At 46.4% G+C, this 57,671-nt stretch carries 52 protein-coding genes and 1 pseudogene (2 of these 53 running past the window's edge); 31 read left to right on the top strand and 22 right to left on the bottom strand.

Annotation, left to right across the window (positions count from 1 at the left end; translation table 11 throughout):
• Together G3M70_17170 and secA are read left to right on the top strand one after the other, a co-directional pair.
• On the top strand, window positions 1-582 hold the 3' portion of the coding sequence (locus G3M70_17170) for a M23 family metallopeptidase (GenBank protein QPJ63511.1). Its footprint begins 348 nt before the window's first position; 582 of the gene's 930 nt are visible here — the last part of the coding sequence; the start codon falls outside the window, past its left edge; it ends in the stop codon at window positions 580-582.
• 354 nt (window positions 583-936) lie between these two features.
• Window positions 937-3,570, top strand: a complete 2,634-nt coding sequence (gene secA, locus G3M70_17165; GenBank protein ID QPJ63510.1) for a preprotein translocase subunit SecA — start codon at window positions 937-939, stop codon at window positions 3,568-3,570.
• Here secA and G3M70_17160 read toward each other — a convergent pair.
• Together G3M70_17160 and G3M70_17155 are read right to left on the bottom strand one after the other, a co-directional pair.
• A complete protein-coding gene (locus G3M70_17160) occupies window positions 3,558-4,292 on the bottom strand; it encodes a TraR/DksA family transcriptional regulator (GenBank protein ID QPJ63509.1) in 735 nt (244 codons plus the stop codon). The two genes, secA and G3M70_17160, sit on opposite strands and share 13 nt — an antisense overlap.
• Window positions 4,293-4,557: 265 nt before the next feature.
• Window positions 4,558-4,848 (bottom strand): Dabb family protein, encoded by a 291-nt coding sequence (locus G3M70_17155; GenBank protein QPJ63508.1) that lies wholly within the window; start codon window positions 4,846-4,848, stop codon window positions 4,558-4,560.
• Between the two features lie 67 nt (window positions 4,849-4,915).
• Here G3M70_17155 and G3M70_17150 point away from each other — a divergent pair, with 67 nt between their 5' ends.
• The gene (locus G3M70_17150; protein QPJ63507.1) at window positions 4,916-5,638 is read left to right on the top strand and encodes a DnaJ domain-containing protein; all 723 of its coding nucleotides are present in this window, start codon (window positions 4,916-4,918) and stop codon (window positions 5,636-5,638) included.
• Here the strand turns inward: G3M70_17150 and G3M70_17145 are convergent.
• The 7 genes from G3M70_17145 to G3M70_17115 all read right to left on the bottom strand — a co-directional run bounded on the left by G3M70_17145 (window position 5,635) and on the right by G3M70_17115 (window position 12,512).
• Window positions 5,635-6,918, bottom strand: coding sequence for an HlyC/CorC family transporter (locus G3M70_17145; GenBank protein ID QPJ63506.1), 1,284 nt, complete (start codon window positions 6,916-6,918; stop codon window positions 5,635-5,637). The genes G3M70_17150 and G3M70_17145 overlap by 4 nt on opposite strands.
• On the bottom strand, window positions 6,918-8,216 hold the full coding sequence (locus G3M70_17140) for an HlyC/CorC family transporter (GenBank protein ID QPJ63505.1): 1,299 nt from the start codon (window positions 8,214-8,216) through the stop codon (window positions 6,918-6,920). The genes G3M70_17145 and G3M70_17140 overlap by 1 nt, the downstream gene beginning before the upstream one ends.
• Before the next feature lie 83 nt (window positions 8,217-8,299).
• Window positions 8,300-9,337, bottom strand: a complete 1,038-nt coding sequence (thiL, locus tag G3M70_17135) for a thiamine-phosphate kinase (GenBank protein QPJ63504.1) — start codon at window positions 9,335-9,337, stop codon at window positions 8,300-8,302.
• Between the two features lie 25 nt (window positions 9,338-9,362).
• Window positions 9,363-9,593, bottom strand: coding sequence for a hypothetical protein (locus G3M70_17130; GenBank protein QPJ63862.1), 231 nt, complete (start codon window positions 9,591-9,593; stop codon window positions 9,363-9,365).
• Between the two features lie 56 nt (window positions 9,594-9,649).
• Window positions 9,650-11,134, bottom strand: a complete 1,485-nt coding sequence (locus G3M70_17125; GenBank protein ID QPJ63503.1) for a YdiU family protein — start codon at window positions 11,132-11,134, stop codon at window positions 9,650-9,652.
• Between the two features lie 38 nt (window positions 11,135-11,172).
• Window positions 11,173-11,565 carry a CBS domain-containing protein gene (locus G3M70_17120; GenBank protein QPJ63502.1) on the bottom strand — a complete coding sequence of 131 codons (393 nt, stop codon included), beginning with the start codon at window positions 11,563-11,565 and terminating at the stop codon, window positions 11,173-11,175.
• A 290-nt stretch (window positions 11,566-11,855) separates the two neighbouring features.
• Window positions 11,856-12,512 carry a DUF1566 domain-containing protein gene (locus tag G3M70_17115; GenBank protein QPJ63501.1) on the bottom strand — a complete coding sequence of 219 codons (657 nt, stop codon included), beginning with the start codon at window positions 12,510-12,512 and terminating at the stop codon, window positions 11,856-11,858.
• 256 nt (window positions 12,513-12,768) lie between these two features.
• On the opposite strand from G3M70_17115, the gene G3M70_17110 reads away from it, so the two are divergent.
• Window positions 12,769-13,758 carry a zinc-binding alcohol dehydrogenase family protein gene (locus tag G3M70_17110; GenBank protein QPJ63500.1) on the top strand — a complete coding sequence of 330 codons (990 nt, stop codon included), beginning with the start codon at window positions 12,769-12,771 and terminating at the stop codon, window positions 13,756-13,758.
• A gap of 13 nt (window positions 13,759-13,771) precedes the next feature.
• Here G3M70_17110 and G3M70_17105 read toward each other — a convergent pair whose 3' ends face one another.
• The 3 genes from G3M70_17105 to G3M70_17095 are packed head-to-tail and all read right to left on the bottom strand — an operon-like array spanning window position 13,772 to window position 15,930.
• Window positions 13,772-14,599 carry an iron dicitrate transport regulator FecR gene (locus G3M70_17105; protein QPJ63499.1) on the bottom strand — a complete coding sequence of 276 codons (828 nt, stop codon included), beginning with the start codon at window positions 14,597-14,599 and terminating at the stop codon, window positions 13,772-13,774.
• The gene (locus tag G3M70_17100; GenBank protein ID QPJ63498.1) at window positions 14,578-15,228 is read right to left on the bottom strand and encodes an HD domain-containing protein; all 651 of its coding nucleotides are present in this window, start codon (window positions 15,226-15,228) and stop codon (window positions 14,578-14,580) included. The genes G3M70_17105 and G3M70_17100 overlap by 22 nt, the downstream gene beginning before the upstream one ends.
• 12 nt (window positions 15,229-15,240) lie before the next feature.
• Entirely contained in the window at window positions 15,241-15,930 is a 690-nt protein-coding gene (locus tag G3M70_17095) for a phosphoadenylyl-sulfate reductase (GenBank protein ID QPJ63497.1), read from the bottom strand.
• A 505-nt stretch (window positions 15,931-16,435) separates the two neighbouring features.
• On the opposite strand from G3M70_17095, the gene G3M70_17090 reads away from it, so the two are divergent.
• The 4 genes and pseudogenes from G3M70_17090 to G3M70_17075 all read left to right on the top strand — a co-directional run bounded on the left by G3M70_17090 (window position 16,436) and on the right by G3M70_17075 (window position 25,325).
• Window positions 16,436-17,845 carry a PDZ domain-containing protein gene (locus G3M70_17090; GenBank protein QPJ63496.1) on the top strand — a complete coding sequence of 470 codons (1,410 nt, stop codon included), beginning with the start codon at window positions 16,436-16,438 and terminating at the stop codon, window positions 17,843-17,845.
• 182 nt (window positions 17,846-18,027) lie between these two features.
• A pseudogene (locus G3M70_17085) lies at window positions 18,028-22,827 on the top strand (hypothetical protein).
• Between the two features lie 186 nt (window positions 22,828-23,013).
• On the top strand, window positions 23,014-23,823 hold the full coding sequence (locus tag G3M70_17080) for a carboxypeptidase regulatory-like domain-containing protein (protein ID QPJ63495.1): 810 nt from the start codon (window positions 23,014-23,016) through the stop codon (window positions 23,821-23,823).
• 149 nt (window positions 23,824-23,972) lie between these two features.
• Entirely contained in the window at window positions 23,973-25,325 is a 1,353-nt protein-coding gene (locus G3M70_17075) for a c-type cytochrome (GenBank protein QPJ63494.1), read from the top strand.
• 9 nt (window positions 25,326-25,334) lie between these two features.
• Here the strand turns inward: G3M70_17075 and G3M70_17070 are convergent, their stop codons facing one another.
• The 3 genes from G3M70_17070 to G3M70_17060 form a co-directional block, all read right to left on the bottom strand.
• Complete coding sequence (locus tag G3M70_17070; GenBank protein QPJ63493.1) at window positions 25,335-27,221, bottom strand: c-type cytochrome; 1,887 nt, start codon at window positions 27,219-27,221, stop codon at window positions 25,335-25,337.
• Window positions 27,222-27,290: 69 nt separating this feature from the next.
• Complete coding sequence (locus G3M70_17065) at window positions 27,291-28,145, bottom strand: carboxypeptidase regulatory-like domain-containing protein (GenBank protein QPJ63492.1); 855 nt, start codon at window positions 28,143-28,145, stop codon at window positions 27,291-27,293.
• Window positions 28,146-28,194: 49 nt separating this feature from the next.
• Window positions 28,195-28,902, bottom strand: a complete 708-nt coding sequence (locus tag G3M70_17060; protein ID QPJ63491.1) for a hypothetical protein — start codon at window positions 28,900-28,902, stop codon at window positions 28,195-28,197.
• 379 nt (window positions 28,903-29,281) lie between these two features.
• Here G3M70_17060 and G3M70_17055 point away from each other — a divergent pair, with 379 nt between their 5' ends.
• From G3M70_17055 to G3M70_17020, 8 genes are all read left to right on the top strand, one after another.
• Window positions 29,282-29,767, top strand: coding sequence for a TlpA family protein disulfide reductase (locus G3M70_17055; GenBank protein ID QPJ63490.1), 486 nt, complete (start codon window positions 29,282-29,284; stop codon window positions 29,765-29,767).
• A gap of 4 nt (window positions 29,768-29,771) precedes the next feature.
• Window positions 29,772-30,575, top strand: coding sequence for a hypothetical protein (locus G3M70_17050; GenBank protein QPJ63489.1), 804 nt, complete (start codon window positions 29,772-29,774; stop codon window positions 30,573-30,575).
• A 64-nt stretch (window positions 30,576-30,639) separates the two neighbouring features.
• Window positions 30,640-31,767, top strand: coding sequence for a hypothetical protein (locus tag G3M70_17045; GenBank protein ID QPJ63488.1), 1,128 nt, complete (start codon window positions 30,640-30,642; stop codon window positions 31,765-31,767).
• Between the two features lie 11 nt (window positions 31,768-31,778).
• Window positions 31,779-32,471, top strand: a complete 693-nt coding sequence (locus tag G3M70_17040; GenBank protein QPJ63861.1) for an ABC transporter ATP-binding protein — start codon at window positions 31,779-31,781, stop codon at window positions 32,469-32,471.
• Window positions 32,468-33,637 (top strand): ABC transporter permease, encoded by a 1,170-nt coding sequence (locus G3M70_17035; GenBank protein QPJ63487.1) that lies wholly within the window; start codon window positions 32,468-32,470, stop codon window positions 33,635-33,637. The genes G3M70_17040 and G3M70_17035 overlap by 4 nt, the downstream gene beginning before the upstream one ends.
• Window positions 33,634-34,935 (top strand): hypothetical protein, encoded by a 1,302-nt coding sequence (locus G3M70_17030; GenBank protein QPJ63486.1) that lies wholly within the window; start codon window positions 33,634-33,636, stop codon window positions 34,933-34,935. The genes G3M70_17035 and G3M70_17030 overlap by 4 nt, the downstream gene beginning before the upstream one ends.
• Window positions 34,932-35,687, top strand: coding sequence for an outer membrane lipoprotein-sorting protein (locus G3M70_17025; GenBank protein ID QPJ63485.1), 756 nt, complete (start codon window positions 34,932-34,934; stop codon window positions 35,685-35,687). The genes G3M70_17030 and G3M70_17025 overlap by 4 nt, the downstream gene beginning before the upstream one ends.
• 81 nt (window positions 35,688-35,768) lie before the next feature.
• On the top strand, window positions 35,769-36,317 hold the full coding sequence (locus tag G3M70_17020) for a hypothetical protein (GenBank protein QPJ63484.1): 549 nt from the start codon (window positions 35,769-35,771) through the stop codon (window positions 36,315-36,317).
• 7 nt (window positions 36,318-36,324) lie between these two features.
• Here the strand turns inward: G3M70_17020 and G3M70_17015 are convergent, their stop codons facing one another.
• Genes G3M70_17015 through G3M70_17000 form a run of 4 tightly spaced genes read right to left on the bottom strand, consistent with a single transcriptional unit; the run spans window position 36,325 to window position 39,685 of the window.
• Window positions 36,325-36,876 carry a molybdenum cofactor carrier protein gene (locus G3M70_17015; protein QPJ63483.1) on the bottom strand — a complete coding sequence of 184 codons (552 nt, stop codon included), beginning with the start codon at window positions 36,874-36,876 and terminating at the stop codon, window positions 36,325-36,327.
• Window positions 36,873-37,907, bottom strand: a complete 1,035-nt coding sequence (locus tag G3M70_17010; GenBank protein QPJ63482.1) for a DUF58 domain-containing protein — start codon at window positions 37,905-37,907, stop codon at window positions 36,873-36,875. The genes G3M70_17015 and G3M70_17010 overlap by 4 nt, the downstream gene beginning before the upstream one ends.
• Window positions 37,908-37,943: 36 nt before the next feature.
• Window positions 37,944-38,888 (bottom strand): MoxR family ATPase, encoded by a 945-nt coding sequence (locus G3M70_17005; protein ID QPJ63481.1) that lies wholly within the window; start codon window positions 38,886-38,888, stop codon window positions 37,944-37,946.
• The gene (locus tag G3M70_17000) at window positions 38,885-39,685 is read right to left on the bottom strand and encodes a uracil-DNA glycosylase (protein ID QPJ63480.1); all 801 of its coding nucleotides are present in this window, start codon (window positions 39,683-39,685) and stop codon (window positions 38,885-38,887) included. The genes G3M70_17005 and G3M70_17000 overlap by 4 nt, the downstream gene beginning before the upstream one ends.
• Window positions 39,686-39,820: 135 nt before the next feature.
• Here G3M70_17000 and G3M70_16995 point away from each other — a divergent pair, with 135 nt between their 5' ends.
• From G3M70_16995 to G3M70_16985, 3 genes are all read left to right on the top strand, one after another.
• Window positions 39,821-40,129 carry a hypothetical protein gene (locus tag G3M70_16995; GenBank protein ID QPJ63479.1) on the top strand — a complete coding sequence of 103 codons (309 nt, stop codon included), beginning with the start codon at window positions 39,821-39,823 and terminating at the stop codon, window positions 40,127-40,129.
• Window positions 40,130-40,225: 96 nt separating this feature from the next.
• Complete coding sequence (locus G3M70_16990) at window positions 40,226-41,890, top strand: arginine--tRNA ligase (GenBank protein QPJ63478.1); 1,665 nt, start codon at window positions 40,226-40,228, stop codon at window positions 41,888-41,890.
• Window positions 41,890-42,759 carry an SPOR domain-containing protein gene (locus G3M70_16985; protein ID QPJ63477.1) on the top strand — a complete coding sequence of 290 codons (870 nt, stop codon included), beginning with the start codon at window positions 41,890-41,892 and terminating at the stop codon, window positions 42,757-42,759. The genes G3M70_16990 and G3M70_16985 overlap by 1 nt, the downstream gene beginning before the upstream one ends.
• On the opposite strand, the gene G3M70_16980 is transcribed toward G3M70_16985, so the two are convergent.
• A complete protein-coding gene (locus tag G3M70_16980) occupies window positions 42,756-44,144 on the bottom strand; it encodes a tetratricopeptide repeat protein (protein QPJ63476.1) in 1,389 nt (462 codons plus the stop codon). The genes G3M70_16985 and G3M70_16980 overlap by 4 nt on opposite strands.
• Window positions 44,145-44,380: 236 nt before the next feature.
• Between G3M70_16980 and G3M70_16975 the strand changes: the two genes are divergently transcribed.
• The 5 genes from G3M70_16975 to serB are packed head-to-tail and all read left to right on the top strand — an operon-like array spanning window position 44,381 to window position 50,101.
• Window positions 44,381-45,406 carry an alpha/beta fold hydrolase gene (locus tag G3M70_16975; GenBank protein ID QPJ63475.1) on the top strand — a complete coding sequence of 342 codons (1,026 nt, stop codon included), beginning with the start codon at window positions 44,381-44,383 and terminating at the stop codon, window positions 45,404-45,406.
• Window positions 45,403-47,088: a hypothetical protein gene (locus G3M70_16970; GenBank protein QPJ63474.1), complete on the top strand. Its 1,686-nt coding sequence runs from the start codon at window positions 45,403-45,405 to the stop codon at window positions 47,086-47,088. The genes G3M70_16975 and G3M70_16970 overlap by 4 nt, the downstream gene beginning before the upstream one ends.
• A 7-nt stretch (window positions 47,089-47,095) precedes the next feature.
• Window positions 47,096-48,388, top strand: a complete 1,293-nt coding sequence (locus G3M70_16965) for a replication-associated recombination protein A (protein ID QPJ63473.1) — start codon at window positions 47,096-47,098, stop codon at window positions 48,386-48,388.
• A 31-nt stretch (window positions 48,389-48,419) separates the two neighbouring features.
• The gene (locus G3M70_16960) at window positions 48,420-48,881 is read left to right on the top strand and encodes a hypothetical protein (protein QPJ63472.1); all 462 of its coding nucleotides are present in this window, start codon (window positions 48,420-48,422) and stop codon (window positions 48,879-48,881) included.
• Window positions 48,878-50,101 (top strand): phosphoserine phosphatase SerB, encoded by a 1,224-nt coding sequence (gene serB, locus G3M70_16955; GenBank protein QPJ63471.1) that lies wholly within the window; start codon window positions 48,878-48,880, stop codon window positions 50,099-50,101. The genes G3M70_16960 and serB overlap by 4 nt, the downstream gene beginning before the upstream one ends.
• 16 nt (window positions 50,102-50,117) lie before the next feature.
• Here the strand turns inward: serB and G3M70_16950 are convergent, their stop codons facing one another.
• Both G3M70_16950 and G3M70_16945 read right to left on the bottom strand, forming a co-directional pair.
• Window positions 50,118-51,305: a hypothetical protein gene (locus G3M70_16950; GenBank protein QPJ63470.1), complete on the bottom strand. Its 1,188-nt coding sequence runs from the start codon at window positions 51,303-51,305 to the stop codon at window positions 50,118-50,120.
• A 102-nt stretch (window positions 51,306-51,407) separates the two neighbouring features.
• Window positions 51,408-51,953, bottom strand: coding sequence for a DUF2284 domain-containing protein (locus G3M70_16945; protein QPJ63469.1), 546 nt, complete (start codon window positions 51,951-51,953; stop codon window positions 51,408-51,410).
• A 232-nt stretch (window positions 51,954-52,185) separates the two neighbouring features.
• On the opposite strand from G3M70_16945, the gene G3M70_16940 reads away from it, so the two are divergent.
• From G3M70_16940 to G3M70_16910, 7 genes are all read left to right on the top strand, one after another.
• A complete protein-coding gene (locus tag G3M70_16940; GenBank protein ID QPJ63468.1) occupies window positions 52,186-52,917 on the top strand; it encodes an HAD family hydrolase in 732 nt (243 codons plus the stop codon).
• A gap of 25 nt (window positions 52,918-52,942) precedes the next feature.
• Entirely contained in the window at window positions 52,943-53,698 is a 756-nt protein-coding gene (locus tag G3M70_16935) for a 16S rRNA (uracil(1498)-N(3))-methyltransferase (protein ID QPJ63467.1), read from the top strand.
• Between the two features lie 46 nt (window positions 53,699-53,744).
• On the top strand, window positions 53,745-54,530 hold the full coding sequence (locus G3M70_16930) for a segregation/condensation protein A (GenBank protein QPJ63466.1): 786 nt from the start codon (window positions 53,745-53,747) through the stop codon (window positions 54,528-54,530).
• A gap of 171 nt (window positions 54,531-54,701) precedes the next feature.
• Window positions 54,702-55,097: a hypothetical protein gene (locus G3M70_16925; protein ID QPJ63465.1), complete on the top strand. Its 396-nt coding sequence runs from the start codon at window positions 54,702-54,704 to the stop codon at window positions 55,095-55,097.
• 323 nt (window positions 55,098-55,420) lie between these two features.
• Complete coding sequence (gene cysE, locus G3M70_16920) at window positions 55,421-56,128, top strand: serine O-acetyltransferase (GenBank protein ID QPJ63464.1); 708 nt, start codon at window positions 55,421-55,423, stop codon at window positions 56,126-56,128.
• Window positions 56,129-56,164: 36 nt separating this feature from the next.
• Entirely contained in the window at window positions 56,165-57,325 is a 1,161-nt protein-coding gene (locus tag G3M70_16915; protein QPJ63463.1) for a cysteine desulfurase, read from the top strand.
• Window positions 57,326-57,465: 140 nt separating this feature from the next.
• Window positions 57,466-57,671, top strand: partial view of a tetratricopeptide repeat protein gene (locus G3M70_16910; GenBank protein QPJ63462.1) — the 5' portion only. Its footprint extends 802 nt past the window's final position; the window shows 206 of its 1,008 coding nt (coding positions 1-206); the start codon lies at window positions 57,466-57,468; the stop codon falls past the right edge of the window.

Raw genomic sequence — 57,671 nt, 5'->3', positions numbered from 1 at the left:
AACTGGGGTGTGGGTGGACCTTACGGTCTCAACTCTGCAAGCTTCACAACTTCTCTGGAACACGAAACCAAGTCCATGTTAGGCAGGATTTCCGCCAATGTGGATATGATGACCAACCAGGCCAAGATTCAGCAGATCAGCTTTCAGGAGCTGGACGAGTATTTCAAAAGCCAACGGTCGCTGCTGTTATCCACACCATCCATCTGGCCAACACGGGGTTGGGTGACTTCTGGTTTCGGGTATCGTAAATCTCCATTTACCGGGTTGCCTGAAAAGCACGAAGGGCTCGATATAGCGACCCGTAAGGGGTCCAAGGTTTATGCCACTGCAGAAGGTAAGGTGATTGTGGCAGGCCGCCAATACGGTTATGGCAACATGGTTGAAATTGACCATGGCTATGGATTGGTAACGCGCTTTGGCCATAACTCCAAACATCTGGTCAAGGTTGGAGACCGTGTCCGTCGTGGTCAGGCAATTGCACTGGTGGGTAATACCGGAAGAAGTACCGGTCCTCACCTGCACTATGAAGTATTGCTTAACGGTGTTCCGGTTAACCCCAAGAACTACATCCTCTCCGATTAATCCCCAACCATTCCGGTAAACCTCTCCATACATATGGAGGTTCTGACCCAACTGGTTTACTTTTTTTAGTACCAGCTTGATTTGATTGGTCTGACCTCTTATATAGGTTAATATCCCTATTTGTTGAAGCCTTCTTAAGTTTAAGATTGCCTTTTCAGGCTGGGATGGCACAATTAAGGTCACATCTTTCAACGGTGTTGTAGATACACTGCCTATAAGGTTTCCAGAAGCTTATTGAAAGCTTTTCGTATTTTGTTGAATGATTGCCTTTCTTCATCAGGGATAAAGTCTTTCAGGGTTTCATTTCCCGCATTTTAAAATCCACAATCCTTAATTTTCCTAAAGGAACAGTTCATGGTTCTCGGTTTATTGAAAAAAGTGTTCGGTACGCATAACGAACGGGAGTTAAAACGGATTCAAGTATATGTAGACCAGGTTAATGCGTTGGAACCCGAAACTCAAAAGTTGAGCGACGCTGAACTGCGTGGGAAAACAGATGAGTTTCGAGAACGCTATCAGAAAGGAGAGACTCTGGAAGAATTGATTCCGGAGGCTTTTGCAGTGGTGCGTGAAGCAGGACTCAGAACCCTTAATATGCGTCACTTCGATGTGCAGTTGATAGGTGGGGTAGTCTTGCACGAAGGAAAAATTGCGGAAATGAAAACGGGTGAGGGTAAGACCCTGGTGGCGACTCTTCCTGTTTACCTGAATGCTTTGACGGGGCAGGGTGTCCATGTAGTCACGGTAAATGAATACCTGGCTTCCCGCGATGCGGAATGGATGGGAAATATATACAAGTTCCTTGGATTGACCGTTGGTGTTATATACAGCGATATGCCGGAAGACGAACGCCAGCAAGCTTATGCTGCAGATGTTACCTATGGGACTAACAATGAATTCGGGTTTGATTACCTTAGAGACAACATGAAAAGCAGTATTGAGCACTACGTTCAGCGCGAGCAGAACTTCGCAATTGTGGATGAGGTGGACAGTATTCTCATCGACGAAGCTCGAACACCGCTTATTATTTCTGGGCCTGCAGAAGAGAGTACGGATAAATACTATACCGTGAACGCAATCATTCCCCAGTTAAAAAAGGAAAAGCATTTCACTATTGATGAAAAATCAAAGTCCGCCATGTTGAACGACGATGGTGTGGCATTGGTGGAAAACCTGCTGCAGGTGGAAAACCTCTACGCTCCGGAAAATATTGAAACTTTGCACCACGTGAACCAGGCCCTCAAAGCGCATGCAATGTTCAAAAATGAAGTCGATTATGTTGTGACCGAAGGCAAGGTGGTTATCATCGATGAGTTCACCGGCCGCATGCAGACGGGTAGGCGTTACAGTGATGGACTGCACCAGGCACTGGAAGCCAAAGAAGGGGTCCAGATCGAAAATGAAAACCAGACCCTGGCCTCAATTACGTTCCAGAATTATTTTCGCATGTACAAGAAACTCGCCGGGATGACCGGTACAGCAGACACCGAAGCGGAAGAGTTTAATTCTACTTACGGGTTGGAGGTGATGGTTATTCCAACCAATATGCCTATGGTTCGTGCGGACTATGCCGACTTGATCTATGGTACCGCAAGTGAAAAGTATGAAGCAGTCATTGAAGAAATCCGCGATATGTATGAACAAAAGAGGCCCGTTCTGGTAGGGACCATTTCAATTGAACGGTCGGAGCAGCTCAGCAGTCTCCTGAAAAAAGCGAAGGTCCCTCATAATGTCCTCAATGCGAAACATCATGCGCAGGAAGCTGAGATCATCGCACAGGCCGGGGTGCAGGGGGCAGTTACGATAGCAACCAATATGGCGGGCCGCGGAACCGATATTAAGCTGGGGGAAGGGGTTTTGGAACTTGGGGGCCTTCACATTCTGGGGACTGAGCGTCACGAGAGTCGACGGATTGACAATCAGCTCCGGGGGCGTAGTGGTCGGCAGGGTGATCCCGGGTCTTCCAGATTTTACCTTTCTCTGGAAGATGACCTGATGCGGGTATTCGGTTCGGATCGCTTCTCAGGGATGATGGCAAAACTGGGCTTGAAAGATGGTCAACCGATCGAACACAAGATTATCTCCAAGGCAGTAGAGAACGCGCAAAGAAAAGTTGAAGCCCATAACTTTGACATGAGAAAGCACCTGCTTGAATACGATGATGTCATGAACAAGCAACGTGAGGTTATCTATACGATGAGAAAAGATATCCTCACGGGTGACCATCAGAAAGAGATGGTACATGAGTTTGTAGAGGAAATCATTGATGGAAAGCTGGCCGAAGTCTGTCACGAAAAAGTCTATCCGGAAGAATGGGATATTGACCAGCTCCGGGACTATTTTGATCGAACCCTGATGATTTCAATTGAGAAAAAAGACGACAAACATATCCAGGTAGAAGGTCAGCCGGTTTTGGAGTTAGAGCACTGTAATGCCGAGAAATTACGAGAATCAATCCATAAACAGGCCATTGAACACTATGACCGTAAGGAGGCTGAACTCAATCCCATATTTGAAGCAATAGTGAATACGGGTCGGGTATTTGGTCCATCCAGCCTGAGGGGTGTTGAAAAACACATCATGTTGGAAACCCTCGACAAATTATGGCGTGAGCATCTGCTTTCAATGGATCATTTAAAGGAAGGTATTGGGCTCAGGGGATATGCACAGAAGAATCCCCTCATTGAGTATAAAAAAGAAGGATTCGATCTTTTCAGCATCATGATCTTCCGCATGAAAGAAAAAATTCTGGAAACATTATTTCATGCCCAGATTGATAAAAGTGCACTTGAAGCTCTGGAGCATTTCCAGGAACAGGAAAGACTACAGCAGGAGCAGCAACAGCAACAGATGGTGGAACACAGAGGGGGTGCGGAGGACGAGCCTGAAAAGGCAGAGCCTGTTCGCAACGATGAATCAAAGGTGGGCCGCAACGACCCCTGTCCCTGCGGTAGTGGGAAAAAATACAAAAAATGTCATGGACGCTGAATGGGGCCTGGCTGATTAGTTTCGACAGCTTCCTGGCATTCGACGCATAAAGTTGTCAGCGGCATGATCTGAAGTCTCTTGATTCCGATAGCTTTCGGTCCCAACCCAAACGGGCAATCCACGCAGACTCCATAGTCTCCTGTTTCAATTTTCAGAAGAGCTTCTTCGATCATCTTGAGTTCGTTGCGTTCACGGCTGGAAAGCTGGAATGCCATTTCCCTTCCTTCCAGACTGGAAGCCAGGTCAATTTCATTACTGAAAGTCAGCTCACCTACGTTTCTTTCCACCTCACGGTTGGAGCGAATCATATTCAGCAATTCGTTGCGTTCCTGAATCAACTGATCGCGAATCTTCCTGACAGCTGGGTCCAGTTTTTTGGGTTTGGCTGGTTTGGCTGGTTTGGCCGGGGATTTTTTCCTGGCCGTTACCTTCTTTTTAGCGGTCGTCTTTTTCGTCACCTTTTTGGTTTTTGCTTTGGTGACCTTTGACTTTTTAACCGCCTTTTTCGCAGGGGACTTTTTAACTGCTTTTTTAGCTTTAGAAGGTGATTTTTTGACCGTTTTTTTTACGGCTTTTTTCACCTGCTTTTTGGCTGCCTTTTTAACCGCCTTTTTTACGGATTTTTTGACAGCCTTTTTTGCAGTTTTTTTCGCGACTTTTTTAGTTTTTTTCTTGGAAGACGTGGACTTCTTCTGAGTCTTCTTTTTGGATTTCGCAGGCACCCTTTTACTCCTACTCGTCAGGTTGCTGGATTACCCGCTCGAAACAGGAACATGCCCCTGCTTTTTACAGGTTGGTCTGAACGTCCCAAGGATTGCCAAAAACGAATGAAACTTGTTTAAAAACAAAAGAATAACTATGCCGATTTAAAAGCAAAATAAAGGTTAACATTAGTCGGGTTAATGTCAAGACCATTTTGAAGGCTTGGAGAAAATTGTAAATCAACTCCACCCTCAGTCCAGTTTGTGCGAAAAAGGGTTTTCATTTCTAGGGGCAATGGTAGTCTGCTGAAGCCATTTTCTCACAAAGAGACCTGATGAGGGAGACCACCGGTTGATGGACTGGATGGGCGATATAGGTATCCAGTCCTGCTTCATTTTCAAAGTGAGTTGTGAGCACCACATCAAATGCCCGGTCGGATTCCTTGAAGTTTTCTCCGACCTCAATATATTTTAAAGTTTCAATCCGGCCTTCCATACCTTTTAAGGCATCGACTACCTGCTTCAGGTTGTCTGGTGTTTTCTCCTTCAATTTGAACATGACAATATGCTTTACCATTAGAACCCCCTTGATTTGAATGAGTTATGCTATGATTATTTTTTTTTGTTTTTAAGGAAATGAGCAGATGTCCTTGTTATGGGGTGCGGGATTAGGGTTTTTGCGCGGAGGACCACTGGGTGCTATAGCCGGTGGAGCTTTGGGGCATTTTATTACCAAAAAGGTGAGGAAAAAAGTCCAGAAGCGGCTTCCCGGAATAAAAAATGAAGATTTGTTTATCACTTCAGTTGTTGTCATTCTAACCCGCCTGGCATCACAGGAGGGTCAGATTTCCTCCCGGCAGGTTGAAGCTATTTACCGTTTTTTCGTCAGGAATCTTGATTACAAAACAAGTGAGTTGGGCCATATTAATTTTGTTATTCGAGAGACTTTGCGAGTCAACCCCCATTTAAAACCGGTAGCAGAAAAGTTTCTTGAGGCCAGTCCCACCCATTACAGGGGGTTGTTGCTTGCGCTGGGGTATCAGATTCTCCTGATTGAAAACCGGTTGAATGAAGAGGCGGAGAAAACTCTAAATGAATTGGCAGGATGGCTTAATGTCGGGTATGAAGAGCACGGGAACATTAGAAAAAAGTTTTCCCTTGGGGAGCTCAAGACACCTTATTCAGTTTTGGGAGTTGATGAAAAAGCAGGGAATGAAGAGATAAAAAAAGCTTACCGAGCGTGTTTAAAAGAAAACCACCCGGATCGGGTTGCGCATCTTGGCGAGTCCTATGTCGAAGAGGCTCATTTGAGGTTTCTGGAAATACAAGCGGCTTATAAGGAAATTGAAATATCTCGAGGGCTTTAGGAGGATTCAGTCTCTTCTGCAGGAATGGATGGGCCATGCGCTTCAATCCGCGTGATAATGACGGTATTCACTTTTCGTTTTCCAGACTCTCGAACAGTCAGCCTTATTTCACCCAGATCAACTTGATCGCCGGGCGATGGGATGCGTTCCAGTCGGTCGATAATCAACCCACCGATAGTTTCATACTCCCCTTCAGGTAGTTCCAGTTGCAGAGCTTCATTGATTGCCTCAATATCCATTTCCGCTTCAACTATATAACCACCTTCTGTGTAGGTTTCGATTTTTTCCTCAGGTTGGTCAAACTCATCTTCGATGTCGCCCACTATTTCCTCGACCAGGTCTTCGACCGTGACAATGCCGATGCAGCCGCCATATTCGTCCACCACACAGGCGATATGCAACCCGCGTTGCTGTAACTCCCTCAGGAGGTCATCCGCCTTTTTATTAGGGGGAACATAGTAGGCAGGTCGGATCAGACTGGTAATTCTTGTGTTATCGCATGGAGCGGTTAACAGGTCAAAAGTGTTTAGAATACCAATGGTGTTGAATATTCTTTCATGAAAAACCGGGAGTCGCGAAAACCCCGTTTCATTTGCAATTGTGTTGGCTTCTGACAGGGTGGCCGAATCACTGATCCCATACATTTGAACAAGTGGTACCATGCATTGCTCGACCGTGATGTCTCCAAGATTGAAAATCCTGTGGATCATTTTTTTCTCGACCGCATCAAGCTCGGCATTTTCAAATTCCGGTTTGACCACCTGTACCAGTTGATCCCGACTGACCAGGCTTTTTCGACTGATTGATTCGGATTTAAACAACCATCCAAGCATTTTGGTGTGAATGCCCGCAAATATATTTGTGACTGGACCAAATATTCTGGTGAACCAGGTCAGGGGGTGGATCAAAAGGGGTATGAGCGTGTCCGCTTTTGCCTGGAAAATGATCTTGGGAACAATTTCACCTAAAAACAAAATTACTGGGGAGAGAATGACCACGGCAACAAGATCACCCCAGTCTTTGGTCAGTGTGACGGCGTAGGCGGTAAAAATTGCAGTGGAACTGACTACCGCTATGTTAGTGCCAACCGAGGTGGTTGAAAAAAAACGTTCCGGAGATGAAAGCAAATTCTGTACTCGCCGGGCTGTTTCATTTCCCTCTTCAGCATCCTGACGAATCTTGAACCGGTTGATGGAAATCAGACCGATTTCGCAGCCTGAAAAAAAGGCTTCCATCAGGATGAAGACGACTACCAGGATTAATGTGCTTGTCAGGTCCATCAGTCAGTTTCCGGATTGGTTGGAAGTGGAGGTTTTTCCTCAGGGGCGAGGATAGTGAGTTGTAGTTTAAGAATGCGGGCTCCTTTCATTTTTTCCACAACAAACCTGAATTTATCGTAAATGACATATTCTCCAGACCGGGGAACCCTGCCAAAAAGACCGAATACGAATCCCCCAATACTGTTCACTTCCCCGTTTGGAAGAATGCATTCAAAGTAACTGTTGAAATCCGAGATAGGGTAGGTGCCGTGTAAGCGGTAGCGGTTTTCACCAATGTGGGTGACCGGTAACTCTTCCTGCCGCATTTCACTGTCAATTTCCCCTACGAGCTCCTCCAGAATATCTTCAAGTGTTACGAGCCCTGTGATCCTGCCATATTCGTCCAACACAACCGCCTGATGCCGTTTCAGCTTTTTGAACTCTTCCAGCATTTCGTTCAGCTTCTTGGTTTCAGGGACGAAAATTGCGGGTTGAAGAATATTTTTCAGATTAAATTTTTCAACGGGTAGATGTTTAAACCTGTTGAGGTCTTTTGTGAACAGAATTCCGGCCAGGGTTTCCTCGTCTTTTTCATAAACCGGGACCCTGGCGTAAAAGTTGGCAACAATTTTTGGAAGAATGTCTTCGATCTTTTCATCACACGTTAGTGTGAACATATCGATTTCGGGGGTCATGATTTCCTGGACCGTTTTCTCACCAAACTCGATCACGTTCTGGATCATTTCCCTCTCCTGCGCCTCAATCACACCGTGTCCTTCACCCATGGCCACCATGGTGCTGTACTCCATATCCGATATCGCGGTCTGGCTTGACTGGGAGGGCTCAATACCAAACAACCGGATCATATTCTCCGCAACTTTCGTGAACCGCTCCTGGATGGGGCGCACCAGCTTGTAAAACCAGTTGAGGGGGCCGGCGGCAATCATCACAAAGCGTTCGGAAAATGCCAGCGAGAGTGATTTTGGAACGATTTCTCCAAACAGCAGGATCAGGAACGTTCCAACTCCAATGGCAATCGCCAGACCAGCACTCCCGAAGAGATGCAGGGCAAGAGAGGTGGTCAGGGCAGAAATAGCGATATTGACCAACTCATTTCCGATATAAATGGTGATGAGAAGTTCTTTGGGTTTAAGCAGGAGGGAGTGAATAAGTGAACCTTTGCGCCCACGCTTTTCCTTAAATTCGGCAAGCTGTGCCTGATTCAGTGAAAAGAACGCAGCTTCACAGGATGCAAAAAATGCAGAGAGCCCAAAGAGTAGGATCAGGCTGAAAAATCGAGTTGATATGGAGTCGTCCAAGGCTTTACAAAAAACTCCAGAAGGGTCGATGCCTGCTATTTAACAACCAGCAAGAGGCTGTGAATTTAAACCTGTAATTATCTTCAGCGGAAATGGTCGAAACCGGAAGAGGTTTTTCGTATTTGTGGGGATTCATTTTCCTTAAGAAGTCTGATGACACCTTTTTCAGAAGTCATTCTTCCGATTCTGGTTACAGGCACACCGACTTTCAAAGTGATATTAACTAATTTTTTAACATCTTCACCGGGTATTGTAAATAGTAATTCATAGTCCTCACCTCCAGTTAAGCAAAAGGGATTGTTATCTAAGTCATTGTTTTTGCATAAAATTTTTAATTCTCTGGACTCTGGGATGGTCGTCAGATCCAAGTCAGCCCCCTTGTTGGATTGACGGCAAATATGCCCGAGATCCTGCTCAAGCCCATCGCTGATGTCGATCATTGAGGACACCCGAATTTTAGAGGCAGCCAGGCTTCTGGCAAATTCAAGCCTTGGGACCGGATCCAGATGTCTGGTTTCCAGAAATTTTCTAGCCGCCTTTGAGGCCTTGAGAGGGCTCTTTTTCTTGGAGAGAAGTTTCAGGCCGAGTGCGGAATCCCCTAGAGTTCCAGTTACCATGATCGCGTGCCCCGCTTTGGCTCCGGACCGGACGAACAAACGGTTTTTCCTGACTTCCCCAATCAAGGTGAGGGAAACCCAGAATCCTTTTGGAGAGCGGACCGTGTCTCCTCCTGCAATGCAAATATTGAATTCTTCACAAATAGAGTGAATACCTTCATAAAAACGATCTAGAAAGGCCAGGGGAAGCGATTTTGGGATTCCAAGTGATATTACGGCAGTTCGGGGAGTGCCACCCATAGCAGCAATGTCACTCAGGCTGACCGCCAGGGATTTTCTCCCCAGTAGCCGGGGAGGGTGATTGGCGAGGGTGAAATGAACATCCTCGACCAGTGCATCGGTAGTGATGATCTGATAACGGTCTTTTGAGGATTTGTATACAGCGCAGTCGTCCCCAATACCCTTGACCACCACTTTTGAGTTTCCGGGCAGATTTCCTGTCAGACGGTCTATGAGGCCAAATTCGCCGAGTTTGGAAAGGTTGGTCTTTTTTCCTCGTGTCACGTGTGTCCCGGGGTTGGGTGAAGGATCACGACCCCTGTTTGAAGAGGTCCTGAGCCATTCTATCGATATCAAACTGTTTGTCTATTTTGATCGACAATTTGTCGCCTTCTTGAAATCCATATTTTTTAAATTCATCCAGAGGAAACGTGAACTCAATTTCATCTTCTGTCTGTTCGACCCAGATTGTGACGGTTCGATACTGGTCTGCCTGATTGGGAGGGGCACTGGTCTGGGTTACTTCGCCTTCAAGAACGATCATGGAATCGGGTTCCTTTCAATGGTTATTGAGCCCCGTAATTATTGAACGTAGGGTCAAGCTGAACAACTCACCTGCATTCCAAGTTGTGCGTCAGGTGTATCAGCGGAATATTGGTCCGGGTCATTTTCAGAAAATGCTTCTCTGTCCGGATCACAAAATGGGTTCTTCAAAAGAGTAAGAAGCCGTTCAATTTCTGAATAGTCCTGCTCCATCAGAGCCGCGTCGATGGCCCGTTGGGCAAGATAATTTCTCAGAATGAATTTTGGATTGGTTTGTGTCAGTCTTTTTTTCTGCTCATCTGGATGTATATCTTCACGGTCGAGTAAACGCTCGTATTGAGCCAGCCATGTTTCCAGATCCTCCGGGCGTTGGTGGAATGCGGCACTGAGGTCTTCGATTCCTCCGCTCCTATGATACGCCAGCCTGCGAAAGAAATTGGTGTAATCTGGTTGATGCGCTGCCAATAGCCTGAACAGGTTGTTCATCAATTCTTCGAAATCAGAGTCTATGATAGTCAGCCCCAACTTCGCAGCCATCCTGCGTTGAAATTCTTTATTAAAATGTATTGAGAACCGATTCAGCTCTTCCTGCAAGTCCTCAATGGGAACCAGGTGTTGCAGTGTTTCACCCAGTTTAAACAGATTCCATCGACCGATTTCCGGTTGCTGATTAAACGCATAGCGTCCATGGGTGTCTGAAGCGTTACAAACATACCTCGGATTAAAACGGTCGATAAAGCCGAAGGGCCCGTAATCAAATGTTTCACCGAGGAGGGTCATGTTGTCGGTATTCATGACACCATGCCCAAAGCCCACCGATTGCCAACCGGCAATCATTTCGGCGGTATTCTCCGTTATCTTTCTATACATCAACCGGTATCGGTCATTTTCACGGGCAATATCCGGGAAATAATGTTCGATGACGTGATCGGCAAGACGGGTGACATGTTCCGGACGATTTGTTTTGAAAAAATATTCGAAACTTCCGAATCGTATATGGGTTCTTGCCAGCCGGGTGACGATTCCTGCAGGTTCCGGATGTTGTCTGTAAATGAGCTCTCCCGTACTCACCAGTGCCAGTGAACGCGTGGTTCGTATGCCAAGGCCATGCATCGCCTCCTGACAAAGATATTCCCGGATAGAGGAGCGGAAAGTGGCCCGCCCATCGAATCCGCGGCAAAATCGTGTTTGTCCTGAGCCCTTCAAGTAAATATCCCAGAACTCTCCTCGCTCATTCTGGACTTCACCCAGCAGCAATCCTCGGCCATCTCCCAGTTGGGGATTATAGGAACCAAACTGATGGCCCGAATAGGCCATAGCCAGAGGTGTTGCGCCAGAAAGTGCCAGGTTGCCTGAAAAATACTCGGCGAGTTTCGATTTCTCGATTTTGGACAGATCCAGGTCAATCAAGGCAGCTGCTTCGCGATTAAAGGAAACCAGGTAAGGACTATTTACCGGCACTGGTGGTTTGGCCTGGAAATAATCCTCACCCAGTTGGACAAAGCGATTTTTAAAGTTCAGTTCATTAAAAGCGTTCAAATAAATGCCTCGATAGCAAAACCACAGAAAACAAAAAATTATTCCTGCATTCTGAATTGCTTGGAGTAAAACTTGATCAAATCCTTGACAGAGAGGATACCGACAATACGGTCCTCTTCCGTTATTGCCAGGTGTCTGATTTTATTTTCCAGCATGTACCGGTTGGCTTCTTCAACAGGTAAATATCGGTCCATTGTTAAGACCGGGGTAGTCATGATATCCCTGATTTTTACATCAAGAGGATCTTTCCCGGCAGCCACAACCTTGGTACTCAAATCCCTTTCTGTAATAATTCCAATGTCGTCGCCTACGTCCTGAACAATCAGGGAACCCACATGGTTCCCTTCCATGAAGGCTGCTGCATCCTGTGCTGAATCCTCAGCCTCAATCCTTAATACAGGGGATGTCATGAATTCGCCGATTTCTTCCACGGTCCACCTCCTAAATTGTTTTTCCAAGGGGCTCCAACTGACCCCAAAAAGTGTTTCGGCAATTAACACCAAGACCATCGATAGCCGAAAGCTATAAAATTAGACCCCCTGGAATTAAAATTTCTTCAGGAACATTAATGTTCTATTGAATTTGATGACTCGAGGGGTAAGAGGGGTTCGGAGAAAGTCGGAAAGATCAAAAAAATGCCGGAAAACAGGTGTTTTCCGGCAAGCCCAGAAAAATACTTTTCTGATGGCTGGAACTCAGGAGTTTGGCAAATGTATTGTTTTTATTCGAGGTCCCGGACCAGCCAGGCGTAGAACTTTTTGGAATCGACAAAATGCCAGATGATGGCGCCGGCCTTGAAATTGATTAACCAGCCGGCTGCAGCACCCTGCTGGCAAGTCTTTTTCTGATACCTGTCTGTGATTTCAGAAATATCTTCACAGGAAGTGGTGGTCCAGTAATAGTATTCCCCGGTATCATCAAACAAGGGATGAATCCAACTGGTTTTTCCCCTCGCGTTTTGGGCCTTTTGGTTTTGGAGAAGTGAAGAGAGCTCTTTCAAGGTGGGAACTCTCCACCCTGAGACACCGGCTTCTTCTGAGTTTATAGCGTGTTCATCTGCCATTTTCAGGGAAAACTTTTTGTTGACCCCTGTTTTCATCCAGACCAGTTTGTTCACGGTATCGGTAATGGTCCCGTCTTCATTAGCCACAAATTCTGGTTCTGGCAAGGATTCGAGCTTTGCTGAGGATGTTTTTTTACATTCAAGCAGCATGGGCCCGGCACCTGGACATTTATCGAGAATGGCAAAGTGGCTTTGGGTTTTCATTAGGCTACAAATGTCTTCCTGCTTTTTACAGTCCGCTTTATCCAGATCGATGGCATAGAGAGGGTTTGTGGTGATCAACCACAAAAGAATGGTAAAAAGAACCTTGCGCATGATGGACTCCATGGGGATCGTTAATCTAATATGGGGGGTGTTAAAAATTTGCCGGCCGGTTATTTTTATGCAAACAGAACGGCAGGTCGAAAAGAATCTTGATTCCCCCCCATAAACACTCTTGAGCCGTTCTCCTTACGATCCCAAGTAGTGATTGTAATAATTGAAGAATACTACAAAATTCGTGGAGATTAAAATCGTATTTCCTGGCTGGCGGAGATGCCTGGAGAACTTGAAGGGATGGAGAAAGAAATATATGAAATCAATTATCGTGACAGGAACAGGTAGTGCTGAGTCTTTTCAAACGGTTGAAACTCCAACTCCTCTGCCTGAAGAGAAACAGGTTCTGATCGATCTGAAGGCTACAGGTTTGAACTGGTCGGAAGTAATGATCCGTAGGGGGGATTGGGCTGTCTCATTGGATGAGGGGATGGTGTTAGGGGCTGAGGGGGCAGGTATTGTTGAGGGAGTGGGAGGGAGCGTATTGTCTACGCGACCCGGCGATCGTGTCGCCGTGTTTGATATTGACTCCTATCTGCAAGCGGGACAGGGTACATACGCCAGTCATATTTTAGTTGATGAAAGCAAGGTTTTAAAAATTCCCGCTCACCTGGATTTTGCCCAGGCGGCATCCTTGCCGATGGCATTGTTGACTGCCTACGACGCGATGGTTTGTCACTCTCCATTGCCTGAAACAGGAAATATTGTGGTGACCGCTTGCACCGGTGCTGTGGGAATTGCGGCAATGCAACTGGCCAGGATGAAGGGCCTTAGAGTAGTCGGTACTACGCGGGATGAAAACAAAGTCGATCAGGTTCGGGCTTTAGGATGCGAAGTGGTTGTTGGAAAGGATCCGAAAGAAATTTGCGAAAAGGTCTCAAGCTGCCTGGGCGATGAAGGTGTGAATTATGTTTTCGATCCGGTGCAGGGACCTTTGGCAGAATCACTGCTTGAACTGATGGCGATGGATGGAACCTATGTTGTATACGGAAACCTGATGGGAAGCGGGTTTTCCCTGTCGCCGACCTTTCTTTTCCAACAAACAAGGGTCCATGGCTATGTAGTACTGAAAAATCTTGCCGACCCGGAAGCCATGCAGGAGGTCTGGTCCGAAATTTATCCTTTAATTGAGGAGAAACTCATCGAAGTGCCTGTCGCGAAAACTATTCCGTTTCCTGATGCAGGTGCAGCTCAGGCAACTATGGAAGCCCATCAGCACTTTGGAAAGATCGTGATGATTCAATAGGGTAAAAAAGAGATTAAGAGGGAAGGGCAGCGTCCAGCTGCTCAAAGGCCTCTTTTCCCTTGAGCGTAAGCAGGTATTCTGTGTTTACAATTCCATTAGCGGCAGCATCCAGATTGATATTAATCACTGGTACGCCACCCTGCTTGTATTGAAGGGCGATGTAATCGTTGGTGGGAACACCGCCCGAACTTCCAACCAGAAATACCAGGTCCACAGCCTTACGGGTAAAACGGGCGAAGTTTTCTTCCTGTTTTTCGTGGCCGACATAATCCCAATCACCGAACATAAGAATATGAGGCCGGGCAATCCCGGCGCAGTTTGGGCACCTTGGATAATTCGATGCTTCCATCCGGTCGTAATCCAAATCACATAAAGGAACCGAAGAATCATCCCAAAACTCACGGGAACAAGGAGAAAGGCATTGAAGCCTCCACATGGAACCATGTACCTCCATCACTTTGTTACGTGGAACTCCAGAAATAATGTGATACCCGTCAGTATTGGTTGTGTGGATAAAGGCATCATCAAAACGGTGGTCGATCCATTGATTGATAATTTCATAACCCGTGTGGGGTCGGTTTTCGTGGGCGTTACGGCGGCGCCATTCGTAAAAGGCCCAGGCGTGGGGAAGAACATTCTGAAAAGCCCAGGGGCTTGCCAGCTCTTGAGCCTCCAGACCTTTTTTTTTAAACGGAGGAAAGTTTTTCCAGTAACCTGCTTTGTCGCGGAATGTTGGGATTCCAGAATCGGCACTCATGCCGGCGCTGGTAAGAAACAGAACCCGTTCGGCGTTCGCAATCATGTCAGCACATTGCTCAATCACCGGACACCTCCATTCCATTCTTTAAAAAACTGCTCCAGGTAAGCTTCCATGAACTGGTGACGTTCGACTGCCATCTTGCGTCCTGAATTGGTGTTCATTCGATCTTTTAGCAGAAGTAGCTTTTCGTAAAAATGATTGATGGAGGCCCCTTTGTTTTTCTTGTAAGCTTCAAAATCTTCGTGCATGACTGGCGGTTTTTCCGGATCGTGGATCAAGCGGTTGCGATTTCCTCCGTAGGCAAATGCGCGGGCGATACCAACCGCTCCGATAGCATCCAGACGATCCGCATCCTGGACGACTTTTCCTTCCAGAGTAGCCATTGGGGTGGACACGCCGGCACCTTTATACGAAATGTTCTCCACGATGTTGCAAACATGATCCACCTCGTGAGATTTCATTTCCTTTTCGAGCAGAGCCCTGATTTTTTTCATCCCAGCTTCTTCGCCGTCTTCAGAAAGTTTCCAGTCGGCAACATCATGAAGAAGAGCAGCAATCTCGACAATAGTCCGGTCGGCACCTTCGCTTTCAGCGAGCGAAATAGAAGTGTTCCAGACGCGGTGGACATGCCACCAGTCATGCCCGGAACTATCTTCCGCGAAATGGCTTTTGGCAAAATCACGGGCTTTTTCGATTGCCGGTTGTGTCATGAAAAGCAGGGGTTAGCGGGGGCGGTGCAAGCCGCACTCTTTGTGTTCAGGGTTTTCCCACCACCATCTCCCCGCACGAATGTCTTCTCCTGGCTGAATGGGGCGGGTACAGGGTGAGCAGCCTATGCTGGGAAAATCACGTTGGTGAAGCGGGTTGATGGGGACCTTGTACTCTTCAATATAGTCCTTCACTTCCTGTTCGGTCCAATCTGCAAGGGGATTTATTTTTACCAGGCCGGGATGTGCTTCATCCGGGTGTATTTTCTCAATCTGGGTTCGGGTGACATTTTGTTCACGTCTCATGCCCGTTACCCACGCCTTTAAATTTTGTAAGGCTCGTCCAAGCGGCTCTACCTTTCTTATTCGGCAGCATTCCTTGCGGTTGTCCACATTTTCTCTGAAGGAGTAAAAACCCTTTTCTCGAACAAGAGCCTCGGTAGCTTCGCGGTCTGGGAAATAGGTGATGATTTCAAGCCCGTATCGGGATCGAACCTTTTCCATGGTTTCGTAAGTTTCCTCGTGTAGCCGACCGGTGTCCAGGGTAAAGACCATGATAGGGTTTTCAAGTTTGGAGACCATATCGATCAATACCATATCCTCCAGACCAAAGCTGGAGGCCAGACCGACTTCTTTTCCGAACTCCCTAGAAGCTGTATTCAGAATTTCCTGTGCCGTTTTTTTCTCAATTTCAGAATATTCCATTTTTTTCCGTTTATTTTCAAAAAAATGCTTGAAAGGGTTGAACTTATGTTCTCGAAACCGCGTAAATACCATATTTAACAAGGTTTTTCCATCTATTACAAGAGCCTTTTTACCTTGACAAGATTCAACATTTTATTTAAATAGAATGGCCTTTGGATAACTACTTAGGGTTGAACAGGAACTTCCTAAAAAGGGTAAAATCAAGTTAACTTATTGGTTTTGTTCGTTTTAGTGATAATAAGCTGCACAGTGACACCTCTCAGTGGGTCGTTTTTAAAGGCTAAATCAGGTTATCAGGTCCTGTCATTTGAAACGGCAGGTTCTGTCGCTCCGAAGCTCAGATTAAGGTAATATTCAATTAATTTTGCCAAATTCAAGGCAATGTCAGTTTGGTATTCAACCTTAATTCGGAAATAAGGCAATAAAGCAGTGAAAGGTTTTATCACCATTACTTGTTGCTGAAACCGAGCTTACCGCATGCCATTTTCAGGATGTTAAAGGGGCTATGAGGATTTTTCTTCGTTACATTTCAGTTTCTTTTCTGGCCGCAGGTTTCCTGCTTTTCGGGATTTCGGCCAGAGCGGATTCCAGCCAGGGATTAAATGGGCTGGCAGACCTGTTGAAACTTGAAGCGGGAATGGTGGCTTTGGCCGAAAGGACATTGCCCGCTGTCGTTAACATTTCTCCATATGTTCCTCCCTCACCTTCGATTGGTAGAAAAGGGGAATTGAAGCAGCGGGCAACCAATGCCGGTGCAGGAGTGATCATTGACGGAGCCGAAGGCTATGTAGTCACCAACAGCCATGTAGTTCGCAAGGCAGAAAAAGTTACGATAACGCTTTACGGGGGTAAAGAGTTAGTCGGCAACACTCTGGGATACGACGAGGATACGGACCTTGCAGTAATCAAGGTGGAAAAAGAAGGAGACCTTCCTGAAGTTCAGCTTGGAGACTCTTCAAAACTTCGTGTAGGCCAGTTTGCCATAGCAATCGGAAACCCATACGGGCTGAACGATACATTCACGTTTGGAATCATCAGTGGTCTTAACCGGGAAAACGTCAACATCTCGCAATACGAAGACTTTATTCAGACCGATGCTTCTATTAACCCAGGCAACAGCGGTGGGCCGCTATTTAATATTCAAGGAGAAGTAATCGGGATTAATACAGCGATCATTAATTATGCTCAGGGAATCGGTTTTTCCATTCCATCCAATACGGTTAAGTTTGTAACAGGGCAACTTATAGAAAATGGTGAGGTGAGACGGGGATGGATGGGTGTTGGGATCGATTTTATTACCGACGAGCTCAAACGAAAGTCAAAATACAAAAAAGTAAAAGGGGTTGTCGTCAATTCAGTTTTTGACGGTCAACCTGCCGCGAAAGCGGGAATCAAAGTTGGAGACATTATTCTGAAAATTGGCGGATCAAGGGTGGATTCACCCAGTAAAATGATTCGCTTGATTGGGAGCATCACTCCCGGTCAAACAGTTAATGTCGATATATTAAGGGACGGGAAAGTGAAAACGATGACCGTTCTTTTGGCCAAGCGGTTCGAGGATCCGGTTCAAATTGCAAAACTGGAACCGGAAAGACCTCGGCCCTTGGGTTTCACGGTGGAAGGATTGGACGAAGACACCAGAAAATCGTTTAATCTTGCAGAAATTAATGGGGTGGTTGTGACTACAGTGCAACCCAATGGAGCCGCCCAAAAGGGAGGCTTGCAAAGGGGAGATGTGATCACTGCGGTCAATGGACGGAAAATCCTTAAAACAGAGGATTTTAATTCTATTTTGGAATCAAAACCTGACAGCCAACCTTTGTTTCTTCTCATTGTGAGGATGAAAGAAACAATAAGATTAACTTTGCAGAGTACCGTGGGATCCTTGTCTCCAAGTGGTCCGGCCAACCCGTAAGGAGACCTTGTTTTAAAAATTGCATTAGCCTAAAAATCCCAGGAGGTTCAAAAATGGCTGAAAGCAGAAAAGTTTTATCGCAGGCATTTGCAGCAAGCCTGCTATTTCTCGGTGTGAGTGCCGGGACCGCCATGGCCTTTGCGCCAGGCACAGGTCCCGAAAGCGGACACCACCACAACTCTGCGGTGGATCGTCCTGCCTGGTTGGAGAAGCTTGAAAACCAGGTGAAGTACGAAGAAATGATGGAAGGTAAAGAAGGCGATCAGGAACGTCTTGACAAGACATTTATGTCTTTGATGGATCGCCTCAAAGGAAAAATGAAAGAACACGCCTCACCAGCATCTGCTGGCGGTGGTTTCCATGATTCCTGGACCTCTCACCAGTTGCAGAATGGTTTCCTGTTGGGGCCAACGGCTGAAGCAGCAGCCAAGGTCGAACAGGGAGGCCATTGCCCTGCCGGTGTAGAAACAAAGTCATACGACATCACTGCGATCAATGTGGAAATCACATTGAACCAGTGGGGTGACTACTATCCAGGCTATATGTTTGTCCTCACAGAAGATATTCCTCGGGTGCGCGCTGAAGAAGAAAGAAATGCTGCGGCTCGTGAAGATGCCTTGGACCCTGGTGCTGTTTCCACAGGTCTTCAGGGTGATGCAATTCAGCCTCTTGCCATTCGTGGTAATCAGGGTGACTGCATTCGCTTTAAAGTCACCAATCAAGTTGAAGATGAATCGGTGGGTTTTCAGGTCAATGGTTCTGCCATGATCATCAGTGACTCCGGGCTTCCGGACACTGCGGCTACACCCGGCGCGATCATCCCTGCCGGTGAGACCCAGAACTTTGAATGGTACATTCCAATTGATGAACAGGAAGGCGGCCATCTGATTATGAGCCATGCCGGTCGAGATCCATCCTCACTGGGTCTCATTGGTGCGTTCATGGTTGAGCCCCGCGGTTCAAAATATCTCGACCCGTTTACCGGTGGTGAACTGAAAAATGGTTGGGAAGCTATGATCGTTCACGATGATGCAAAGGATTTCAGGGAATTTGTCTTGTTCTATCATGAAGTGGGTGATGAATCTTTTCGTCCCCTCAATCGTCATGGAGAGATGATTCCACAGCGTGACCCGCAGACCGACTCCTATCGTCCATCTGCCCGGGCGCTAAATTACCGCTCTGAACCTTTTGGTATTAATAACCTGGCGACTCAGGAAAAAATATTTCACTTTGAAGATGAGTCATTGGGGTACAGCTCCTATACCTTTGCGGATGCTCCAACGACCATTCCACGGTCTTACCTTGGTGACCCTGCGAAATTTCGCCTGATCCATGGTGGTGGTGAAGTGTTCCATTCTCATCATCCACATGGCGGTACGATTCGTTGGACCCGTTCTCCAAAGCGAGAGCCAGGCATCGAAAACCTGTTGACTGCGGCTTACGATGGTCCTGTTAAATACCCTGTTGTTCGCACCACTACTGACCGTGTAGACGTTCAGGTTATTGGCCCAGCCGAAGCGATTGACCTGGAAACCGAATGCGGTTCCGGTCTTTGTCAGAAGCTGGCAGGTGACTTCCTGTTCCATTGTCACGTAGCGCATCACTATGTTGCGGGCATGTGGGGTTACTGGCGCGTATACAACACCCTGCAGGATGGAAACTATCCATTTGGCAGCACAGATGTGATGCGTCCGTTGCTTGAACTGCCAGACCGTAAAGGGTATATCCCCAAGGGTGTGCATTCGACCGATCTGGTTGGCAAGAAGATGAACTGGTACGGTAAACGCTTTCAGGTTACGGGCGATGGTGCCAGCGACTGGACCAAGGAAGTACCGGTTGTGAATATTCACGACTGGGTCAAGTATATGCTGCCTCCGGCGGGTCTTCCGGGACATTCGGATGACGAAGTTGAGCAGATCAAGTCTTACGATGGTACGGTTATCGACTGGACTTGGGATGCCAAGGACAAAAACCTTGCTTTGTCCGAACGTGAGTCAACCATTAAAAACCCGAAGTACAAATCTCCGCATCCCTGGAAGCGGCATCCGTTGCAGTTCCATCCAGTCAACGGAAAACTGGCCTGGCCTCACCTGACGCCGCACTTTGGTAAACGCGTTCCGTTTGCACGGCATCACGGTGGAGCACCCTGGCTTGAACCTTTCCACCTTAAACCTGATCCGGACATCATCACCAAGACAGAATCCGGTAGTGGTCGTTCAGGTCCTAACATAGAAAGTAGCGCGCCCGCTAAACCGGGTGAGCATGGCCGATGGAGTCTTTGTCCTCCTGGTGCAGGTCGTAAGCAGTACAACCTGCATTTCATCAACACTCCGATCGAGCTTTCCGGAGCGTATGGTGAGACCAAGCCAATTATTGATAAGTACGGCTTGATCTATGTCATCGATGAAGACATGGCTGAAGTAAAAGCTGATCCGAAGAAAGCGATTCCACTGGTAATTCGTGCCAACGTTTATGACTGCGTTGACGTGTTGCTTTCCAGTGAATGGGATGATGATGACTTCACAAACTTCCAGATGTCGAAGGTCAACATCCATCCGCATTTCTTTCAGTTTGATAACCAGTCTTCGGATGGCGTTATCACGGGCTTTTCTTATGATCAGTCCATGCGTTCATACAAGCAGTTTACCAAGAAGCAAAAGGATGGCCATCACGTTGGCATGCCGGTACCGATGAACGCCAAGGTTCTGGAAGACACCAAACCTGGCGACAAAACGGTAAAGGTTGAGCTGGCGCACCATGCCACCATGTTCCATGAAGGTGCTGACATTATCGTGGGTATTGAAGTTCCCAACGGTAAGGATGCACGGTGGATCGAAAAGATTGAGCCTGCACCTAACACAGCGAAAGATCATAAATACACGATCACATTTACCGAAGGCATGACGCATCCGCATAAAGCGGGTCAGATTGTTACGGCTGAATTTGTTCGTTATCGCTGGTGGGTGGACGCTGATCTCGGATTGGTGTTCTGGCACGATCACGCTTTTGGTGCCACGACCTGGCCGCACGGCGGTATCGGATCCACGATCGTAGAGCCCTGGGGCTCGACTTATCATGATCCGAAAACTGGAGAGTTGATCCGCAGTGGTCCTGTTGCTGACATTCACGGAACAGAGCCGATCGCCTATGGGCGGAACGGAAGTTTCCGTGAACTGGTTGTTCAGCTCCATGACACAGTTCCTCATACTGCACAGGTTGTAACGGAAGGGAATCCTCCTGGCATGTCGCGTGAAAATGCAATTGCGGCGGGTCAGTCAATTTCCTTCCAGATGCCAACCGACATGCTGAATGTGGCGTTCCCCTATCTCAACGGTGGAACTCATACCACAGGGGGTGGATTGAACTTTCGCGCGGCGTCTCTTGCGTCTCGCTTGAAAGCTAATCCTGATCCATCTGTATTGTTCAGCAGTAAGGCACACCGCGATCCTGATACTCCGATGCTTCGGGCGTATCTGGGTGACAACGTGGTGTTCCGTCTGTTGCACGGCATGCAGAATGAAACCCACACGTTTGTTGTTTCCGGTCATGGTTATCGCCCTGAACGGTATGACATTGATTCTCGTGTGACCAATACTATTCACATTGGTATTGCTGAGCGTTATGACCTGGCCACCACGGCAGGAGGCTACCAGCAGATGCCTGGTGATTATCTTATCTATAACGGTCGGTCCTCCCATCTATCAGAAGGGTCTTGGACGATCTTCCGGGTTTTTGATAAACCACAAAAAGACCTGAAACCCCTCGAAGGGACCCGCGGAATTCTCCCGGCTAAAAAATCGCCGTGCGAAAAGGGTGCACCTTTGAAAGAGTTCAGTGTGGTTGCTATCGACAAGGCGCTTAAGTTCAACCCGAACACGGAAGACGTGATCGAAGTTGACTTTGAGCGTAAGCTGATTTTGGCTAACCCTGAAGGTAAGATTTTCGCACTTGAAAACGAAGTGGCGAAAGTAGCGGCTGGTGAAGTTCATCCTCATCCGCTGACACTTCACGTCAATATCGGTGATTGTGTGAAAATCAAACTGACCAATCGCATGAAAAAAGGAAATGCTTCTTTTCATGTAACCAACATGGCGTTTGATCCCAAGGACAGCCAGGGCATCAACGTCGGGAATAACCCAGGCGACCAGACGGTTGCACCGGGTAAGTCCAAAACCTATACCTTGTATGCGCATCCAGGTTTTAAAGTAAATGGTGCCTTGGTCTGGGATTTTGGCGACCTGACGAAGAATGTTCGCAATGGTTTGTTCGGCGGTATCATCATTGGCCCACGGGGCTCTGTCTATCGTGATCCGGAAACGGGTAAAGATATTTCGATGGGCAATTCCTGGAAAGCCGACGTTATCGTTGACAAGTCCTATCCTGAAAACCAGGAATACGAAAATTATCGTAGTTTTGCCCTGTACTTCCAGGACGAGGACAACATCCTTGGAACGTCCTTCATGCCTTACCTGCAGAACGTTGCAGGTCTGACAGGCGTGAATTACCGGCTGGAGCCGTGGGTGTACCGCGAAGACGAAGGTTGTGAACTGGGTAACATCTTCACACCTTGTGTTGCAGCGGACAGCATGCCGGCTACGCCAACCTTGAAAGCTCATGCTGGAGACCAGGTGATGATCACCTTTTTTGGTGTCCACAATGAGCAGAATCAGATGTTCAACCTGGACGGACATCAATGGCGGCGTCATATGGATCAAGAAGGATCTGATATGATTGACGTTCATCAGTTTGGTGCAGGTGAATCCCTTGTTGCTCACCTGAGGACAGGAGCCGGCGGAACCTATAATGTTCCCGGAACCTACCTCTGGTTGAACGCCCGCACGCCTTACCAGCAGGCAGGGCAGTGGGGGTATTTCAAGGTTCTGCCGAAGGGCGATAGGTCCATTCTGCCTCTGGGCGGCGCGACTCCTTCTGGAAAGTCCGCTCAGGCTGAACCACAAGATGACCGGTTATCAATGAAGTAAGTTATTGATTGATAATAGGTTATATATAAAGGGGGGGCTCCGGTCTTTTGGCCGGGGCCCTTTTCTTTACACCGGTATCCAGTTCTGTTATTATAGGCCGCCCTTGCATTTTAACTCGCGTTTCTATCTCAAGAAATTGAGGTTTAGTTGTCCTTTGTTTTTTTAATCACTAGGAGGAAAAAAGGAATGAGAAAGTTTACTGCAATTTGTATGGTTGCGGCACTGGCCCTTTTTATGGGCGCTACCGACAGCTTGGCTAAAAAGAAAAAGTATAAAGCTGGAACGGTAAGTGGTGGTGGCAGCATCAGTGGTGTTGTAACCTTGAAAGGTGACCCACCTCCACCCATTATGGAAGATCTGAACAAAGGTAAAAATGTTGAGTTCTGCGCTACACATCCTGATACTAAAGAAGGCGGAATTCGTCCGCGTACTAAAGTCACCGCGGAAGGTGGCAAGCTACAGGGTGCTGTTGTCTTTATTGAAGACATCAAAGAAGGTAAAGCCTGGGAATACAAGGGCCAGAATTTTGATTTCAAAACCTGCGATATTTTCCCGAAAATTGCTGTAGTTCGCAAAACTGAAAAGAAAGAAATGGCAAAGGATTTCGTGAACGTTTCTATCACCAACCAGGATCCTGACATCCTGCACAACCCACATGGTTATGCAGTGAAAGGTGCAAACCGCAAGACCCTGTTCAACAAGCCTCTGCCAAGCAAAGGCGATGTTGCTAACGTAACGAAGAATCTGAAACGTCTCAAAGACGATCATTTCTTCCTGCAGTGCGACCAGCACAACTTCATGGAAGCGGATGCACGTGTTGTCTGGAATCCTTATTACATGGTGACCGGTGCTGACGGTGCATTCAAACTGACCAATGTTCCTGCAGGTAAGTATAAAGTAACGGCATGGCATCCATATGTTGGCGAAGTGACTTCTGAAGTGACTGTTGCCGGCGGCGCAGATGCAGCTCAGAATTTCGAGCTCGCTGCCAAGTAAATCGTTTTTTCAAAACGGCACTGGGACTTCGGTTCCGGTGCCGTTTTTTTTTTTGCTTTTTACTTCGACCGATGATTCCATTAATCTTTTAATGAATCCATTGCCATTTTAGGTTATGATTTGCCCAAAATAAAAACTAAGCATGATCAATGATAAATTTAGAAAAACTCAGGGTTATACTTAAAATACTTTTTATTTCAGTCCTTTGTTTCGCCAGTGTTCCCGTAGCATTTGTTTTCGCTGGTGGTCATGAAAGTGCTGAAGATGTTGAGTTTTCTGAATTGGCCATGGCGGGTGAGCCTTTGTACCTTCATTATTGTGCCCATTGCCACGGTGTTAGTGGGGAGGGTGATGGTTTCAACGCAGAGAACCTTGAAAAAGATCCTGCAGAGCTCTCCGATAATTCATTTGTCTCTAAACGTTCCAACAAAAAGTTATTCAAAGTCATTTCCAAAGGGGGGCGTGCAGCCAAAAGATCTTACCTGATGCCAAATTTTGGCCGAACCCTTTCCGAAAAAGAGATCTGGTCTCTTGTAGCCTATATCCGATTGCTTGCAGAGGACAAACAGCACCCCGTTTCTCTTCCCCCAGACACCAAAGTTAATCGTCCGAAAATTCCCCCGGAAACGGGCGAGTCCCTGAGAAGTTTTATCAAATGGTATAAAAATGAGGGATCATCAAGTGCATTAGTCAAAGATGGTGAAAGTCTGTTTCGGGACAAGTTGGCTTGTATAGCCTGTCATAGTATTGCTGATGAGGGGGGAAGAGTTGGCCCTGAGCTAACCCGGGCGCATTACCTATATAAGCCGGAATGGTTGTATGTCTGGATAAAAAACCCGCAGCATGCGAAACCCAAAACGCGTATGCCAAACCTGGGAGTTAGTGAAAAACAGGCGAGGGCTCTTGTTGCTTTCCTCCAGAATTTAAAGGGAATAGAAGAAGAGGAGGAAGGTGAGGATGATGAAGAGGAAGAAGACGACGAAGAAGAGGAAAGTGAAAGGGAAACCGTGCAGGAGGTGAAACAAATTGTCCTCGATGAATGGAAGCCATTTCTGGAAGCCGAGGGCGATGCGGTGGCGGGCAAGGCCCTGTTTTTTGATATGGAAGGAACAGCTAACTGTGCCAAATGCCATACGGTAAAGGGTGAAGGTGGGAAAGTGGGGCCAGACCTCAGTCTGGTTGGCACCAGCCGTACCAAAGAGTTTCTACTTGAATCAATTTTAAATCCTAAAGCGGTAATTACTGTAGGGTATGCTTCAGTACTGATTTTGACCAAAGAAGGAAAGTTTTTGACTGGTATCAAGGTCAATGAAGATGATCAGTCTTTGGATATTATTGACAAGGAAGGAAAACCGCTGCATGTTGAAAAATCTCTGATCAAGAAATTCAAGATGCAAAAAATTTCCATTATGCCCGGTAACTTTAAAGATATTTTATCGAAGGAAGAGATCCAGAATTTGCTAGCTTACCTGACCAGTCTCACCCTGCCGCAGCTTCAGTAGCAGGTTGTCTTATTCAACTTTCAGATAATACCAGTTTGATACGGAACGCTTGTCGCCGGTCTCTTCTTCTCCTCCATCCCAGGCATTGAATGCGACCGGAATGGTTCCTCCGGATTTCAATGGAGCTCCATCGGAGCCCTCTCCCTTGTCGAGAGTTTTCTTTATTACCAGCGTGTATTGTCCGTACTGAAATTGTGCGTTTGAAATTAAGGCTGAGGTGTTTGTGATTGGTGTTTCATTTCCCAGGCCGGCGACTGAAACCTGATCGGTTCTATTTGGGTGGGATTGCCATTTCCAGAGTGTAACAGGATGGTTGGCATCTCCATTCAGGAAGTAAGGCAAGTCATCCATGGAAGACCCGGGGCCTGCAAGTTGTATGGCCAGCATGTCCGGGTGAGCTGCAGGTTCCAAAGGTGGGGGTGGTTCTTCATCTTCCTCACCCTCCATGACCCGCAGGTGCTCGGGAAGAGGGGGTGGTGGTGATTCGACAACCTTAATCGATTTCTTCAGGATAGGATCAAAGGTTGGGTCATCCCATCGGACCCTGATGGCCATTTCATTACCATTATGGAGAGCCTGTACCCAAAGACTATCTGTAGTGGTGAATGTTTTAATGTTCCCCTGCATGATTTGTGGGCTCAGTGGAACGAAGAAACTGTCGACTTTGTTCCAGGCCGGGTCGTCAGGGTTTTCAGGGAGAGCTCCATCAACCCGAGTCATTTTTAAATTATTGGATATCCTGGGTTTTTCCAGAAGCGATAACGTTGAGATGTAATTGACCAGGTCCCATATATTTTTGTCTGGGTGAATTCGATCAGAGAACCGGGGCATGGCTGTTGTGGATAGGCCGGTTCTCAAGGTAAGAAAAAGGTCTTCGCGTCTTGAACCTCGACGGAATGTCCAAGGCTTGGTCAGGTTTCTTGGTCGAATCGCATCGCTTGCGAGATTAACAATTTTTTTTGTCGAATCTCCATCGCCCCGTCCCTCGACACCATGGCATCCGGAACAATTTTGCACAAACAGTTCACGCCCCCTTTCCTGGCTTTCCAAAGTGAAGGGGGGAGCAGGCGGTACAATAATGGGAGCGGGAAATTTTTTCTTTCGTTTGGCGCGATCAAATTTTTTCTTTCCAAGTTCCTTCAAATACAGAACCAGGCTGTCGAGATCAACTTTTGGCAAGTGCCGCCATGAAGGCATGGTGGTTTCAGGATATCCTCGGACCAACATGTCGTGTAGATCCGGGTCTGTGGGGATTTTCCCGAATGGGGTGGAGCGCAGTTTGTAATGTCCTTTGATGAGGTTTCGCGGCCGCGGACTCATCAAACTTGCTGGAGGGGTATCTGCTTTGCCATCCAAACCATGGCACACGGCACATTTGTCTTCGTAAACCACCTGTCCCCTTTCCAGGGAAGCTTCCTGAGGAGTTTCAGGTGTCAGGGGCCTGGCGACTTCATCAAATAAAAACAGAATCAGTTTCCAGACTTCTTCTTCGCTAAGCACTCCTTCCCAGGCAGGCATGGCGGAGTTCCAAGGCTCATATTTTTTAGGAAGACCAGGGCCTCCCTTCATGATTCGCCAGAAGGTGTATCCTTCCGGTCTGTCAAAAACAGACCCTTGTTTATGAAAATTTGCAGGGGCCGGAGAAAACCGGTTTGAAAATACCCCTTTGCCATTTAAAAGGTCACCGTGGCAAAGAACGCAATGTTTGAAATAAAGCTCAGATCCCTGCTTGATAATTTCCGGGATCTTTGCGGCATCCTTCCAGAAGGGGTTGGAAAGGCTTTTTAAATCGTATTGCTTTCCTTTAACGTTTATCGAGGTCGGTACATCCTCAGGGCCAGGAGGATTGAAAGCCCAAACAGATGTGCTTTGGAAAATGCAGACTATTAGAGGCAACAGCAGGCATCCTTGCCAGAGCTTTGCCAATAGGGCTTTATGCTTTTTGGTCGGGGACCTCAACATCGCTTAATGAATGGATCCTGGAACCCGGGCATCTTTTTTGATTCGCCCTGATTTGATGGTTTCATATAGTGAGCGTTCAATCTGGCCCCCGTCAAATTCAAATTTTATATCTACGGTACCGTTTTCAGGTACTGTGACCATTTGACTTTCGAGTTTCATCAAGAAATGCCAGGCATTGACTTTGTATTTTCCCGGAGGGATGTTGTCAATTTTAAAGGATCCATCAACGCCTGTTTTGAAGTAATAGGGGTTTTCAACCCTGTATCCCCAGGTTTGCATAAACTCATGCATACCGCAGATCATCTGCATCAGTTTGTAGTTTTTTTCAAACGTCACATGACCGTCGGAAACCTGTTCTGCCGGGATGGGAATGTTGAGGATGATCTTCCCGCGCTCCGCCTGATAAACCTGGCTGTTATGCATTACCGCATCAACATTGTCCACATGGAAAACGGCTCCCTGCCGAATGATATTGACTGTCGGGTAGAACTTACAGTTTTCGGACCGAATCATTATTGGCTTGTCATTAAAGGGCTTTCCAGCTTCAACTTTTTCCAGGGTCACAACCACATCGCGCAGGCCACGGTCGCTATCCTCAAGGAAGTCATACATCACACGGTTTAATTCATCATCAGTTTTAGTTTCTTCGTCCTGTTCAACCTCTGCACACATATCCAGATTAGGGTATAACACCAGATGAAATATTCTGGGAGGTGGGTTTTTGCCCGTAAGGAAAGCCTTCCCTTGGATGGTGCCTCCGTTTTTAACTTCGATTTCTTGATAGGCAAGAATCTGAGAACACAACACCGTTGTCAGGAATATAGAAAGCCAGGTTGTCGTGAATGCCAGTTTTTTCATTTATAAAACTCCCGTGATGATAGTGTGGGCAACTACTCCTGGCAGTCGCTCATTTTTTTTGGGAAACCTTTGGGTTTAAATCTGGAAACTCGACATTTATTTCCAGAGGCTCGTCTCCCACAACGATCTTTTGACTCATTTCTCCAAGTTTTTCATGCCAGAAATTCAAAGTGTATTTACCTTTTGGCACGTCTGGGATTTCAAAGCTCCCCCCAACCGTAGACAGGGAATAATAATTGTTCGGGGTGACGAAAACCCAGGCTTTCATCCACCCATGTAGGTCACATTCCACTTTCACCGGTTCCGGTTCTTCAAACTCCTGAACATGGTCCTGCCCAGGAGTGAACATGATATTGATTGGATCATTGTCAAAGGAATATGTGTGGATATTATGGTTGATCGGGTCGCTTGTAAGGATTTTCAACTCGGATCCCTTAGACATAACCGTAACATGGGGTTCATAACGGCATTTTTTCTGGTCAAGGGTAAAAGTTCCCGGTTTGCCTTTTAATTTCTTTTTGGCATCTTTTCCTGATAGCCAGGCTACTACATTCTGGACCCCGTTTTTTTCTACAAGCAGGGATTCATCCGTAAATGTTGCTCCACATACTTTTTTATACTTTCCGGTTTTTGTCACGACTGGCTCAGGGACAGTACCCTTGTAGGTTATAGTCCCCTTAACGGGTGCTGCCTGGGAGATAGTTGTGAAAGCCAAAATCAGGAATGTGGACGTAATCAATGTTGGAATTAATTTCATTATTTTCTCTAAAAAATGAGCCATTAATTTTTAATAGTAGCTTAAATAAAATACCAGTTCAAGTAAGACTTTGAATCGAATCCGACCTCTAAAAGCTTAAGATTAAAGGATTTTAACAATTGAAAAAAATCGGAAAAGGTAGTGAGTGGTCCAACAAAAACGACTTTATTTGGGCTCCAAATTTCATGAACGGGTTTTTAATAGAAAAAAATTGTCATAAAATTAAAGTGAGTGGTTTTATTTTTGAAGAAATAGACCACATCTAATGTGCTGAATTTTGTTGGATGCTTTACTCTGAAAATTGGTAAACATGTAGACGCCTGCTCTAGAATAGAGAGTTCAGGATAATAAATTATTCATTTTTTTTGGGGGTATAAGAATGAAAAATACAATAGCCATCGTTCTCCTTTCGTTTTTTTTGGCTGCACCGGTTCTTGCTTCAGCGCCTAAAGAAGGAGATCCCGCTCCAGGTTTTAACCTCGTAGCAATTTCCGGTCAGCCGGTTTCTCTTGAACAGCACAGGGGAAAAGTAGTACTGGTAGGGATGTTTCATATATGTGTGCCATGTATGAACCAGGCTCTGGAGTTTAATAAGATCAGGAAAGCGATTCCTGAAGATAAATTGGTAATTTTGGGAATCAACACTAGTGGCGACTCAAAAAACGCAGTGGAAGATTACCTTGGAAAATTCCCTGAAGCGGTCAATTTTCCCTATCTCCTGGATCCCAAACAAACTGTTCATGAAGCTTATATTCAGAGGGATATGCCTACAGTTCTCATTATCGACAAAGATGGAAAGCTGAAAGCCCGGTCTCCGGGAGTGAGCGCTGATCAATTAATCTCCTACATTAAGAAGTTGATATAAAGCATTGAAAGTTAAGTTTAAATTTAAGATTTTATTTTTTCTGGTTTTCTCTGCGGTGGTATTGGGTGGAAACTGGTTTGTGGTCAATGCTTCAGAATTGTCAAACCCTGCAGGTAACTATGTGGTTCAGTTAAATGCATTTTCAATAGAATCAAACGCGAACAATTCAATCAAAAAATGGAAGTCCAGGGGCTACCCGGTTTTTCTAAACCATGAAGACGGTGAGCGATGGTTTAAGGTTCGGATCGGTCCATACGCAAATTGGGAGGAAGCCCGGGAAGTCTCTCTCAAATTAAAAGAGGAAGAAGAACTGTCTCCTCTGGTCCTTTTAACGCTAAAGGGTAAACAAAAGCCTGTTGAATTGGCTGAGCCCCGTCAACTTAAGGAAGTTCCAGGGCCAAAATCCGAAGAGATTTTGGAGTCTTCAAGCACTGAAACAGATAACTCCGATGATGACTTTGAAATCGATGCTGTCGACCGGGTGGTGGCTCGCTTCATGGAGTGGAAGAAAGCCTGGCAAGCAAAGGATTTGTCGGCCTATCTCCAGTTTTACTCAAGCAGTTTTGATTCTGGAGCCAAATCGTTTCAAGCCTGGGAAAGATTAAGAGCCAAAGCTTTATCCCGGAAGGGAAGAATATTGATTGATGTGGCTGAGGTTCAGATATTACCTGACGGGCAAGAGGTGGAGATGCGTTTTATCCAAAAGTTTAAATCCAGCAGATTTTCCGATGTCGGTCACAAAACAATTGTCTGGCGTCTTGAAAACGGTGACTGGCATATCGTAAGTGAACGCTGGCTCCCTATTTGATGCTTTTCAATTGGAGTGAGTTACCACCATTTGGGTGCTCATTCCTTTCCCGGGTTTTCCTGCAATGACACTCCGTATTGTCTTATTTTTTGTGGTTTTGATATGGCCCGCAATCACCCTGGGGTTTGATTACAATTTTGAAGGTCGTACCCGAATCGGTGGCACCCTCACATTTGAACCTCCAGACAATTTTTCCCATACAGACCGTGAAGCTGAACTCAGAATTGGAGTCCTGGGTACAGCTGTGGAGAGTGAGGAATGGGTACTCGACTATGAAATCATAGGCGACATTCGGCATGAAGGCGGGGCACTTGAGCAGGCGGGTATTGGGGAAGAAATTGAAGCTGATTTTTTCAGAGCCTGGGCGAGAATCGATCGCGGTAATGTGAAGCTCAGGGGAGGGCGTCAACAAATTCTGTTTGGATCTGGAATGTTGTTTCGCCCCCTGGGGTTTTTCGATGGCCGGGTTATTTCAGGGATTATCCCTCAGACATTTGGAGCGGATGGGATAAGAGGTACCTGGTTTCCAGATGACGAATCTCTGGTGGAGGGTTGGCTGGTTCCTTCGGGAATTGATAGCAGAATGATTTCCGGTATTCGGGGAGAGACCCAATGGGGTATGCTGGAAGTCGGTGTTGCAGCCCAATACAAACCGGTTTCCAACAAATCTTTTTTGCCTAATTTCAATCTGGAACTGGCCCAATTCGGTTTTCATTTTAAAGGGGAAAAGGTTGTCGGGTTCTGGAATGAAAGTCGAATTGACGTTGAGCAGGGAGGACGCGGTTCACCGCTTCGCTTGCACTCTGTATTTGGAATGGATTATACGTTCGATGTTGGTGAAGGATTGCACGCGTTGATCGAATACTCGCTGATTACAGAGGAAGCGGCCTTTACGAGAACTGATTTTCTACAAGGCGACCAGACCCTGCACCAACTCGGAATTCAACTGGATCAACCTGTCGGGATCAGCACCGTCTGGCGGATGTTCATGTTTTTTGATCTGGTCGATCGAAGTTTCCAACTCGTGCCCCAGGTGGAATACGCCTTGACCGAGACCACCTTTCTCTACCTGCAGGCGCAGATTGGAGGGAATATCGAAGGCAATGAACGCAACGGTCGCTTGTTTAGAAAGACACCGATTCCCAATGGTGGTGAAAGCAAAATCGGGATGACTCTTATTACTTTTTTCTAGAAAAAATGACAATGCTAAAAATCGATCACGTCAGCAAAGTGTACCGGGTGGGGAATCAGGATTTTACTGCATTGCACAATGTATCCCTGGAGATTCCGGCGGGGGCATTCATGTCGTTTGTCGGTCCCTCGGGTTCTGGAAAAACTACATTGCTCAACCTTTTGGGTGGTTTGGATAAGCCGACAAAAGGTCATGTGATGTTCCGTGATTACCGTCTGGATGAGTTGAGTCGGGAAAAACTGGCGGAAATCAGGCGTCAGCATATTGGGTTTATTTTTCAATCCTACAACCTGCTTCCGGTTTACACAGTATTTGAAAATATTTTATTCCCTCTTTTATTAAACAATGAAAAGGAATCGAAAGTTCGCGAGAGAGTGAAGGAAATCATTCATCAGGTGGGTCTTGAGCCCGAAACTCATAAAAAGCCCTCCGAGCTTTCCGGAGGCCAATGTCAACGCGTTGCGATCGCCAGGGCTCTGATTAAAAAGCCCGATATTGTTTTGGCCGATGAACCGACGGCCAACCTGGATAAGGAAAACTCCCTTATGATTCTGGAACTGATGCAGCAGCTTAACCGGGATTATAAGGCGGCATTCATTTTCAGTACTCATGATGAAAAAGTTCATCGTTTTGTTAACCGGGAAATTCGCCTGGAAGATGGTTATGTTATTTCTGACCATTTGGTTGAAAGTGCGCCCACATGATTTTCCAGGTAGCTTACAGAAACTTTTTGGGCCAGGGGATGCGTGCCATCCTGAACGTATCAGTCACGGCGTTGATCATCATCGCCACCATTTTTTCATTATCCCTGCTCAATGGATTCCAGGCCCAGTCACTTAAAAACCTGTCTATCACCGATGTTGGGGGTGGGCATTACCGTGTGCCCGGTTTTGATATCCTGTCACCTACGGACTGGGAAGACTTGACGCGGAAGATTCCAGAAACTTTAAGTCAGTTTGCTCATGAACAAAAAGCGGAAGTTCTGGTTCAACAGGGACAGTTGTTTATCAACAACCGTTTATTTCCCGTTCAGCTGCGAGGTTTGGAGATGGAGCAGAAACTTTTGGATCTGCCCATGGCGAAATTACAGGAGTGGTCTAAACCTGTTGAAGATATAGTTCCAATTATCATTGGGAAACAGATGTCCAGAAAAAGTAAATTAAATGTGGGTGATCAGGTTGTCATGAAATGGCGAGACAAGCATGGAGCCGTTGATGCCTTGGATACGGAAGTGGTCGATGTGATTCCCCTGGTCAATCCCCGTGTTGATAAAGGCGTGGCCTGGCTCAGGTTGGATCATCTGAGACAGATCACCCAACGCGACAAAGAGATTACCTGGGTGGTGGTGGACGAACAAAAGGGAAATGTGGAAGGTCTCGAGTTTATTGATGTCGATTACTTGATGCGTGATTTACTGGCGCTTCTAAAAAATGATCGACGAAATACCCGTCTTATTATTGGCATACTGCTAATGTTGGCCGCGATTAGCGTATTCAATGCCCAATACCTCAATATATTTAAAAGACAAAAGGAAATTGGAACCTTGATGGCGATGGGGATGACACCCAAACAGGTTATCCGTTTATTTACACTTGAAGGTAGTCTGGCTGCAATAGGAGCTGTATTTATGGCGGTGATTCTTGGAGTCCCATTTTTTATTTGGTTCCAAGCGACCGGTTTTGATGTTTCCCATCTCAGTGAAACAGGGATACCAGTTCGAGAGAATATATTTTTGAAATTTAATGTCAGGGAAATTGTGTCGACTATTTCTGTCATTGTATTTCTGATGGTGATAGTTGCCTGGTGGCCGGTGCGGAGACTTTCCAAATTGGAACCCACTCTCGCATTAAGGGGAAGAGGGATAACATGATTCGCTGGGCTATCCTCGGGTTGATTCGTGACCGAACCCGCTCATTATTTCCATTTCTAGTGGTCACCGTTGGTGTGTCTTTGACCGTGGCTCTATACGGATTTATGGATGGAATTGGCATGAGTATCCTGGATATGACTTCCAAACTCGACACCGGGCATATTCGCGTTGTGAACAAACCTTACTACGAAGAAGAACACCTTATCCCCATCGACCGGTCTTTGGCAGGGCAAAGGGAAACACTGGATTGGCTGAAAAAGAATGGTGATAGTCGAATTACCTGGTCGCCAAGGATCCGCTGGATGGCGTTAATGGATGTTCCTGATGAAAATGGCGAAACCAAAAGCCAGACACCTGTCTCCGGCTATGCCCTGGATATGCTCAATCCGGATAGCCCGGAACTTGAAAGACTCGAACTTGAAAAATCAGTTGTGGAAGGGCGGCTGCCTACTGATTCAAAAGAGTTAATTGTGGGTTACCGGTTGGCGGAAAACCTTGATGTAGGTATTGGCGAAACAGTGACCCTGCTCGGACAGTCCTTTGATGGTGGTATGGCCATGGACAATTATACAGTGGTCGGGTTCGTCAAATTTGGTATTGCAGCGATGGATCAGAAAATGGCCTTAATGGATATTACCGGGGCCCAGCATACTTTTTACATGGAAGACATGGTCACAGACTGGCTCGGGTATCTACCCGCCTCTGTTTCCTATCAGGAGTATCCACTGATTCAGCAAGGTCTCCAGGAAAAACTTCCCGAATGGAAAATGTCCCCACCTGCTTCCTGGGCCAGCGATGATGAACCCATCGTGCTCAGCATCCTGGATCAACGCAACCTTCGCCCTCTTGTAGAAAAGTTTGAATTGATCAGTGGTGTTAATGTCATGATTTTTGCTTTTTTGATGACTCTTGTATTGTGGAATGCGGGATTGATCAATGGTGTCCATCGCCATGGTGAAATGGGTTTGCGTCTGGCTCTTGGGGAAACACACAGAGACCTGGTCTTCCGCCTGGCAGTTGAGGCCCTGGTTATTGGGGTTGCGGGTTCAATTGCAGGGTGCATGGTTGGAGGGGCATTCTTGTATTACCTGCAGGAAGTGGGAGTCGATATGGGAGATGCCATGGCTAAGTCCGGGATGATGTTGTCCGATGTCGCAAGGGGGCGTGTCAGTATTGAAGGGCTTTTATGGGGTGGAATTCCGGGAATCATTGCCAGTGTTTTTGGAACTTTCATTGCATCGCTCTCTGTATTCAAACGGTCAGAAGCCAGTTTGTTTCGTGAACTGGAAGTGGGGTGAATATGCTTTGTCGTTTTGCTATGTCTCTTGTGTTGTTCATGATCTTAATTCCAGGATTTTCCAGCGCAGAGGAAGTAGACGCACAAAAACTGCTTGAAGAAATTGACGCCAATATGTGGTCCGATACCAAACATATTGAAGGGCGGTTGATCATTGATAATGGTCGACGGGTAAGGGAATTAAAGCAGGAAACCTGGATGAAAGGAGTGACCAAATCATTCAGCCGTTATTTATCACCAGCGCGGGAACGTGGTACCAAAATGCTCAAGATTAAAAATAAACTCTGGCTTTACACTCCACAAACAGATCGAAAAATTTTGATCTCAGGGCATCTTCTCAGGCAGTCGATGATGGGCAGTGATTTGTCTTATGAAGACATGATGGAGGATGTCAAGGTGAGTCGGGCGTACCAGGCAACTTTGGAAGGCTACGAAGATGCTGAAGGCAAGCAAGTTGCTATTCTTGAACTGAAAGCGAAAAAGGAAGACAGCACCTATCAAACACGTAAAGTCTGGGCCGATCCAGAACGGTATGTCGTCCTGAAGGAAATCCGGTATGCGAAAAGTGGAAAACCCTTAAAACTTGTAGAATTTCTGGATTACCATCCAATTGAAGGAAGGTTATTTCCACGCCGAATGGTGTTCCGTGATCTTTTAAAAACCGATACTAAAACCACGTACGTGTTTGACTCCATCCAATTTGATGTGGATATCCCGGGCAGATATTTTTCCCAAAGTATACTGAAACGTTAAGATTAATTGATTCATTTGAAAATAAAATTGCTCTTATACGGATAAGCCGAAATCGCGAGCCTGTAAACAAAGGAGATTTAAATGTCCAAAATGGATTGGCTTAAGAGAAAAAGGCGGATTATAGGTAGGATTGTTAATCGTAAGCATTTACCCGATTATACCTATCGCTGGGATACCAGAGGGCCAACGGCGATACGTGCGCAAGGCTTTCAACCCTGGAACCCTGATGGAACCATAGGGCTTATGGAGCATGTCAATAATTCCTATGCTGCCAATCACCCTCAAGCGGGACAAATGACGAAACACGATAGCCAATGGCTATCTACCGGTGCCTATGGGATGTTAAAGAAGATCGATCCTACTTTTGCCCAACAAATTTTAAATACCAATCTTTACAAGATTGAAACGAGGTTGGCGCTTCAAACAGGTAATTTTTATGATGCTAACGATACGTTTGACAGGGCGGGAGTTGATCGCCCATACTCCACACAAAGAGAATGGATAAAAGAGGGAGGCATCCCGCAGGAAGCAATCGTTGCCTATATGTCTGGGAGAACATTTTTTAATCAATACGATATGACAAATGGCGCCCCGGATGAAGATGCGCTTACGGGTTGGCAGGCTTTTTAATTAAAAATCAGGAAACCTTCCACTGAATTATTTTTTGATACACCTCGTCCAGAGAATCAACCATAGCCACATCCGTATTTTGAAAATCATTCCAGGTTCCGTCAGTATTTAATATAACAAGAGGTTTTTTGTATTCCAGGCAAAGCTGGATTTCGGAACGGGTTCCTTCCGACCCGGGTAACGCAACAACTATGTCAGCCGTTAGGACTACAATATGATTTCGGCTGCCAGTTTGCAGTCCACTGTTGCCTGATAGAGGAAGGTGCGTCCGGATGGGGATATCTATATGCGGGTTTGGGTAACCTGTTTGAGGAGAATAGACCTTTCTCTCTTCAATCGTTGTGCAAGGTTTCGCTGCCGGCAGGATTCCGAGGACGAGGCCTGACTTCCCCTCGTGACTTTGAAAGCCTCGAGCTACCGCTTCCATGGTCCCTCCACCACCACCGTTAACAAGATGGAACCCCTGCCGGGCAATCCATTGTCCGAGAGGGACACTATATTCTTCCTGGGGATCGGTGCCAGATCCGATCACACCCAATATTATATCTTTCAGGGTCATGTCTGGATGGTTTCAGGAGAGCTTGCGGTTTCGAACAGGGCCAGGTAACGCATTAAAGCCTCAAGATGTTGAGGTGAATTCCCAAATTCAGATTCAAAATTCTGGGTTTTTAAACTCACCTCGTCCCCTCTTTGAATAAGGTGGAAGATTAAAGAAGCGGATTCTTTAATTTTTTCCTCAACGTCCTGCCGAGTTAAAACATTGTCAGTTTTAGGAGCTTCAAGGTTGAGGACAATGGTGAAACTATTTCTTCCTCCTGCAGCGAATTCCTTGACACGAAGAGTTCCCGTTTTTGCACTCGATTTCCAGTGTACATTGTCAAGCGGATCACCGGTCTGAAACTCTCTTAATGCCAAAAGATCATCGCCCCTTTGCTTTATCAACCCCTCCCCATCAGTCGCAATTTCACTGGGCTCGGGAAGTTCAATCTGATAAATTGCCGGGTAGGCGATGACTTCAAGGTTTAGAGGAATAATTTTTGACTTGATGAAAAATCCGAACGGAAATCCGGTTGATATTCTTATCGCGTTGAGAGTTTGTTTTCCTCTATGAAATGCCACCAGTCTCACGGATTTTTGAATCGTACTTCCTGCTGGCAGGTGTAAAACATAAAGTGGAGACTCCAGGGCAAACCTGCCTTTAAATTCTGCAGGTGCATCAAATTGTATTGAATATGAAGGGAAAATTTTTTTATTGTTTGAAATTGTCAGGAAAAGTGAAGTCGGGTCCTCTGCATATATTGATCTCGGGGAAGTTGCAGAGACAGATATATTTTTAAGGATTGTTTCGGAGAGAATTCCTGATACAGCTATAAGGCTGCAGCACATGGCTAGAATCAGGTACAGAAGATTGTTGCCGGTATTGATAGCACCAAGCCCGATTCCCAGAACCAGAACAACAAATCCGCCACCTTCACGAGTGAGCTGCAGTGTTCGATTGGCCAGGGTAAGAGTAAAAACCGGTTTTGAGTTCTTTTTAAGCTCAGGTGACGGACTGGTTTCCTTTGGGCCTTCAATCGGTGTTGAGGTCATCGTGCCCTATTTTAGGGTTGGTCGATTACGTTAGTATTAGACCGGTACTTCCACTTCATCGAGGATATTTTGAATGATGGGAGCCGTGTCGCCAACTGTCCGTCTATGTGCGCCATGACGCGATTCCGGAAGTACCCGGTGACAGAGGACGTGGGCAGCTAGCTGTTTCACATCGTCGGGAATACAATAATCCCGGCCGTAGACAAGCGCACGGGCACGGGCAGCCTGTTGGAGAATCAACCCACCACGCGGACTTACCCCCAGTTGCAGATGTCTTGATTCCCGCGTGGCGGTAATGAGGTGCAGAATGTAGTCAACCAAAATGGGCTCTATTTTTACCTGATCCGCTTTTTTCTGGAGGTCCAGAACTTCTTCCCGATTCAGGACAGGCTGTAATTCACGGATGTTTTCTGTTGGTGAATTCTGGCTAAGCAAGAGGCGTTCGTCTTCCAGGGCCGGGTAGCCCATCGAGAGGAACATCATGAATCGGTCAAGTTGCGATTCCGGCAGGGGATGGGCTCCATGACTTTCAATCGGGTTTTGAGTCGCGATCACGAAAAAAGGCTCTTCCAGTTGATAGGTTTTCGTGTCGACCGTTATCTGTCCTTCGTTCATTGCTTCCAGTAGGGCACTTTGTGTGCGGGGAGAAGCGCGGTTGATCTCATCAGCCAGTACAATATTTGCGAATAAAGGACCCTTGTTGAACTGGAACGTGTGGTCTTTCTGGTTGTAGATGGTCACACCCACGATGTCGGAAGGCAGAATGTCATTGGTGAATTGCACCCGGCGAAAATCAAGATTCAGGGATTGAGCCAGACTGAACGCCAGGGAGCTTTTTCCAACACCTGGTACATCTTCGATTAACAAGTGTCCTCGTCCTATCAGACAAATAACTGCGAGCTCTATTGCTTCGGGTTTTCCAATGATGACTTGTTCAATGTTCTGCCTGAGACGGGAGATGATATCCTGAGTTCCTGTCATTTCCTCAATGCCTCCAGAACCTGGGTCATATCATCCATAACTGCCTGTCTGTTTTCCAAAGTGTATGCTCGAAGTAAATATGCCGGGTGAAAGGTCAGCATCAGGGGTACACCTTCAAACTCGTGCCAGTTGCCACGTTCTTTGGTGATGGCGACGTTCCTTCCCAGCAAAGTGGTGGCTGCTGGTTTACCAAGGGCAACGATAACTTTTGGTCGAACAGCCTGGACCTGTTTTTGAAGAAAAGGTTTGCAGGCTTCGATTTCTTCCTTTTCCGGATCACGATTCCCCGGAGGCCGGCATTTGACGATGTTGCAAATATACGTGTCGTCTTGACGGGAAAGTTTCATTCCCTTTTCGATGATCTCAGTCAGTTTTTTTCCTGCACGACCGACAAAGGGCAATCCCTGCTCATCCTCATCCGCCCCGGGGCCTTCACCGATGAAAAGCAAGTCAGCATTGGGGTTACCTGATCCGAATACAATGGTCTTGCGGCCCTTGCTGAGTTTGCACAAAGTGCAGTCTCCCATTTCTTTTTGAATGGCCTGCAAGCCAGCCTGGCCGGTTAATCCTTTCGGAGAATCAGCTACGGAAGCTGGTTTTTTTATTACCTTTTGTCTTGGGTTTTTTGCCATAGGGGATGTTGGAGTGACTACAGTCTGGGTAGACGTTAAGGGGGGTGATGCATTCAGGTTTAAATGGGTGGCTAAAGGAAGCTCGTCGTAGCCCATGTCTTTCAAGTAGTTCAGGTACCGTTTCAGTTCCAGAATCAATTGATTTCTATCAGGTGTCTCAAGCATGGGAAAAGGATATCAGATTTTGGACCGGCAATAAATAACCCTCTGAATTTTCGGGGGTTGAGTCTGCCACGTTATTGTTTGTAAAGGGACTTTCGACTATAATGACAAAACTGATATCGTTGCGAAGGAGGTGTCATGTCTGGACTGAAAAGCGCGTGGGAACTTAGTTTGGAAAAATCAAATGAACTTGTTCCGGAAATGAAAAAAAAGAAAAAGCTGAGCGATGCGGAAAAGAAGGAAATCGCTGAGATTCGAACTGAATATAAAGCACAGATTGCGGATCGAGATGTGACCATGCAGCACAAGTTGAAACATCTTGAAGATAGAGTGCGTCCTGAAGAACTGGCAGAGGCTGCAGAAAAAATCCAACAGGGATTTATCGAGGAAAAAGAAAAGTTGGAAAAGGAAATGGAAGAAAAAATCAACGCGATCCATCAACGGTAGTTTCAACCCTCTCTCCAACTTTTCCTTTCCTGGCCCACCCAATTGGTTGCTTCCTGAAAATTTTATTAACCTGAATTCCAAAAAGTATTTCAACGAATGAAACAATCGTTAAAAGAACTGGTTTGCGTTGCACTTGAAGAGGCAAAATCCCAGGGACAATTGAATCTTGATACCCCCCCAGATGTAGTGATTGAAGAACCCAAGGATGAGAAAATGGGAGACTTTGCAACGACCATTGCCATGACGCTGGCAAAGTCTGAAAAGAAAAACCCCAGACAAATTGCAGAGTTTCTTTTGGAGCCACTGAAGGGGCGGCCAGAACTGGTTGCGGAGGTTGATATTGCAGGGCCGGGCTTCATCAATTTCCGTTTGGCGAGAGGTTTTCTACGGCAGCAGTTTTTGGATGCCGTAAATCAGGGCGCAAATTTTGGTCGATGTGAAGTTGGGAAGGGAACAAAAGTTTTGGTGGAGTTTGTCAGCGCGAATCCCACTGGGCCTTTACACGTGGGTCATGGTCGTGGAGCGGCTGTGGGCGATTGCCTGTCGCGCTTGATGGATTGGGCTGGATTCGAGGTTTCCAAGGAATATTACATCAACGATGTGGGCAACCAGATGAACAACCTGGGACGATCGACCCAATTGCGCTACCGACAGGAGCTTGGTCAAAACGTAAATTTCCCTGAGGATTTATACCAGGGGGACTATATAAAAGACATTGCGCGCAAAATAATTGAACAGGATGGCGATGGTCATCTGGGTTCTGAAGACGGGGACACGCTTGGGTTTTTCAGAAAAGTTTCCAGCGATACGATATTGGATGGAATCCGTGAGGACTTGAAAGAGTTTCGCGTGGAGTATGATCGCTGGTTCAGTGAGCAGACCCTGCACGATTCGAACAAGGTGGAAGGGGCCATCGAATGGTTGCGGGATAAGGGTTATGTTTACGACAAGGATGGGGCAACATGGCTCAAGTCGTCAGCGTTCAGGGATGAGAAAGATCGAGTCGTAGTCAAGCAGGGTGGAGAGAAGACTTATTTTTGTGCTGATATCGCCTACCACCAGGACAAAATTGAGCGGGGCTATGATGTCATTCTCGATTTATGGGGAGCCGATCATCACGGGTATGTTCCAAGAATGGAAGCCGTGCTGGAAGCGCTGGGCCATGGCGATGGGGGATTTCAGGTACTGCTTGTTCAATTTGTAACGCTAAAGCGCGGCGGTGAGAAAGTTCAAATGTCGACCCGATCCGGGAAGTTCGTTACTTTGGCGGATGTTGTGAATGAGGTGGGCGTTGATGCGACCCGTTTCTTCTTTCTTATGCGCTCATCAGACAGCCACCTTGATTTTGACCTTGAACTGGCGAAAAAAGATACGCAGGAAAACCCGGTGTATTACATTCAATATGCTCACGCGCGAATCTGTAGTTTGCACCGAATGGCGGAGGAAAAAGGAATTCCCTCAGTGGAACTGGAGAAGGTGAACCTTGAGCGCCTGGATCAGGATGAAGATTTCTCCCTGATCAAAAAATGTTTATTGTTTCCTGAAGCTGTCGGGAAAAGCGCCCTGAGTCGGGAGGTTCATAGAATTCCATATTTTCTTCAAGAGCTGGTAGCCCAGTTTCACAGTTATTACAGTGTGCACCGGGTTGTATCCGAAGACAAGGAACTCACCCAGGCCCGGTTACTTTTGTTGGAATGTGTCCGCTCAGTGATTGCAAACGGACTGGAAATCATGGGCGTGAGTGCGCCGGAGAAGATGTAGTGGGAAGGTCCAGAAGAAAAAATCCCAATACTCAGGATAAGAAACTTCGGTCAGTCAAATTGATTCTTGGCATGCTGGTGTTGGGTGGGTTTGGCGCAGGAATGTATTGGGCTGGGCAGGCCCAGCTTTTTCAGGCAGAGAGGGCGCCTGAAAAGGTAGTAGAGGTCAAGACTGTTGTTAAGAAGCCTGTTGCTTCCAAGCCGAACCGAGCGTTTGGTGCCGTTGTGGCAGATATGGACGCAGAAAAAGAAGACAACTTTCAATATACTTTTTTTGAAATTCTGGGCGATTCCAGTATGAATCGCTTTGTGGATTTAAATGGTGAAATCGCAGAAAGAAATGTGCCGGTAAAGGTGAGCCTGAAAAGTAAAAAAACGGTTTCGAACCATTCGGTTCGTGCAAAAACTCCCGCACCTGTAAAAAAACTTGAAGAAGTGAAAAGCAAAAACCCTCCAGCACTACCCATTGCAAAGTCACCCCAACCTTCGCCAAAAACTGGAAAAGATAAGGTGGTTTCAAAAACGACTAAACCCCCTCTTAATGAACCTGTATCAGTTAAAAAGAAAAAATTACCGAAAAAGAACAGCAACGAGTGGGTATTGTCTTCCTTGAGTCAGCTGGATGAAAAAAGCGAAAGCTTCTGGGTTCAGGTGGCCTCGTTTAAAAAACTGGATAGGGCTCAGGGATTGGAAGAGAAACTGAAACTTAACGGTTTTTTTCCCTTTATCAGGGAGATAGAAATTAAAGGTATGGGACAATGGTATCGGGTTTATCTGGGCAAATATCCCAGCCGACAAATTGCGAACCGTTATGCTGATATGGCGAGGAAAAAATTAAAATTGAGTCCCGTTATTTTGAAAGCAGGCTAATCCTTGAGAGGCTTTAATCCCTCGTCGAAAGGTTTTAATTCCTCCTCATCATAACGATCCGAGTTGTCGAATTTCTGAAGGATTTCAACCGGGTCGTCCCCTCGTTTTCCACCGTAAAAATTTTCCCCACTATCAAACCAGGTGTTGAATCGATACCCCTTGGTATCATTGGAGTATAGTTTGCGCCTGATGTCTGTGCTTTTGAACTCAAAGTTCAATGCGGCAGATTTCCCGGATTCAATGGTGATGGTTCCGTGGCTGGCGGGCAGGTATGGATGCCAGGCTGTTACTTCGTAGGTTCCAGGTGGAATATCGTCGATCTTGAACTGGCCCTTTTCATCAGTGATCGTGTAGTAGGGGTTGTCGACAAATAACCCATGGGTTTGAAGGAAAGGGTGAAGATTACACTTTATTATAAATTCTTCAGATCCAGGTTTAACAAAGGCTGAACGAATTTGTGATGAGCGTGGTGTGACAGGTTTATTGGAAGTTTGGCGTACTTTCCGCTTGTAAAACTGGTAAGTGGCGATTTCGTGGCGGATCGGATCTGTGTTTTCAATCAGTAATTCCTCTCCATTCATAATTCCGATTGCATAATTATTGGCGCGGCAGCGGTCGATATGAAACGTCTGCATTTTTTTATTAAAGGGTTTCCCTTTTTTTAATCCACGAATGGCAATTACGGTTTCCTGGAGTTCCCCATTTGGGCCCGTAACAAAATCGTGCAAGATCCGATGCCCCATTCCATCTGAAATCCTGCCACAAAATTTTATATTGGGTGCGTGGATGAGATGAAATACCCTTGGCTTGGGTTTACGACCCGTTAAATGGACCGTACCTGTAAGCACTCCTCCGTCATCCACAGAGCTTACTTTATAATTTGAGGGAATCTCATGAAACAATTTTTCAGAGAGAGTGTGATTGCGTCGATATAGTTTTTTAACTAATTCCATTGCATCTTTGTTGCGGTTCTGGAGGATATAAACCAGGCCGAGGTCGTATAAAGTTTCCGGCATCAGCGGGTTCATTTTTAGTGCCGTTTCCATCTCCTTTTCCGCTTCATTGATCAACTCCAGTTTTAAAAGAGCGAGCCCGCGTAAATATCGAAAGTTTGCTGAATCGTAACCCATGCTCAGTGCGGCATCATAGGCGTGCATGGCTTCCTTATATTTTCCAACCTGACTATAGGCAACGCCAAGATTAGCTTGCGCTAATTGATTTCCGGGGTCAGCCTCAAGGGCTTTCTGGAAATAAGGAATAGAATCTTCCCAGAGTCCTTGTTTGCTCAACCGAAATGCCCGGTCCAGGGGGGGGCCGGGCAAAGCCAATGCGTTTGTTGTCGTCAGGATCGCAAAAACGATACTATAAATAATCCAGTTCCGCATGGTAAGAAAGCCTGTGGGTAATTTAAGTCAGTTAGTTAAAAGGTTGCGTTAAGAATGCCCGGATAGATGATCTTGCCAATTTAGCAATCCCTGTGGGCACAGTCAAGGTATCTGGCTTGTGGTGAAATTAGCCGGTGGTTTATAATACCCCATTAAACGAAAATCCACTTTCTGTCCTTATTGGATGCCTTTTTTGTCTAATAAGCAAACCTCTGATTTTTCTCTTCAGGTGTTCTTTGCTTCCTTTTGAGCCACTGCCAGGATTAAAGAATGGCGTCCTCCAGACAATTCTGGGGTCGCAGATTTCCGGAGATACTCTTATAGGAGAAAGAATTTTTCATAAAATTCCCCTGGATACTAAAAATTTTATACTTGGACTTGAACTTCCTTCCAAAATTCCGGATGCCCCCTTGATTTTGCTGTTACATGGAATGGGCGGATGTAGTGAATCTGCCTATATCCGCCGTCTGGCTCGCAAAATGGAATCCAGAGGATTTGGCGTATTTATGATGAACCAGAGTGGCAGCGGTCCTGGAATGGGGTTGTCTTCACGATTGTGGCATGGCGGATCGAGTGAAGACTTATCCAAAATGGTGGAATATATAAAGGTTTTGTACCCGGGGCGCCCTTTGATTCTTACCGGGTTTTCTCTCAGTGGAAATATCCTTTTAAAATATCTGGGAGAGGGTAGGCAGATTCCGTCTGAAGTACAGTCGGCCCTTGCAGTCAATCCCCCTGTTGATTTAAAGGCAGCGGCACTGGCCATTTCTCAGGGACCCTGGGCCCGGACCTTTAATGGCTACTACATGAAACTCCTGAACCGCCAGCTCAAGGCGATAAAAGAGTGTTTCCCGGATGCATTTGTTCCTGAAAAAACATCGAGAACCATTTATGATTTTGATATTGCCTATACAACCCCGGTGGGTGGTTTTAAAGATGTTGATGAGTACTACCAGTTATCCAGTTCCTTTCAATTCCTGGATAATATTTTTGTACCCACCACAATTTTGTGTTCGAAGGATGATCCCTTCGTACCATTCGATATTTTTGAACGGACCCGAATGAGTTTGTGCGTGTCGACTGAGTTTCCAGATGGTGGGGGGCATATGGGATATATATCGAAAAAAAAATTGCCGACCGGAGATCGCCGCTGGATGGATTATTACGTCGAGCAATGGGCCCTGGATGCTGCCTCTGGTCTGAATGGAAATAAATCCTTGTCGGTTCGGACGGAGAAAACACCGGGAGGGGAAAGTAAATGAGCCAGGGAACTGTTCCTGATCTTGCAAAGCTACGATGGAAATTCCTTAAAAACAACTTCAAGAACCCTTCTTCCGCCAAGAAAAATCGGTGGATGATGTTGGGGGGGCTGGTTGCCTTGTTTATCTGGGGCGACTATCTGTTCTTCCTGAAAATAATCCGGTACCTGGATACCTTGCCGTTGAATGTCGGAGTGGAGTTGATTGTCCAATTAATCAATGTAATATTTTTGACTCTTTTTATGATGGTTTTATTTTCCAGCATTATTGCCTCTCTTTCCATTTTTTATGTTTCATCTGATCTGGAGTTTTTGCACTCTCTTCCGGTAAAAACGGAATCGGTTGTCCAGGTTCGTTTTTTGCAGACCGTGTGGAATGCTTCCTGGATGATGTGGGTATTTGCGATCCCCATTTTTGTTGCTTACGGCAGACATTTTGAAGCAGATGGTGGTTTTTATGTGTACCTGATTCTCTCCTTCATCCCCTTCGTTTTCATTCCATCTTTTCTGGGTGTTCTGGGAATAATGGTTTTAATGCGTTATTTCCCGACAGAGAAAGCCAATCAAATCCTTTCCTTTCTGGGACTGTTTTTTCTGGTAGCTTTGGTGATGTTTTTACGATTTCTTTCTCCTGAAAAGTTTTTTGGAAAAGAAGTGTCCGATTCCATGATCACGGGTTTTGTAAACAGTCTCAGTGTTCCGGAGTACCCTTTTCTACCCAGTAGCTGGATGACCCATGGGCTCACCTCATGGGTTGCAGGAGATATTGATATTTCGGTGACCCGGCTGGGTTTTTTGATTGGGGGAACATTATTCGGGGCACTTGTGTTCTGGCTTGTTTCCAGAAAAATTTATGCTCCAGGATGGCGGTTATATCAGGAGGTGAAAAACGCTCCTCAATCAAAAAACAGGGCTGACGGAAGGTTTGCATGGTTGGAGTGGGTCCCTGTTTCGCAACAAATGAGGGCTTTGCTTAAAAAGGATATGCTTCTTTTTGTCCGGGACCCGTCTCAGTGGTCGCAAATGTTTATCCTGGCAGCGCTTGTTGTGGTTTATATTTTTAATATAATTAATCTTCCGTTGGAGCACCTTGTTCTGAAAAATGTAGTCTCCGTTTTAAATATTGGCCTGGTTGGCTTCGTTCTTTCGGCAATAATTTCGAGGTTCGGTTTTTCTGCAACCAGTGTTGAGGGAATCCGGATGTGGTCCATTTATACTGCACCTGTTAAAATGCGCAATTTCCTGGTCGCCAAGTTCTGGATGGTCTTCCCTCCACTTTTAATGTTGGGCGAGTTGTTGGTTATAGTTTCAAACTATATACTTGAGGCCGATTTTTATGTCATGCAGGTGGGTGTGATCAGTGTTTTCCTGATCACGTTGGCGTTGGTCGGGATGGGTGTAGGAATGGGAGCCATGTACCCCATGTTCCGCTATGAAAATGTTTCAGAAATTTCCTCGGGAACAGGAGGAATTCTTTTCATGATTTCCAGTCTGGCTTTTACTGCACTCTACCTGATGCTGATAGCCTGGCCGATGCATGTGCATGTTAAAGCAAAATTTACCCTCCAGTTTATCGGGGGCAATGAAATTCCAGTTATTTATGGTTTACTGGTTTTTATTTCTCTCGTCACGGCCATCGAGCCCATGCGGCGGGGCATTAAAAATTTAAAACAAATGGATCTCTAAACTTAAGATGAACCAGGAACTGTTTCCTGAATTTGAATCTTCCTCAGGCTCTCCGCCACAACCTTTGGCCGAACGCATGAGACCTTCCTCCTGGGATGGGTTGGTTGGGCATGAACAACTGGTAGGGAATGCGAGTCCCCTGCGGTTACTTATCGAAAAGGATACAGGCTTGTCTTTTATCCTTTGGGGACCTCCGGGCTCTGGCAAAACCACGATTGCCCGGATAGTCGCTCAAATCACACAAAGTATTTTTCATGAACTCAGTGCCGTAAATGCCGGAGTGGCAGATATCAGGAAGGTGATAGAAGCTGCGCAAAAAAGCTGGAGGGGGCAGGGGAAACGTACCATCCTTTTCATTGATGAAATTCACCGGTTTAATAAGGCACAGCAGGATGCAATCCTCCCCCATATCGAAAATGGTACTTTGAGGTTGGTGGGGTCCACCACTGAAAACCCTTCTTTTGAAGTAATTCCAGCCCTCAGGTCGCGGTGTCAGATTTTCAGATTGGGGGCATTAACGACAGACCATATCCGGGCTCTTCTGGATCGCGCACTTTCGGATAAAGATCGGGGATTGGGGCAGGAGGTTCCGGATGTTGAAGAGGAAGCCCTGAATCTGATTATCAGTCATGCCAACGGGGATGCACGACGGGCGCTCAATGTTTTGGAAGCTTCAATTGAGGCTCATGGTCGATCGGAATCAAAATCCGATCAGCTTGAGAAAAAGACGGTTGAAGGGATTATTCAACAGGTTGCGGTGCTTTATGATAAAGATGGTACCGAACATTTTGACCATGCCTCTGCTTTCCAGAAAAGTTTGAGAGGTTCCGACGCGGATGCTTCTGTATACTGGCTTGCCAAAATGATTGCCGGAGGAGAAGATCCTCGGTTTATTGCGCGGCGGCTAGTTATTACCGCTTCTGAGGATGTCGGGAATGCGGATCCAATGGCCCTGGTTCTTGCCAACGCGGCAGCCAATGCAGTGGAACGGATTGGCTTGCCTGAAGCGAGGATTCCCCTGGCTCAAGCCGCTATTTATGTGGCCCGTGCAATAAAAGACAATTCGGCTATTATAGCGGTCGATTCTGCTCTTGCAGAAATCAATCACCGGGGGGGATCCTATCCTGTCCCTGAACATCTTAAAGACACTCATTATAAAGACGCAAAATCACTACATGGATTTGGAAAGGATTACCGTTACCCGCATGATTATCCGGACGGCAAGGTGCAGCAGGAATACCTCCCTTCGGAATTAAAAGGGAAACAATTTGTTCCCGAGCCAAAGAAAAACAAACAATAATCAAATCTTTAAGGAGTGACACTGTATTACCATGACCAATGCAATGCGATTTTCAAGTTTTGACGAATTGGTTGAAGGCCGCCTGCGGGGGAATCAACTCATGCTCAGTGGAGTGGGTCTGACTCCTGAAGAAGCCCGTTTGCTTTGGAGTTCACCGAGACTTTTGGAAGTCAGCTGGCTGGACCTCGAAGATAATAAATTGGGGGATGAAGGGGTTCGCGAGCTCGCACAATCGGAAAATTCGACCAATATTCAAATGTTGAGTTTGACCCGGAATGGAGTGACAGACGATGGCTTGAAGTTTCTGGCGAATTCATCAAACCTGAAGAAATTAAAGCGCCTTCACTTAAAGGAAAATAAGATTGCCGGTGAAGGTATTCTGGCTTTATTCCAAAGTCCTGTCCTGGATAACCTTTCGATTTTTCATATCAATGATGGTTGGTCCTGCCGCAAGCGAGATGGCTGGCGTTACCGGTCACGGGACGTAAAATGAGCGAAACAGTAAACAGCAATCAACTTCACCTGCATGTTTCCGGAGTGGATCGCCCTGGAGTTCTTGCTGACGTTCTGGCATTTATCGTCGAGTCAGAGTGTCTGGTGGTTGATATCAAACAGTTCGTGTTCAACGGGCTGCTAAACCTTTCTCTTTTGGTCGAATGCAAAGATGTTTCCAAGCTGGAGGCTTTGAGGCATTCAATTGTTAAGGTCGAAAAGCTGAAGAAATATCATATTGGGTGCACTCCCTGGGAAAGGGAACTACGACCTGAAAGGCCTTACAAATTCCGGCAGGTCGTCACCCTTCTGGGTCGACGCCTTGGGCCCGTAGCACTTGCTGAATTGACCCGGACTCTGGCCTCGCTTGATCTTAATATCCTGAGAATCGAACAACTGGATTACAGTGATCATCATGTTCTCGAATTTGTCATTGGCGCGCAAAAACGAATGGCCGGGGTAAATGTCCTAGATGCTCTGGTGAACTTTAAGGAACAGTTTGAAGTTGATCTTGCTGTGCAGGAGGATACGCTGTTTCGACGCAATAAACGGCTCATCGTGATGGATGCGGATATGACGTTTCTTCAGTGTGAAGTCATCGATGAACTGGGCAAGGTCGCAGGGGTTGGAGAGGAATTGGGGCAGATCACCAGGGCTGCAATGAATGGCGAGGTGGATTTCGAGGAAGCTTTAAGGCGGCGGGTGGCTTTACTAAAAGGATTAACTGTTGAACAGTTACACGAAGTTTCGTCCCGGATTCCCTTAACCCCTGGCGCTGAAACGCTGGTGGCCATATTAAAAAAGCTGGGCTTTAAAATCGCCATTGTAAGTGGAGGGTTCCGGTTTTTTATCGACCAGTTTAAAGAAACTTATGGTCTGGATTACGGGTTTGCCAACAGCCTGGAATTGACCGACGGCAAGGTGACTGGAAACCTTGTCGGAGATATTGTGGATGCAGGTGCGAAAAAGGAAATCCTGTTATCGCTGGCTGAAAGAGAAGGTTTGTCGGTTGAACAGATTGTGGCAGTCGGTGATGGCGCCAATGATATTCAGATGCTGGCCAGTGCCGGTCTGGGCATCGCGTTTAATGCAAAACCCATTGTTGAACAGCATGCCCAGGCGAGCCTGAAAACGCTGAATCTGGAGCCGATATTGTATTTTCTTGGAATCCCCGGGATTGAGATCCAGGAGTTGCGCGATATATTGCAAACCGGGAGATAAAAATGAAATTTAATTATTATGAGTGACTGATCTTAAGATTCCATCCACGTTTTTTACACTCTTCTTCTAATCTTTTACCCTCCAAGACCTTATCCACCGTTAAGGGGCCAGCGGGTAATTCGCCTTTTGCAGCCAAATGGGCGACGATTGCAATATGCCAGCCTGTCATTTTTTCCATTGCCGTAAACCCTGTATGATCATCGAAAATGTCCATCAACTCTACGGTGCAGGAACCTGGTTTTCCATTTTGTATTCCATTACATTTTGTCCGGATAACCGAAATGTCTCGGGCTTCCTGGCTTGAGATTTTAGGTTCCAGAAGGGTGTGGAAGAATTCTCTGGGAACAATTTTGGTGTCTCCAACATCAACTGTCTCAAGTTCAAATAACCCCAGTCTTTTATAAGCTTCAAAAGTTTGCCAGTGCCCTGGATAGCGGAGAGTTTTATTTTCCAGCTTTTTTAATTTGTCTTTTAGAATCCAGGGAATAGTCGATAGACCACCGGAAGTAACCGCGGCTTCCAGAGTACCCAAAGGCGAATCGAATGAGAGTGCTTCAAGTTCCGTAAGGCAGGGAATGTTTGCGACTTTTCCACCTCTAATAAAACAGGCATCGGCGAAGTATTCGTTCGTCAGCCCGTTGATGTGAAAAGTCGATACATAATTCCAGGGGGGAACCGGATTTTGTGGTAATCCGCCATCCCAGATGAATAATTCTTCGGGCTCTTCAATGAAAGACATGGCGTGAATTCCAAGATTAATATTCAAGCCTGGCGCCATTCCGCAGTCTGGGATTATGGTGATTCCTTTTTCCCTGGCAGATTCTCCAAGGACCAGAATTTCCCGAGAGGTCCCTGTGTGCCCACCCAGGTCGCAAAGGTTTGTGCCCGTATCTATGGCGGCTTCAGTGAGAGTGAGGTTGTAAAGGTAAGGGACAGCGCTGAGAGCCGTATGGATTCCCAAAAATGCCTTTCGGACTTCGTCAGAATCACGGACATCAAGAAATTTGCCCTGAGCAATTTCCCGGCCGGTGAGTTGATTGATTTTTGCGGCACCACGCGATGCTCCTGACCAACTCAAGTCGAAGAGAAGGATTTCCTCGGCTTCTCCAAACCTGGCCAGGTCATATGCTGCGGAGACTCCCTGACGCCCGGCTCCTAAAATTGCGTATCTATAAGACATAGCCTGAAAAATTAAATGTTCCAAAGATTCCACCTTTTTTAAGTGGAATCTTAACCACGATAAATTCCTGGAATTTATCGGGAACTATACACCAAGAAAGAATGAATGCAAAAAAGGAAGGGACAATTAATCGAGCAGGACAATACCAACAGTCTGCTCAAGGGAGCAAGGCTCCTGATTGGAGGCTTCTTTCCACCCTATATTTGTCAAAGTTCTGGATATATCAATACCGCATCCCTGCAGGGTTGGGCGTGCCTGTTTGGGATATTCGCAATGGGTGTCTACCGTGCAGACTTCACACAGATTACAGGGGAGGGCTTCCAGTGCGAAGGCCTTTCCAAACCCGAGCGATTTGTAATGTGTTTCGAGACCCAGGACCAGTTCATGGACCTTTAATGATTCTTCAGCTTCGACCACCAGGACTTTTTCATAATCCATTAGGATATCCGACATTTCCTGCGTGGTTGGGGTGAAGGTCGGGCAGGTGTGCCTCCGTCCAAAATGCTGACAACCGAATTGGCATTTAAGTCGGGTCCAGTTTCCCAAACAAATGGTGTGAGCCCGTATGACTTTGGCGTCAACTGCACCACGATTCTTTGCTTCGCCAACAAAATCGATGTCGGTTGTCAAAATCGTGGAAGATCGTCTGGGCTTGAAAAGTTCAGTTACCATATTGGTTTCATTGGGATGTTTGGGAATGAATTCGAAAAGTCTATGCTACAATTCTATTTTAGAAGCAATATCTTTGTACCAGTAATAAAAATGGATTCTAGCAGGTAAATAACCCCGGACCAAGTTCAGATTTTCCGGGTTCCTCTCTGGACCTTCTTAGTTTATAAACAGTTACCCCATTGTCAGTGTCGCAAAACCAACAGGTTGTATTGATAGGAAAGTAAAGGTGTGAATGGAATTCCCTTATAAAGGAGTGGTGTTTGACTGGGCCTGGACCCTTCTCGACCTCGGAGCTGAAGAGGATGAATCCGCTTTTTTCAAGATGATGGAATTTCTCCGGGCACATGGGTTTTATGAAAAAAACCCGGAAACAGCTTATCGAAATTCGAAAAAACTTTTCAGGGAACAGATTCAGGTTTCAAGAGAATCTATGCTGGAGGCCCATTATGAGTGTGTCCTCAATTATATAGCTCTTGAAAGAGGTTGGGAATTACCGGCTGAAGTGAAAGTAGAAGCCTTGAAAACTTACTATCAGGAAATTTTCTCCCAACGCCGGGTTTATCCACAAGCCGGCCCAACTTTACAAGGCTTGAAAAAATGTGGTGTCAAAATTGGTCTGGTCTCAAATACGACCAACCCGGGTTATATTAAAAATCTTGAGCGGGAATATTTTGGTCTTGCTCCCTATTTTGACTTTGCGATTTATTCCTCAGACGTTCCTTTCAGAAAACCCCATCCCTCTATTTTTAACCTGGCTCAAAAACGGATGGGGTGCCTTCCGGAAAAGATTTTATTTGTCGGTGATAGTTACGAGGCCGATATTGTGGGAGCGCATCGTGCAGGAATGGCCACAGCCTGGATCAACAGGGAGAAAAATGAACAACCCGCAGGACCTACACCTGACTATCAACTGGCAGAGCTGGATGAACTGTTGACCATCAAAGCCATGATGGTTGGTGGATGACCTTTGCTTTCTGGAGAAGAAAACAATGCACCGGTTTTTTACCTCTCCGGAAAACTTTAAGAATGATTATGTGGAAATTAAAGGTGCGGAGCTGCATCACCTGAGTCATGTGCTTCGACTGGGTGAGGGAGGCATTATCGAAGTTCTGGACGGGGAGGGCAAGTGTTGTCGCGTAGAATTAATCGAAGTGAGCGCTAGCGTCGCATGTGGGAAGGTTCTTTCACAAACAGGTGAGGATAAAGAATCTCCTGTGTTCATCAATATGGGACTTTCTTTATTAAAGGGGAAGTCCATGGACAATGCGATCCGGAAAGCTGTTGAGCTTGGAGTCGGGAAGATTGTTCCGATTATGGGTTTACATTGTGTTTCCCGTTTAAAAGAAAATGAAATTCCCGGTCGGATTGAACGCTGGGCTGGTATTGTACGGGACGCTGTTAAACAATGTGGTCGGGTAAAAGTTCCGGAAATAGTAGTGCCCGAAACAGTTAAATCCTATTGCCAGGACAATGATGAGACTTCTTTAAAAATTCTCTTTTGGGAGGGGGAAGAAAAAACCGGGTTGTCTGATATAGATCGAAATGAAAAACCAACCGAAATTCAGTTTCTTGTTGGCCCTGAAGGGGGTTTTTCTCTAGATGAAGTGAATCAGGCTCGCGCTGCAGGCTTTATTACGGTAAGCTTGGGCTCTCGGGTGCTTCGCGCCGAGACAGTCCCTCTTGTAGCGCTAACCTTGCTGCAATATCGCTGGGGTGACCTGGCTTCCAGTCCATTAAAAACATGAATTGACCACAACTAACCCGGCTATCCTGCGCCGGTGATTTCCTGCCATGACGTTTCAATTAAAAATCGACATATTTGAAGGCCCACTGGATCTCCTGCTATATCTTCTGCGGGAAAAGAAGATGGACATCTGTGATATCCCGATAGTCGATATCACGCGTCAGTATATGGAGTATCTGGAGTTATTAAAGGACCTCAACCTGGAACTCGCAGGCGAGTATCTAGTGATGGCTGCAGAACTGATGCGGATCAAAACACGATCCCTTTTACCCAAGCCGCCGCAGGAGGACGAGTCGGAAGAGGGAAATGACCCGCGAGCTGAACTTACACGCAGATTGCTGGAATATCAGAGGTATAAAAATGCCTCCTTTGACCTGAGACAAAAGGAGCACGAGCGGCAGCAATTGTTTGGAAGAGGGGCAGAAATCGCCATTGTGGATGAAGGCGATGAAACTCTGGTAGAGGCCAATGTGTTTGACCTGTTCAGTGCATTCAAAAAAATATTGGATGACAAAAAGGATCTACCGGGATACGAGGTTGAAATCACTCACTTATCAGTGACAGACCGAATCCACTATTTACTTGAACTTCTCAATGCAACCGACAGTGTTACTTTTGAATCCCTGTTTACCCCCTTGAATACCAAGCAGGAAATCATCGTTACCTTTTTAGGACTATTGGAATTAATGAAGTTGAAACTTGCCCGGATTCAGCAAATAGGGAGTTTTGAAACCATTCGAGTATACGGGTCCGCAGATAAAGAGACTCAGGATGAGGTCCTCAAGGATTACAAAGAGGATGGAGTCTCCTTGGATTTTAAAACAGATTCCTGATTGTTTCTTCTTAATCTAAGTTTTTTCATAAATCTTTTGCAAATATGCAATTTTCAACAAGTTTATATAGAATTGAAATAAATGGCGTTTTGGTTGTTTGACTTTGGTTTTTGTCTTGTCTATTCTTAACAAAGGAGTAGACGAAATGCGTCGAATTTTCAGGAGAGAATCATGGTAAAAAGAACAATAGTAGCGGTTGCTGTACTTGGGCTTTTGTTTACAGGATGTGCCTCTAGAGGAGGCTATGCTCCAACCGTTGACCCTTATGGTGATCCTAATGCGGATCGAATCTCACAGGATACGGCTGAATGCCGGTCGCTTGCGGAGCGTGCCTCAGGAGACACTGCAACCGAAACCGGTAAAGGCGCTTTAGTGGGCGGCCTTTTGGGTGCTGCAGCCGGTGCTGCAATCGGAGCTGCAGTTGGTAGTCCCGGAACAGGTGCCATGGTAGGGGCGGCCGCCGGTGGACTTGGTGGCGGTGCCAAAGAGGGGCTCAGTGCTGAAGAGACTTTTAAAAGGTCTTACCAGAACTGCATGCGCAACCGCGGTCATAACGTTATCGATTAGTTTGCCTGCCCGGGCTGCGGCTGCCAATAAATGCCAGAAAGTTTCGGGGCAAGGTGTCAGGGTTCTGGAGGTCTTCCCATTTGAGGCAATTTTTGCTTGGAAGGCATTATTCTCTCCTGAAAGATCACCGGAAGAAGGTTAGCCTTCTTCCGGTTTTTTTTTGGATTCCGTTGTCAGGGTCTAGAGGATATAATAGGGTAAGGAAAATCAAGGGAATTTGAGAGTAGTTCGACCTCATGATTCATGAGGAGATGGACAGCTTTTTTTTAAAGATCCTTTTGGGATTAACAATTTCCTTCTAAAACAAAAGATCTACTGGAAACATGATTTCACAAATCCGGGAAGACATTCAAGAAGCTTTAAAAAAGGACCCTGCTGCCAGAAGTGTCCTCGAGGTCTTGCTGTGCTACCCCGGTGTCCATGCATTGATGGGGTACCGTGTGAGTCACTGGCTATGGGGGAAGGGCCTCAGGCTGCTGGCCCGGTTTATTTCCTATTTGGCTCGTTGGTTTACGGGTATTGAGATCCATCCGGCAGCGAAGATAGGGCGGCACTTTTTTATCGACCATGGAGCTGGTGTGGTTATAGGTGAAACCTCCCAGATTGGTGACAATGTGTTTATGTATCAGGGTGTGACTCTTGGTGGACTTAGTATGATCAAGGGAAAAAGACACCCAAGCATCCTGGGCAATGTAGTTATTGGTGCCGGAGCCCATGTTCTGGGACCGGTCACAGTCGGAAAAAACGCCAAGATCGGTGCAGGTTCTGTGGTTGTCCAGGATGTTCCCGAGTATTGCACGGTGATTGGAGTTCCCGGCCGTGTGGTGTTCTCAGGCGTGTCCGCCGACCAGGAGGACCCGGAAGAAATGTTTCGTGACCCGATGGCGCAGGCCATTGAAGCTGTTCTTGATCGGTTGCCTCAAATGGAACGGGATATTCAAGCACTTAAGGGCAAGGTTGAAGAATTGTCATCTGAAGCTGCAACGGCTCATACCCAGGAAACTGTCATCATTCCCAAGCCTCGTTCCTGATCTCTCTTTTAACATCTTTTCTCCCACGTCTTTTAAATGAAACCCGTCTACCTTGATTATAACGCGACTACTCCTTTAGCACCTGAGGTTCTAGTCGATATGCTCCCAATTTTAAAAGAAAATTTTGGAAATCCCTCCAGCGTGCATTCCAGAGGGCGAGCAGCTAGGGTTAAACTGGATGAAGCTCGCGAGCAAGTAGCGAATCTTTTACAAGCTCACCCAACTGAACTGGTGTTTACCAGTGGTGGAACGGAATCTGATAACCTCGCCATCCTGGGTATAGCTCACGCTTTAAAAGAAAAAGGACGGCATATTATTACGTCCGCTATAGAACACCCGGCGGTGCTCAACCCTTGTCGTCAATTAGAGGCTGAGGGCTTTTCGGTAGACTATCTTCCTGTAGACAATACGGGTTATCTGGAACCGGAATCAGTGATGGAAGCTCTAAGGGAAGACACCATTCTGGTTTCTATCCAGCATTCTAATAGTGAAGTTGGGCGTATTCAGGATATTTCCAAAATCTCAGAAATTGCCAGGCATCGAGGCATTTTGATACACACCGACGCCGTGCAAAGTGCCGGCAAGGTTGCTCTTGATGTCGAGTCTTTGGGGGTAGACCTGCTTTCGTTATCGGCCCATAAGATATATGGCCCAAAGGGGGTCGGGGCTTTATGGATTAAAAGAGGAACTCCTGCTTTAACTCCTGTTCTCTTTGGCGGCGGCCAGGAAAAAAAACGGCGGGGAGGAACTGAAAATGTAGCAGGAATTGTTGGTTTTGGACGTGCAGCCGAAATTGCTGATGGAATTTTGGATGAGGAGTCGAAAAGAGTACGGCAGGTTCGGGACCAGTTTCACAAAGACCTGCGGCAACAAATTCAAGGCGTCAGGGTCCACGGGGACCCGGATAAGGGACTCCCAAACACCCTTAGTTTTGCTGTTGAGGGGATCAGTGGGCAATCCATGCTGGTCCGGCTGGATGTCGAGGAAATATCTGTCTCTACCGGCACAGCCTGTTCATCGGGAGTTACTCAGCCATCCGAGGTCCTCACCGCACTCGGGGTTCCTGAGGATATTATAGAAGGTACCTTGCGGATGAGTTTGGGGAGGGGAACAAGTGCGGAGGATATGAAGCGGGTCCTTAAAGTGGTTTGCGGTGCTGTAGAGGCTATCCGTGGTCGGGCAACAGCGACGACCTGAGAACCGGACTGATTCATAGTCAGGAAATAGAGACTTTAAATTTGTTTAAATTTGTTAAAATTCAAAATTGACAAAAATCCGCAAAATTCATACAATAAAGCCTAATAAAAATGGGGTCTCACCCCTTGTTGGAGCCTACCATGTTGCATAATATTTCCCGCCTTACGCTTATCGGCCTTTGCGCCATTTCCCTCACTTTCTCCGGTTGTAGTTACATTCCCTGGATCGGAGATGATGAAAGCGAAGAAGACCTGGCATTCGAACAGGAGTTTGGTGATGAGAATGCATCTGAATTTGATGAAGAACAGCAGGCATCCAGTGATGAGGATGGTTTTTTTGCTGATGA

Origin of the sequence: Candidatus Nitronauta litoralis (assembly GCA_015698285.1) — a bacterium.
In the GTDB taxonomy this organism is placed as follows: domain Bacteria; phylum Nitrospinota; class Nitrospinia; order Nitrospinales; family Nitrospinaceae; genus Nitronauta; species Nitronauta litoralis.
The sequence above is the reverse complement of the archived record's forward strand: the minus strand, read 5'-3'. Positions and strand labels throughout refer to the sequence as shown.

What these genes read in the sequence shown, in the direction of transcription:
- secA (QPJ63510.1), top strand. Translation starts at nt 937, where the DNA reads ATGGTTCTCGGTTTATTGAAAAAAGTGTTCGGTACGCATAACGAACGG.
- G3M70_17155 (QPJ63508.1), bottom strand. Translation starts at nt 4,848, where the DNA reads ATGGTAAAGCATATTGTCATGTTCAAATTGAAGGAGAAAACACCAGAC.
- G3M70_17150 (QPJ63507.1), top strand. Translation starts at nt 4,916, where the DNA reads ATGTCCTTGTTATGGGGTGCGGGATTAGGGTTTTTGCGCGGAGGACCA.
- G3M70_17145 (QPJ63506.1), bottom strand. Translation starts at nt 6,918, where the DNA reads ATGGACCTGACAAGCACATTAATCCTGGTAGTCGTCTTCATCCTGATG.
- G3M70_17115 (QPJ63501.1), bottom strand. Translation starts at nt 12,512, where the DNA reads ATGCGCAAGGTTCTTTTTACCATTCTTTTGTGGTTGATCACCACAAAC.
- G3M70_17110 (QPJ63500.1), top strand. Translation starts at nt 12,769, where the DNA reads ATGAAATCAATTATCGTGACAGGAACAGGTAGTGCTGAGTCTTTTCAA.
- G3M70_17105 (QPJ63499.1), bottom strand. Translation starts at nt 14,599, where the DNA reads ATGGAATGGAGGTGTCCGGTGATTGAGCAATGTGCTGACATGATTGCG.
- G3M70_17100 (QPJ63498.1), bottom strand. Translation starts at nt 15,228, where the DNA reads ATGACACAACCGGCAATCGAAAAAGCCCGTGATTTTGCCAAAAGCCAT.
- G3M70_17095 (QPJ63497.1), bottom strand. Translation starts at nt 15,930, where the DNA reads ATGGAATATTCTGAAATTGAGAAAAAAACGGCACAGGAAATTCTGAAT.
- G3M70_17090 (QPJ63496.1), top strand. Translation starts at nt 16,436, where the DNA reads ATGAGGATTTTTCTTCGTTACATTTCAGTTTCTTTTCTGGCCGCAGGT.
- G3M70_17080 (QPJ63495.1), top strand. Translation starts at nt 23,014, where the DNA reads ATGAGAAAGTTTACTGCAATTTGTATGGTTGCGGCACTGGCCCTTTTT.
- G3M70_17075 (QPJ63494.1), top strand. Translation starts at nt 23,973, where the DNA reads ATGATAAATTTAGAAAAACTCAGGGTTATACTTAAAATACTTTTTATT.
- G3M70_17065 (QPJ63492.1), bottom strand. Translation starts at nt 28,145, where the DNA reads ATGAAAAAACTGGCATTCACGACAACCTGGCTTTCTATATTCCTGACA.
- G3M70_17060 (QPJ63491.1), bottom strand. Translation starts at nt 28,902, where the DNA reads ATGAAATTAATTCCAACATTGATTACGTCCACATTCCTGATTTTGGCT.
- G3M70_17055 (QPJ63490.1), top strand. Translation starts at nt 29,282, where the DNA reads ATGAAAAATACAATAGCCATCGTTCTCCTTTCGTTTTTTTTGGCTGCA.
- G3M70_17045 (QPJ63488.1), top strand. Translation starts at nt 30,640, where the DNA reads ATGACACTCCGTATTGTCTTATTTTTTGTGGTTTTGATATGGCCCGCA.
- G3M70_17040 (QPJ63861.1), top strand. Translation starts at nt 31,779, where the DNA reads ATGCTAAAAATCGATCACGTCAGCAAAGTGTACCGGGTGGGGAATCAG.
- G3M70_17035 (QPJ63487.1), top strand. Translation starts at nt 32,468, where the DNA reads ATGATTTTCCAGGTAGCTTACAGAAACTTTTTGGGCCAGGGGATGCGT.
- G3M70_17030 (QPJ63486.1), top strand. Translation starts at nt 33,634, where the DNA reads ATGATTCGCTGGGCTATCCTCGGGTTGATTCGTGACCGAACCCGCTCA.
- G3M70_17020 (QPJ63484.1), top strand. Translation starts at nt 35,769, where the DNA reads ATGTCCAAAATGGATTGGCTTAAGAGAAAAAGGCGGATTATAGGTAGG.
- G3M70_17015 (QPJ63483.1), bottom strand. Translation starts at nt 36,876, where the DNA reads ATGACCCTGAAAGATATAATATTGGGTGTGATCGGATCTGGCACCGAT.
- G3M70_17010 (QPJ63482.1), bottom strand. Translation starts at nt 37,907, where the DNA reads ATGACCTCAACACCGATTGAAGGCCCAAAGGAAACCAGTCCGTCACCT.
- G3M70_17005 (QPJ63481.1), bottom strand. Translation starts at nt 38,888, where the DNA reads ATGACAGGAACTCAGGATATCATCTCCCGTCTCAGGCAGAACATTGAA.
- G3M70_17000 (QPJ63480.1), bottom strand. Translation starts at nt 39,685, where the DNA reads ATGCTTGAGACACCTGATAGAAATCAATTGATTCTGGAACTGAAACGG.
- G3M70_16995 (QPJ63479.1), top strand. Translation starts at nt 39,821, where the DNA reads ATGTCTGGACTGAAAAGCGCGTGGGAACTTAGTTTGGAAAAATCAAAT.
- G3M70_16990 (QPJ63478.1), top strand. Translation starts at nt 40,226, where the DNA reads ATGAAACAATCGTTAAAAGAACTGGTTTGCGTTGCACTTGAAGAGGCA.
- G3M70_16980 (QPJ63476.1), bottom strand. Translation starts at nt 44,144, where the DNA reads ATGCGGAACTGGATTATTTATAGTATCGTTTTTGCGATCCTGACGACA.
- G3M70_16970 (QPJ63474.1), top strand. Translation starts at nt 45,403, where the DNA reads ATGAGCCAGGGAACTGTTCCTGATCTTGCAAAGCTACGATGGAAATTC.
- G3M70_16965 (QPJ63473.1), top strand. Translation starts at nt 47,096, where the DNA reads ATGAACCAGGAACTGTTTCCTGAATTTGAATCTTCCTCAGGCTCTCCG.
- G3M70_16960 (QPJ63472.1), top strand. Translation starts at nt 48,420, where the DNA reads ATGACCAATGCAATGCGATTTTCAAGTTTTGACGAATTGGTTGAAGGC.
- serB (QPJ63471.1), top strand. Translation starts at nt 48,878, where the DNA reads ATGAGCGAAACAGTAAACAGCAATCAACTTCACCTGCATGTTTCCGGA.
- G3M70_16945 (QPJ63469.1), bottom strand. Translation starts at nt 51,953, where the DNA reads ATGGTAACTGAACTTTTCAAGCCCAGACGATCTTCCACGATTTTGACA.
- G3M70_16940 (QPJ63468.1), top strand. Translation starts at nt 52,186, where the DNA reads ATGGAATTCCCTTATAAAGGAGTGGTGTTTGACTGGGCCTGGACCCTT.
- G3M70_16935 (QPJ63467.1), top strand. Translation starts at nt 52,943, where the DNA reads ATGCACCGGTTTTTTACCTCTCCGGAAAACTTTAAGAATGATTATGTG.
- G3M70_16930 (QPJ63466.1), top strand. Translation starts at nt 53,745, where the DNA reads ATGACGTTTCAATTAAAAATCGACATATTTGAAGGCCCACTGGATCTC.
- G3M70_16925 (QPJ63465.1), top strand. Translation starts at nt 54,702, where the DNA reads ATGGTAAAAAGAACAATAGTAGCGGTTGCTGTACTTGGGCTTTTGTTT.
- cysE (QPJ63464.1), top strand. Translation starts at nt 55,421, where the DNA reads ATGATTTCACAAATCCGGGAAGACATTCAAGAAGCTTTAAAAAAGGAC.
- G3M70_16915 (QPJ63463.1), top strand. Translation starts at nt 56,165, where the DNA reads ATGAAACCCGTCTACCTTGATTATAACGCGACTACTCCTTTAGCACCT.